This window comes from Silvimonas amylolytica, assembly GCF_014645555.1.
Lineage (GTDB): Bacteria > Pseudomonadota > Gammaproteobacteria > Burkholderiales > Chitinibacteraceae > Silvimonas > Silvimonas amylolytica.
Genome location: NZ_BMLY01000001.1, coordinates 267939 through 325609 on the forward strand (window position 1 = coordinate 267939; position 57671 = coordinate 325609).

Annotated in this window: 51 protein-coding genes and 1 tRNA gene; 21 read left to right on the forward strand and 31 right to left on the reverse strand. The window is 56.3% G+C overall.

Translation table 11 applies throughout. The features are described 5' to 3' along the window. The first annotated feature begins 139 nt into the window (after nt 1-139). Nucleotides 140-592, forward strand: a complete 453-nt coding sequence (locus tag IEX44_RS01195) for a hypothetical protein (RefSeq protein WP_188687886.1) — start codon at nt 140-142, stop codon at nt 590-592. Between the two features lie 607 nt (nt 593-1199). Beyond that, the gene (locus tag IEX44_RS01200; protein ID WP_188687888.1) at nt 1200-1472 is read left to right on the forward strand and encodes a hypothetical protein; all 273 of its coding nucleotides are present in this window, start codon (nt 1200-1202) and stop codon (nt 1470-1472) included. 39 nt (nt 1473-1511) lie between these two features. Here the strand turns inward: IEX44_RS01200 and IEX44_RS01205 are convergent, their stop codons facing one another. From IEX44_RS01205 to IEX44_RS01235, 7 genes are all read right to left on the reverse strand, one after another. Continuing rightward, complete coding sequence (locus IEX44_RS01205; RefSeq protein WP_188687891.1) at nt 1512-2306, reverse strand: zonular occludens toxin domain-containing protein; 795 nt, start codon at nt 2304-2306, stop codon at nt 1512-1514. Between the two features lie 2 nt (nt 2307-2308). After that, nucleotides 2309-2626, reverse strand: a complete 318-nt coding sequence (locus tag IEX44_RS01210; RefSeq protein WP_188687893.1) for a DUF5455 family protein — start codon at nt 2624-2626, stop codon at nt 2309-2311. Beyond that, nucleotides 2626-3306: a hypothetical protein gene (locus IEX44_RS01215; RefSeq protein WP_188687896.1), complete on the reverse strand. Its 681-nt coding sequence runs from the start codon at nt 3304-3306 to the stop codon at nt 2626-2628. The genes IEX44_RS01210 and IEX44_RS01215 overlap by 1 nt, the downstream gene beginning before the upstream one ends. Before the next feature lie 850 nt (nt 3307-4156). Then, nucleotides 4157-4369 carry a hypothetical protein gene (locus IEX44_RS01220; protein ID WP_188687898.1) on the reverse strand — a complete coding sequence of 71 codons (213 nt, stop codon included), beginning with the start codon at nt 4367-4369 and terminating at the stop codon, nt 4157-4159. Nucleotides 4370-4674: 305 nt separating this feature from the next. Then, nucleotides 4675-4872, reverse strand: a complete 198-nt coding sequence (locus tag IEX44_RS01225) for a hypothetical protein (protein WP_188687900.1) — start codon at nt 4870-4872, stop codon at nt 4675-4677. Between the two features lie 2 nt (nt 4873-4874). After that, nucleotides 4875-5198, reverse strand: a complete 324-nt coding sequence (locus tag IEX44_RS01230; RefSeq protein WP_188687902.1) for a hypothetical protein — start codon at nt 5196-5198, stop codon at nt 4875-4877. A gap of 11 nt (nt 5199-5209) precedes the next feature. Next, nucleotides 5210-6610, reverse strand: a complete 1401-nt coding sequence (locus IEX44_RS01235) for a replication initiation factor domain-containing protein (RefSeq protein ID WP_188687904.1) — start codon at nt 6608-6610, stop codon at nt 5210-5212. A 90-nt stretch (nt 6611-6700) separates the two neighbouring features. Here IEX44_RS01235 and IEX44_RS01240 point away from each other — a divergent pair, with 90 nt between their 5' ends. Then, complete coding sequence (locus IEX44_RS01240; RefSeq protein WP_188687906.1) at nt 6701-7090, forward strand: hypothetical protein; 390 nt, start codon at nt 6701-6703, stop codon at nt 7088-7090. 147 nt (nt 7091-7237) lie between these two features. After that, nucleotides 7238-7690, forward strand: coding sequence for a hypothetical protein (locus IEX44_RS01245; RefSeq protein WP_188687908.1), 453 nt, complete (start codon nt 7238-7240; stop codon nt 7688-7690). A 729-nt stretch (nt 7691-8419) separates the two neighbouring features. Here the strand turns inward: IEX44_RS01245 and IEX44_RS01250 are convergent. Together IEX44_RS01250 and IEX44_RS01255 are read right to left on the reverse strand one after the other, a co-directional pair. Then, complete coding sequence (locus IEX44_RS01250; protein WP_188687910.1) at nt 8420-10369, reverse strand: hypothetical protein; 1950 nt, start codon at nt 10367-10369, stop codon at nt 8420-8422. Nucleotides 10370-10881: 512 nt separating this feature from the next. Next, entirely contained in the window at nt 10882-11142 is a 261-nt protein-coding gene (locus IEX44_RS01255; RefSeq protein WP_188687912.1) for a hypothetical protein, read from the reverse strand. A 253-nt stretch (nt 11143-11395) separates the two neighbouring features. On the opposite strand from IEX44_RS01255, the gene IEX44_RS01260 reads away from it, so the two are divergent. After that, nucleotides 11396-11875, forward strand: a complete 480-nt coding sequence (locus IEX44_RS01260) for a VOC family protein (RefSeq protein WP_188687913.1) — start codon at nt 11396-11398, stop codon at nt 11873-11875. A 21-nt stretch (nt 11876-11896) separates the two neighbouring features. Here IEX44_RS01260 and IEX44_RS01265 read toward each other — a convergent pair whose 3' ends face one another. The 4 genes from IEX44_RS01265 to IEX44_RS01280 form a co-directional block, all read right to left on the reverse strand. Beyond that, the gene (locus IEX44_RS01265; protein WP_188687915.1) at nt 11897-12103 is read right to left on the reverse strand and encodes a hypothetical protein; all 207 of its coding nucleotides are present in this window, start codon (nt 12101-12103) and stop codon (nt 11897-11899) included. Nucleotides 12104-12271: 168 nt separating this feature from the next. Then, the gene (locus tag IEX44_RS01270) at nt 12272-13042 is read right to left on the reverse strand and encodes an ABC transporter permease (protein WP_229678679.1); all 771 of its coding nucleotides are present in this window, start codon (nt 13040-13042) and stop codon (nt 12272-12274) included. 38 nt (nt 13043-13080) lie between these two features. Continuing rightward, nucleotides 13081-13719 carry an ABC transporter ATP-binding protein gene (locus IEX44_RS01275; protein WP_188687917.1) on the reverse strand — a complete coding sequence of 213 codons (639 nt, stop codon included), beginning with the start codon at nt 13717-13719 and terminating at the stop codon, nt 13081-13083. Nucleotides 13720-13851: 132 nt separating this feature from the next. Continuing rightward, the gene (locus IEX44_RS01280; RefSeq protein ID WP_188687919.1) at nt 13852-14457 is read right to left on the reverse strand and encodes a TetR/AcrR family transcriptional regulator; all 606 of its coding nucleotides are present in this window, start codon (nt 14455-14457) and stop codon (nt 13852-13854) included. 155 nt (nt 14458-14612) lie between these two features. Between IEX44_RS01280 and IEX44_RS01285 the strand changes: the two genes are divergently transcribed. Then, entirely contained in the window at nt 14613-16151 is a 1539-nt protein-coding gene (locus IEX44_RS01285) for an MDR family MFS transporter (protein ID WP_188687921.1), read from the forward strand. Here the strand turns inward: IEX44_RS01285 and ggt are convergent, their stop codons facing one another. Beyond that, nucleotides 16152-17879 carry a gamma-glutamyltransferase gene (ggt, locus tag IEX44_RS01290; RefSeq protein ID WP_188687923.1) on the reverse strand — a complete coding sequence of 576 codons (1728 nt, stop codon included), beginning with the start codon at nt 17877-17879 and terminating at the stop codon, nt 16152-16154. 863 nt (nt 17880-18742) lie between these two features. Between ggt and IEX44_RS01295 the strand changes: the two genes are divergently transcribed. After that, nucleotides 18743-22102 (forward strand): response regulator, encoded by a 3360-nt coding sequence (locus IEX44_RS01295; protein ID WP_188687925.1) that lies wholly within the window; start codon nt 18743-18745, stop codon nt 22100-22102. Here the strand turns inward: IEX44_RS01295 and IEX44_RS01300 are convergent. Beyond that, nucleotides 22095-24701, reverse strand: coding sequence for a bifunctional diguanylate cyclase/phosphodiesterase (locus IEX44_RS01300; protein ID WP_229678680.1), 2607 nt, complete (start codon nt 24699-24701; stop codon nt 22095-22097). The two genes, IEX44_RS01295 and IEX44_RS01300, sit on opposite strands and share 8 nt — an antisense overlap. A 625-nt stretch (nt 24702-25326) precedes the next feature. Between IEX44_RS01300 and IEX44_RS01305 the strand changes: the two genes are divergently transcribed. The 6 genes from IEX44_RS01305 (at nt 25327) to IEX44_RS01330 (ending at nt 33096) form a co-directional block, all read left to right on the forward strand. Next, the gene (locus IEX44_RS01305) at nt 25327-26427 is read left to right on the forward strand and encodes a calcium:cation antiporter (RefSeq protein ID WP_229678681.1); all 1101 of its coding nucleotides are present in this window, start codon (nt 25327-25329) and stop codon (nt 26425-26427) included. A gap of 18 nt (nt 26428-26445) precedes the next feature. Beyond that, nucleotides 26446-27108, forward strand: coding sequence for a DUF502 domain-containing protein (locus tag IEX44_RS01310; protein ID WP_188687929.1), 663 nt, complete (start codon nt 26446-26448; stop codon nt 27106-27108). 211 nt (nt 27109-27319) lie between these two features. Next, on the forward strand, nt 27320-30367 hold the full coding sequence (locus IEX44_RS01315; protein ID WP_188687930.1) for a beta-galactosidase: 3048 nt from the start codon (nt 27320-27322) through the stop codon (nt 30365-30367). Between the two features lie 92 nt (nt 30368-30459). Continuing rightward, nucleotides 30460-31434 (forward strand): LacI family DNA-binding transcriptional regulator, encoded by a 975-nt coding sequence (locus IEX44_RS01320; RefSeq protein WP_188687932.1) that lies wholly within the window; start codon nt 30460-30462, stop codon nt 31432-31434. Between the two features lie 326 nt (nt 31435-31760). Further along, nucleotides 31761-32468, forward strand: a complete 708-nt coding sequence (folE, locus tag IEX44_RS01325) for a GTP cyclohydrolase I (RefSeq protein ID WP_188687935.1) — start codon at nt 31761-31763, stop codon at nt 32466-32468. A 94-nt stretch (nt 32469-32562) separates the two neighbouring features. Further along, entirely contained in the window at nt 32563-33096 is a 534-nt protein-coding gene (locus tag IEX44_RS01330; RefSeq protein WP_188687936.1) for a P-loop nucleotide/nucleoside kinase family protein, read from the forward strand. Here IEX44_RS01330 and IEX44_RS01335 read toward each other — a convergent pair. The 4 genes from IEX44_RS01335 to fusA form a co-directional block, all read right to left on the reverse strand. After that, nucleotides 33093-33443: a hypothetical protein gene (locus IEX44_RS01335; protein ID WP_188687938.1), complete on the reverse strand. Its 351-nt coding sequence runs from the start codon at nt 33441-33443 to the stop codon at nt 33093-33095. The two genes, IEX44_RS01330 and IEX44_RS01335, sit on opposite strands and share 4 nt — an antisense overlap. Before the next feature lie 92 nt (nt 33444-33535). Beyond that, nucleotides 33536-33913 carry a DUF423 domain-containing protein gene (locus IEX44_RS01340; protein ID WP_188687940.1) on the reverse strand — a complete coding sequence of 126 codons (378 nt, stop codon included), beginning with the start codon at nt 33911-33913 and terminating at the stop codon, nt 33536-33538. Between the two features lie 70 nt (nt 33914-33983). Continuing rightward, on the reverse strand, nt 33984-34424 hold the full coding sequence (locus IEX44_RS01345; protein WP_188687942.1) for a hypothetical protein: 441 nt from the start codon (nt 34422-34424) through the stop codon (nt 33984-33986). A gap of 275 nt (nt 34425-34699) precedes the next feature. Further along, nucleotides 34700-36805, reverse strand: a complete 2106-nt coding sequence (gene fusA, locus IEX44_RS01350; RefSeq protein WP_188687944.1) for an elongation factor G — start codon at nt 36803-36805, stop codon at nt 34700-34702. Nucleotides 36806-37154: 349 nt separating this feature from the next. Between fusA and hutH the strand changes: the two genes are divergently transcribed. Continuing rightward, complete coding sequence (hutH, locus tag IEX44_RS01355) at nt 37155-38705, forward strand: histidine ammonia-lyase (protein ID WP_188687946.1); 1551 nt, start codon at nt 37155-37157, stop codon at nt 38703-38705. A 91-nt stretch (nt 38706-38796) separates the two neighbouring features. On the opposite strand, the gene IEX44_RS01360 is transcribed toward hutH, so the two are convergent. Next, on the reverse strand, nt 38797-39090 hold the full coding sequence (locus IEX44_RS01360; protein ID WP_188687948.1) for a hypothetical protein: 294 nt from the start codon (nt 39088-39090) through the stop codon (nt 38797-38799). A gap of 417 nt (nt 39091-39507) precedes the next feature. On the opposite strand from IEX44_RS01360, the gene IEX44_RS01365 reads away from it, so the two are divergent. Further along, nucleotides 39508-39581, forward strand: a tRNA-Gly gene (locus IEX44_RS01365). A gap of 162 nt (nt 39582-39743) precedes the next feature. On the opposite strand, the gene IEX44_RS01370 is transcribed toward IEX44_RS01365, so the two are convergent. Next, the gene (locus IEX44_RS01370; RefSeq protein ID WP_188687950.1) at nt 39744-40148 is read right to left on the reverse strand and encodes a hypothetical protein; all 405 of its coding nucleotides are present in this window, start codon (nt 40146-40148) and stop codon (nt 39744-39746) included. 131 nt (nt 40149-40279) lie between these two features. After that, nucleotides 40280-40516, reverse strand: a complete 237-nt coding sequence (locus tag IEX44_RS01375) for a hypothetical protein (RefSeq protein WP_188687952.1) — start codon at nt 40514-40516, stop codon at nt 40280-40282. 830 nt (nt 40517-41346) lie between these two features. Between IEX44_RS01375 and gnd the strand changes: the two genes are divergently transcribed. Together gnd and IEX44_RS01385 are read left to right on the forward strand one after the other, a co-directional pair. Further along, the gene (gene gnd, locus IEX44_RS01380; protein ID WP_188687954.1) at nt 41347-42756 is read left to right on the forward strand and encodes an NADP-dependent phosphogluconate dehydrogenase; all 1410 of its coding nucleotides are present in this window, start codon (nt 41347-41349) and stop codon (nt 42754-42756) included. 371 nt (nt 42757-43127) lie between these two features. Continuing rightward, nucleotides 43128-44744 carry a peptide ABC transporter substrate-binding protein gene (locus IEX44_RS01385; RefSeq protein ID WP_188687956.1) on the forward strand — a complete coding sequence of 539 codons (1617 nt, stop codon included), beginning with the start codon at nt 43128-43130 and terminating at the stop codon, nt 44742-44744. Here the strand turns inward: IEX44_RS01385 and IEX44_RS01390 are convergent. Then, nucleotides 44734-44913 (reverse strand): hypothetical protein, encoded by a 180-nt coding sequence (locus IEX44_RS01390; protein WP_188687958.1) that lies wholly within the window; start codon nt 44911-44913, stop codon nt 44734-44736. The genes IEX44_RS01385 and IEX44_RS01390 overlap by 11 nt on opposite strands. On the opposite strand from IEX44_RS01390, the gene IEX44_RS01395 reads away from it, so the two are divergent. Genes IEX44_RS01395 through oppF form a run of 4 tightly spaced genes read left to right on the forward strand, consistent with a single transcriptional unit; the run spans nt 44904 to nt 48758 of the window. Continuing rightward, the gene (locus IEX44_RS01395) at nt 44904-45839 is read left to right on the forward strand and encodes an ABC transporter permease subunit (protein WP_188687960.1); all 936 of its coding nucleotides are present in this window, start codon (nt 44904-44906) and stop codon (nt 45837-45839) included. The genes IEX44_RS01390 and IEX44_RS01395 overlap by 10 nt on opposite strands. Before the next feature lie 9 nt (nt 45840-45848). Next, a complete protein-coding gene (locus IEX44_RS01400) occupies nt 45849-46763 on the forward strand; it encodes an ABC transporter permease (RefSeq protein WP_188687962.1) in 915 nt (304 codons plus the stop codon). 8 nt (nt 46764-46771) lie between these two features. Next, nucleotides 46772-47776 (forward strand): oligopeptide/dipeptide ABC transporter ATP-binding protein, encoded by a 1005-nt coding sequence (locus tag IEX44_RS01405; RefSeq protein WP_188687964.1) that lies wholly within the window; start codon nt 46772-46774, stop codon nt 47774-47776. Next, complete coding sequence (gene oppF / locus IEX44_RS01410) at nt 47769-48758, forward strand: murein tripeptide/oligopeptide ABC transporter ATP binding protein OppF (protein WP_188687966.1); 990 nt, start codon at nt 47769-47771, stop codon at nt 48756-48758. The genes IEX44_RS01405 and oppF overlap by 8 nt, the downstream gene beginning before the upstream one ends. Before the next feature lie 78 nt (nt 48759-48836). On the opposite strand, the gene IEX44_RS01415 is transcribed toward oppF, so the two are convergent. The 8 genes from IEX44_RS01415 to IEX44_RS01450 all read right to left on the reverse strand — a co-directional run bounded on the left by IEX44_RS01415 (nt 48837) and on the right by IEX44_RS01450 (nt 57669). Further along, nucleotides 48837-50948, reverse strand: coding sequence for an HDOD domain-containing protein (locus tag IEX44_RS01415; protein WP_188687968.1), 2112 nt, complete (start codon nt 50946-50948; stop codon nt 48837-48839). Nucleotides 50949-51107: 159 nt separating this feature from the next. After that, nucleotides 51108-51854, reverse strand: a complete 747-nt coding sequence (locus IEX44_RS01420; protein ID WP_188687970.1) for an enoyl-CoA hydratase/isomerase family protein — start codon at nt 51852-51854, stop codon at nt 51108-51110. Nucleotides 51855-52023: 169 nt separating this feature from the next. After that, nucleotides 52024-53400 (reverse strand): cysteine--tRNA ligase, encoded by a 1377-nt coding sequence (gene cysS / locus IEX44_RS01425; protein WP_188687971.1) that lies wholly within the window; start codon nt 53398-53400, stop codon nt 52024-52026. A 74-nt stretch (nt 53401-53474) separates the two neighbouring features. Further along, complete coding sequence (gene scpB / locus IEX44_RS01430; protein ID WP_188687973.1) at nt 53475-54068, reverse strand: SMC-Scp complex subunit ScpB; 594 nt, start codon at nt 54066-54068, stop codon at nt 53475-53477. A gap of 2 nt (nt 54069-54070) precedes the next feature. Continuing rightward, the gene (locus IEX44_RS01435; RefSeq protein WP_373287760.1) at nt 54071-54946 is read right to left on the reverse strand and encodes a segregation and condensation protein A; all 876 of its coding nucleotides are present in this window, start codon (nt 54944-54946) and stop codon (nt 54071-54073) included. Between the two features lie 33 nt (nt 54947-54979). After that, nucleotides 54980-56182 carry a tryptophan--tRNA ligase gene (locus IEX44_RS01440; protein WP_188687976.1) on the reverse strand — a complete coding sequence of 401 codons (1203 nt, stop codon included), beginning with the start codon at nt 56180-56182 and terminating at the stop codon, nt 54980-54982. A gap of 75 nt (nt 56183-56257) precedes the next feature. Beyond that, on the reverse strand, nt 56258-56914 hold the full coding sequence (locus IEX44_RS01445) for a site-2 protease family protein (protein WP_188687979.1): 657 nt from the start codon (nt 56912-56914) through the stop codon (nt 56258-56260). A gap of 131 nt (nt 56915-57045) precedes the next feature. Further along, nucleotides 57046-57669, reverse strand: a complete 624-nt coding sequence (locus IEX44_RS01450; RefSeq protein WP_188687981.1) for an L-threonylcarbamoyladenylate synthase — start codon at nt 57667-57669, stop codon at nt 57046-57048. Between the last annotated feature and the right edge of the window lie 2 nt (nt 57670-57671).

Genomic DNA, 57671 nt, shown 5'->3' on the forward strand with positions numbered 1-57671 from the left:
GATTATGCGTCTTCTTACACTATTCAGTTTTTCCGCACTGCCATATCTGGCAAGCATCGCCCCGCTTTTGTAGTTTGAGTACAGAGATAAACAGGAAGTCCGCCAACGAACGGCGGTTTTTTCGTATTGGGCGCACAACATGAACAAAAACAGAACATTTCCCCGCACAGACTTCAAAAGCAACCCCAACGATCTTATGCACGCGATGTATTCCGTTACCGCAACGGAAATCGCTGAAATCTGCAAAGTCGACCTCGACACCGTGCACGCATGGAAAACCGGAATCCAGCCGGTACCATACATGGCCTACCAGTTACTACTCTTCAAAGTCCTTGGACGGATTCCTGAAGGATTCGGCAGTTGGTCAGGCTGGACAATTATCGAAGACCGGATATATCCGCCTGGCGCAACATACAAAGGCGCAGCCAGGCAGATTGAGCTGGTATTCATCGACCACTACAGGATTGATCGTCAACTCTGCGAAAACCAGGCAACTCACATCGAAGGCCTGCAACGCCGACATGATTTCTACAAGAAGCAATGCGGACTGGAAAGCCGCTGGGGAATGATGCTTAACAATCTGTTTGGATAGCTATTTTTTGGAGCACGGCGTGTCCTGAAAAAGCACGCCGCCAGAGTCAGAACGGCACTTGTAAATTGTCGTGTGCGGAGCCCCTGACGCAGCCGTTAGTGCTGGATCAGACGCTTTAGGCTGAAGCTCAGCGCTGGGCCTGATCTTGACTTCGTCAGCCGCGAGATCAGTGCTACGTGGCAACCCATAGCGGACACCACGGATTGGCGCTTCAGGTTGATCACGCTGCCAAGGGAGGGCTATGGTGGCCACACGATCACTCCCCATAGGAAAGTGAAACGGCCCCCAATGATCCAGCACACCGTAGATGATCAAATCCACGAGCAAAAACATGAAAATAGCGAGTCGCATGACATCTTATTTTTTGTGCGTATTAACGCCGAGAAGCATAGCGGAAACCCGGTTTGGCAATAAGGGGTCCGGGCAAGGAATACGGGCGGAGCGCCCCGCCCTGCACCGCCGCTCGCACCCCGCAAGCGGGGACCCCAGTCGCGGCTAATCTATTATTCGTAACAGTTACGATATTTCAGACAGACGGCACATTAAACGTAACCGTTACGAAATTGCACTGCTATAATTATCGTAACAGTTACAATATTGGTGCGACATGGCAAAGCAACCCGAAGACAAACAAACCCTTGAGCTGATCGAAGCCCCAAAGAAACGCGGAAGACCAGCCACCGGCAACGCGAAGACCGCAGCCGAGCGCATGAAGGAGATGCGCAGAAGGGACAAGGTCAACGGCAACGCAACCGTAAAGCTGGATAGCGCAGAAATCGCAATAACCCTGGTATCGCTGGAAGCCGCGTACATGAACGATAACGGGACATGGCGCAACGAGAACGCCAAGCGGCTCCACGAAAAACTAAAATGCGCGTAACAGTGACGAAAAACCGGCAAACGCCGGTTTTTTACATCTTTAATACTGCAAGCGCACCCTACTCCCCATTTTTTGGCACACCCGGATATACGCATAAAGCGGAACCCGCCAAGCTAGCGACAACAGGAAACGCCGATCCATCTGCAGTTTGACCGGCTCATAACGGCCAGCCAGATGCCATGGTGAAAGCATTGTGTGGAGCGCACAGGCCTTGTCATGCGATGCCGGTAGAAAAATCTGAGCCGTGTCATATCCGGGGTAAAGATCGCGACCACGATAGAACCAGCGATCAACCACCATCGCATGCATGTCCATTCCGTACTTGACCATACCCATATGTACCTTGGGCGGGCGAATGCCCGTGAGATGCGTCAGCACTGGTATCGATAGCCGGTCCAGCCGTTTGCAGGGAACGTGGTACTCAACAAGCGTGTCCCGCACCTGTTTGTCGATCTGTGCCGGACCTTGCGCAATAAACATGGTGTCCCAACCGAGTTTGCGCGAATGAATGAACCAGTCCAGCAACGGCTGCCGCTCCTTGTCACCCCAGCTCCGGGCGTTCAGAAAAGCAGCGCATTCGTCCAGGACAATCAATCCGTTTTCTTCCTCGACAATACCCGGCTGACCCCGACCGATCGCTTCCATATCCCGGATGGTCGGAGCATCAGGGAGCCGAATTAACGTGACGCGTGACGAATGAGGAAGCAAGCCGTCCAGCTTGATATCCAGGTTGGTGGCAACCTTCTTTCCCGCCAGCAACGCATCCCTGATCCGGCCAACAGCAAGTAGCGATTTTCCGGAGCCTTTCTTCCCCGTCACAAAATAGTCAGCCATGGTCAGTTGATCTCCGCCAGTGTCTTGATGGCATCCATGTGGAAGTCGTACACAAAGCGGGCAACGCGCGCGGAGAAATAAGCACCGAGGCATGCAGGCGCATTAGAGGGTATGAAGCACATCCCCTGCACGATCCACTCAGGCGCACCCGCCGCAATTCCATTCAGCAAGCCACCAATCGCAGTGACGAATACGCCCAGGCAGATCAGCATCGCCGCGACTGCTGCAGCACCAATCGCCAGCTTGCGAGAAAAGGAAACGCCGAGCGCAGTCAACACCTGCGTAATCAGCGTGAGCAACCAACCAGCAAAAAGGGCCATCAGTCCTTACCTCCAGTAAACACACGGAAAAGGGAGAACGCAGTCAGGATGTACAAAATCCAGCCGAAGATATCGCGGACACGCGAAACGCCATCGGAAAAGTCGTAAGACACGGAGCCAAACGGGAGCGTGATCGACAGACGTGGAGCCTGCCCACCGGATGCGAAGATGGCCGCGGGGTCCCATCCGAAGTGATAACCGTCAATACTTCCGGATTGGGCCAAGGCGTTCATTTGGTCGGTCGCCTTTTTTTGGAAGTCGTCCGATAAACCCTTGTATTTATCGGCCATGCCATCTGAACCCTCGGGCGACTTAAAATCTGTCAACGCATTCAGGATGGACTGCTGCGTTGTTTCCTTGTTGTAATCATTCGGGATATCCAGCTTGATATTGCCTGCCCCGTCTGTAGAACCAGTGACCGAACTACTGGTTGAATTGGATGTGGAACTAGTGCAACCGGACATGCAGCCATCAGCATCACGCGGTAGAGATGAGTTGGCGTTTGTTCCAGTCTGATTGTTTGCCGGGTTGTCTGTATTGCTTGGCCCGGGTGTCTGACTGGCGGGCTGCGAAGCCTGAGACGGCAACGGCGCGTTAGTCACGCAAACATTGTGGTTCTGGACTTGGCCAAAGGTAGTGTTAGTTGGGCAATCTTTCGGTGACTGCGGCTCTTGAGACATAGACGAACCGACTGCTGTCTGGCTTGGCGTGCCAACCGAACTACTGTCAGACGAAGTGCAAGAGGTGCCGGTTGTGACCAGATGGCAGTACAACTTCGCCGGCGTTCCGTCTCCATTACCATACCATGACACCCCGGTTGGACCAGTGCCAGACTCGCAACTACTTGAGGTCGCGCGGCAAGAATTCACGCACTGCGGCAGTTTACTGTTCATCGCTGACTGCGCTTTCTTGAGGTCGGTCGCCTGACTCCAGTTACCCGGATTAGACTTTGTGCCCGGCACGTCCACGTAATACATCCCGAGGTCTTTGCCCGAGTCGCACGGCTGCGCAATAGGATCATGACAAGTGCCAACCGGGGTACAACGAAACATAGTCGTACTCACCCAGTTCCCCCAGTACAGAATCTGAACTGCTACCTGAATGTCACCGTTCTGATCAAAAGAAGGTGTGATGGCCCCGCATGACAATGCTCCTGGTGGACCGTTAATCCCCTGGGCGATGGCTACAGCGGAGCACATGGTGCCCCAGTCATCCCACGTCTTCCCAAGACCGGACCAACTACCATTCGTGTAGGGGTCCTCCCCGATCCAACCCGCAGTTGCGCAAGCACTAGAAACAAGGATGACGCCCAGCGCCAACGCACGAATCCATGCGGTGATACCAGTCACCCCACGACTCCACATTGTTCTGATCACTGTTTGCATAGACATATCTCTGATGGGTGGCCGCGCAGGCGCTGAGAATCACAACGAGGCTGGCCAGAATGAGCTTGGAGGGTGAGTGCATTGCTCTTACCGAAGAAAAACGGGGGCACTGCCCCCGTTTAATTGGACGCAAACGCCGATTGCCTTAGGACGCTGCGCGAATACCCTTCTTAACCAGCTTGATGACGGCAAAGCCGCCGTAAATCACGCCAACAGTGGTAGTCACCGCCGCGATGATCGTGGTGAACGAGGTCGTCAGATTGGTGATAGGAGTCACGTCAACCGTGGTGTCGGCCATGGCGGCGACAGAAGCGGATGCAGCGAATACAGCCAGGGCAATCTTGTTAATGCGGTTCATGGTTTTTCCTTGTGCGGTTAAACAACGGTCTCAATCGCCCGCCGAATGATCTTGACCATCCAGCCAGCAGCAAAGCCGACGCACCAGAGACCAAGCAGTGCAGCGGCAATTAGTAAGAGGTTGTCGTTCATGCGTTGAGCCCGGCGCTGAATCCGAGCGCGAGAACAATCACGGCACCAACGACGGCGACAATCTCTTGAATTGGTATGTTTTCCATGCAACCTCCGGGCGGCGAATAACGAACCAACACACCAGCAACATCAAGTCAAAGCCAGCGGTAAGCACTACCCATACAAGCCAGTCCATCAGCGCGCCCTCTTCCAGCACTCAAAAATGACAAACTGATTGAGGCAATCTGCAGCAGTGGTGATGGCGGATTCCCTGTCATCGAAAAAATCCGCATCGGTGATCAACTGGACGTAGTCAATTCCGCCGTCACCATCCGACCGCATGAAGTAGCCCGAATCCTTGTCCTGCACATAAAAGGCCGGGACTACTGCCATGATCAGCCAGCCTTGCTGAGCGTACCGTCAGCGGTATTCACACCACCCAGCGGCTTCAGACCCACCAGCACGGTTTTCACAGTCTTGCCGTTACTCACCTGATCCAGCTCCAGCTCAGCCTGAATCGGGTATTTCAGCGCTTTGAGTTGCTGAAACAGATCGGAAGAAGGAAATTTGAAATCAGCGATAGCAAAGCCACGTGCCGTGCCTTTGGATTCGTCCTGATCCATCAGCGTGAAAACAGTCGTGCTGTCATAGTTTTGGCCGTCAACTTCACCCTTGAACATCTTTGCGCCGACGACGGTTGCGGTAGTTTTGAAACGCATTGCAATTTCCTTTACGAGAGATAAGCGCCATCTGAAGTCGGGTTCCGCCAAGGCGCACTGGTAGCGGTGACTGAATCAAAAGGAATGTCTTCTTCCCAAACCGGCAGCGACACCACCTCGCAACCGAGCAGGCGTGAACGGTCTGAGAGCGTCAAAGGGGCCGGGCTAAGGGTGTAAGTCGGAACTTTCAGGCGCTTGGGCACCCCGTCTTGCTGAGTGCGGCGCAGGAATTCGTCCTGGCCAAGCACGTGCACCAACGTGCCGATGTATTTGCCGTACTGGTGATTGATGATTTCAATCGCGCGATCTACCGCAATTTCCATCTCCAGCTTTGTTGTGGTGATGCGGGATTGTTTTTCGCTGATCCACTCGAAAGCGGGATAACAGGCGGAAAGGTAAGCACCTGGGTTCATCAACATATCGAACGGCAATACACGCCCGACAGCCTTGTTTTCACATTCAATGCGCACCCACGGGGATTCTTTGCACCCTTCTTTCTTGCCACGTTCATAGATACGGGCGTACTTGCCGGAGCGACGGAGACCGACGCAGAACGTTCGACCTTTGCCGCTAGGTCGGTACCAGTTGCCCATTTGCTCGCATTCCGGCGCATTGCCCCGGTAGCACTGGTACAGATCGGTCTTATAGTCATCAAAGGCCTTATCCACGGTGTAGCGTTCACCGAGGTAGTCGTCATAAGCCAGATCAACACGCGTGAGCTTTGGCTGTTCTGCCTGATCCTGCAGGAAGTTAACCAGGCGCTCTTCCCAACCCTCTTCCGCTGCAGCGCAGCCCTTGCCTGTCAGCGACACTAGAATTTTGTTTCGCTGGCCACCGATGCAGACGAGGCCGAAACCATCGCCCAAATCCCACGACTGGCGGAAAAAATGAGCGCCGTTAGGCCGCTTGCCAGTCACGCCGAAGCCAAAGATTTGTTCCAGCTTGAGACTCATGGCCAGCACGTAATCGTCATCACACTGAAGGAACTGGCCAAACATGGCGCAGGTGTCTTTGTGGAACGTGAAGCTCACCCAGTCGATGAACGCGGCATCTCCGCCCCACCCTCTGCGCATCGGGTATTCAACGATTTCACCCGAGGTAGACATCACCAGTTTGATGGTCGGGACGGGTTCTTTTTGGGCAGTTAACCCCGTGTTACTAGTGGGGGTCTCCCGTGCACCGTCGGCTGCCTTTTCAGCCGGGGCCGGCGCTGCCGCGCCAGCACCCGTCCGAAACAGGCGACCGACTCTATCCTCTGATTCCTCTTTGCGTTCCAGGCGTGTACGGTTTTCCGGAGACAAGGCACGCGCCACCGTCGCATCAATTTTGGCGATTTGCTCAGGCGTGACCCGTCCGGCGTCGATTTTTTGCGCGGGCGTCACATCGGGCGATTGCGTGCGTTTACGGGACATGTTTTGGCGTGCTAACTTGGCATCAAGAATTACTGATACCCTAGCATCAGGAATTCTTTAAATCAAGAGTTCCTGATACGGAGAAAACACATGAACACGCTCGACGAAATTATCGACGAGGCAAAAAAACAGATTGGAACGGAGAGTGACCGACAGCTAGCACTGCACATCGGACTAACCCCGCAATCAGTTAGTCAGTGGCGGAAGAAAACCAGCTCGCCCGACATGTACGCGCTAATGAAACTGCAGGATATTTTGAAAAGAGACGCCCGAGAATTGTCCGCAATCATTGAAGCGGAACGGGCAAAAAGTGAGGAAAAACGCGGGTTTTGGGAAGGTATTAAGCGCGATTTCTCTAAGAACACCCTTCCGGTTGCCCTGGTTGTGGCGACGACGCTAGCCCTTGCTGGAGGGGGTCAAACTGATAGGTCCGCCCTATCGCTTACAGGGTATAAATCCAAAGCGATGTATATTATGTAAAGTTACATTGAGCGTCTGTTCAGAAGTATCCGGAATTTGGCCACTGTCAAAACAGCCAGCCTCCTCACCCTTTATCCATCCTGAAGTCACACCGATAAAACTCAAACCCGCCGACGAACGGCGGGTTTTTCGTATTGGGCGCACAACATGGATAAAAACAGAACATTTCCCCGCACAGACTTCAAATCAAATCAAAACGACCTGATGCACGCGATGTATTCCGTTACCGCAACGGAAATCGCTGAAATCTGCAAAGTCGACCTCGACACCGTGCACGCATGGAAAACCGGAATTCAGCCCGTGCCGTACATGGCCTACCAGTTGCTGCTCTTCAAAGCCCTCGGGCGGATTCCTGAAGGATTCGGCAGCTGGTCAGGCTGGACGATTATCGAAGACCGGATATATCCGCCCGGTGCAACGTACAAAGGCGCAGCCAGGCAGATTGAGCTGGTATTCATCGACCACTACAGGATTGATCGTCAACTCTGCGAAAACCAGGCAACTCATATCGAAGGCCTGCAACGCCGGCATGACTTCTACAAGAAGCAATGCGGACTAGAGGCTCGCTGGGGAATGATGATCAACAACCTGTTTGGCTAGCAGCAATTCGGCCTGAGTCGCTGCCGGCACCCCGACCACGAAACGATCGGCTCCAACCTGGCCCTGCATTAGCTTTCGGCCACCCCGCAGATATTTTCTTTATGTCGCGATCATTTTCTGAGTGAGGAATAAAAAAAACCGCGAGATAAATACATATATAAAGAATGAATATAAAAAATAAAATGGGCTTCATAGAAAAATGCACTTTTAAACGTTAAATATCATTGGCTTACCCTGCCAGGGCAAAGCTAGCGTCGCCACACGCCCATCTCCCAAAGAGAAATGAAACGGACCCCAACGGTCCAGCGTAACAAAAACGACCAGATCCACTAGCAAGAACATAAAAATCGCCAGCTTCATAGACCGCGATCTCGCTGAAGTCGATTCAACGCAGTCGAAATGGCTGCGTTTCTATTCGCAGAGCCCTTCGACAGCTCATAGGCAATCAGACGCTCAGCCTTTTCCCGATTCCCCAGGCAGGCCGTCACCAGCCTCTTAAACAGCACGCCATCCGACGAGGCCTGAGAACCCGCTGACTGAGAAGTTGACCGACGCGAAGCGGCGAAAATCTTGTAACTGCGTTGCGTGCGCCTGTTTCGATACCAAGCCCAAGCCATGCGTGCTGCGGCCATGATCAGGCCAACAGGTATGAAAACCTGCTGAAGTGGTGGATTCATTGTTTTTGGTTCCGGTTGACTTTGTGCGCAAGCATATTCAACAGTCCTTCATTCAGTTTTTGCGCTTTTGTTTTGCGGTTGCGCTTGCTGTTTGTGCTGAGGTGGGTCCGGTTTTGGTTGCTTTGGGTAACTGAATTGACAGCGGGGCCACGCCGGGCGCCGCAAGCGTGGCGGAGACGATTTCCAGTACGCCCGGCTCCAGCACTCTCGCGCTTCCCGCAAGGGTCGCGCTGGCTTGCCCTTTCAGGCGGCGGGCGTCGTCTGCCGTCATATGAAACTGCATGGGCGTCTTGCCGAGCACAACGGGCAGTATCTGGTTATCTGCATCGTAGCGACCTAACGCCCCCTCAACACTGAATGGCGTAACCAGGCTGGCAATACGGGATTTGTACTGCGCAGTGGTTTCATAGTCATCTTTGTTTTGCGCAGCCAGAAACGCTGCCATCCCGGGGTTTCGATCTACCCGGCCAATGGTCACTCGATAGCCATCGTCAAACCATGAACTTTCGAAATAGGGATCATTGACGACGGCATAGCTTGCGGTCCGCACCGTGCTGGCAACCAGTTCGCCTGCGGGAGACACCAAGTGCAACGGTTGTTTGTCTTCAAACAGCAGGAAAGTCCCATCATCAAGCGCGCCCACCGAGTTGACCAGGTGATCAAGCTGCGGCCTGCCCTCCTTATCCAGTAGCTGCTGTTTGTACTCTTGCGCCGGATAGCTGACCGCCCAGTGATCGCTCCCTAACGCATAGACCGTACCGCCTTTGGCTGCGTCGAAACTGCGCACCAGGTTGCAGTCCAGATTAAAAACACGGTTGCCACTCACCAGGAGCCGTTGTTTTTCGCTGAAAGAGGAGCTGTCCTCAAAATGGCACATCGGTTTGCCTGTGCTTGCGTCGTACCACGCACTGCGGTTGCTTTTCTGGTCATCGCTGCGCCATGACACACTAATTAAATGTCCCTTGTCCGAGAGCGATAGCCAGAGCCCATCCTTGTCTCCAACCTGCCCCACGTTCAGAGGTGCCGTGAACAAGGCAGCATTACCCAGCAAATCGAAAGCCTTGATTTGCCCATACCCGGGCCAGGCTGCGACCACCATAAGACGGTTGTCCACGGCCCCTACCGCCACCCCCCGTCCACCGCGCAACGACATCATGGCAGACTGATTGCCGGTAGCCAGGTCAAACACACGCACGTCGGGGTCCGGCTCATAGTAGGAATACACCGCGAGCTGATTACCAGCCAGATAAAGGGCCGGATTGAAGGCGGTGAACTCTTTGGTGGGGTCGCGATACGCTTTGAAGCCGGTATGAATGACCGGGGACCTTGGCGCGCCATTAGCATCCAGAACCTGAATCGCCAGTTCATTGGGCGATTTGCCCGGAATCAATGCCACCGGGAAGACGGGTTTCCCATCCTGATAAATGGCCGTCAGGGATTTGACACCAGCAATGTTGAGAGACTGCGTGGTGCCGGCGACCAAATCCAGTATTTTGACCTGGCGATCCACGTCGCTAACGTAAAAGAAACGCCCCTTCAGCAATACGGTACCGGTACCTAACTGGCGGATATCGGCCACCTCGCGCACGGTGATGCCCGGGCTCCCCAGCAAGACCGAAAGCGGGACCGCGAGCCGGCCTGGATATTTTTCTGCAATGGCTGCCTGTCTCGCATCCAGCGCAGCTTGCGAGGCGCTGTCACGAGCTTGTTGCGTGGCCGCCTGGCGAGCCTCTGCAGCGCGCTTCGCTGCAGCAAGCTGTTCCTGTTGCCGTCGCTCCTGCTCCTGCTTTGCCTGTTCATCGATCTGGCAAATCGACAACTGACTATCGCATTTGGCACTGCAACTACGAAACGCCGAGTCATCGTGTTTCGTGAGTGCGCCCGCCAGTCCAGGCAAAAGGCAGGTATTGACGCAAGAAATATTGTCGCTTTGGCAATCGGCAAACACCTGGCTGGCCAGGGTTAGCAAAGCGGTCGCGGCAAGCACGAGATAGCGGGGCAAAATAGGGGCTCCAGCAGTTGCGAGTGGCGGTTGTTTTTTTATCCCCGCGTTTATACCAGCACGCGCTTACCCGGTTAAGGCACCGCACCCCAAGTGTTGGCAGACAGCGACATTGTCAGGCTTTGCACCGTGAAGGTGAACTGCGCAATGCAACAAGTTATGGATGGGAGATGCAGCTATAGATGCAGCCCGCAGAAACGTTTCCGGCAGCCTTTCTACGCCGTCAGTATTGGCTTGACTAACACTTCTACATATCAATAACGTTTGCGTTGGAATGCGTGAAATTCCTAACCCCACCCCAAAACACGCCGTTCAACATATACATGACAGGCATATCAAATACTGAGACGCATCTCAATTAAATATCGTCAATTACATCAAGTATCAATTCAGAACCACCAGCCCCCTGATCGCCAGAATGCCATTATGGCGATCACGATCTGGCACGACTGTAATACCAAATAACGCGCAAGCACCCGACGCCAGAAGGCCCGTCAGCCTCTATTTGCTGTTTAATGGTGCAGCCTGTTTTTAATGACGAAAAACAGCAGCAAAAAGGCCTGCGCAAAAACAATACACTGTACAGGCCAAAGTATTCTGGCGACCGGGTCACCTGCCTTGAAATCAATGCGGACGTTTTTAAGGAGAGCCGGGTTGGTAAGCACCGTCTTTTTCATGAAAATACGCGCAATGTAAACAGCCAGCAAAACCGCATACAAAACATCCATCGCAATAAAACCATCAATCACGTAATACAGCAGACCTCTATCCATTTAGCCTCTGACCTTCTATTTCGGGTTCCGGCAAAATTCTGCAGCCACCCACCCTAAGCCGCATCTTTTGCAGCAAAACCTGTATATCCGGAACAACAAAGGGGCTGCCGCTCCCATTAGCGATTGCGTCGGCAGCTCGCAGGTTCAGGCGCTGGGTCTGGCGGTTTGGTACAACGGGACAGCGACCAAGCCCCACCTGCCCTCCCCGTCTATACTGATCGCTCCCCATGCTTTTTTGCGCAAGGAGTTTTTCATGTCCAGCAAGAACACCATTTGTCTCTGGTTCGAGACCGGGGCTCTGGAAGCCGCCGAATTTTATGCACGTACTTTCCCTGATAGTTCGGTCAATGCTGTGTTCCGGGCACCTGGTGATTATCCGGCGGGCAAACAGGGTGATGTGTTAACGGTAACGTTCACTGTGGCTGGCATCCCCTGCCTTGGTTTGAATGGGGGGTCGGGCATCAAGCACAGCGAGGCTTTTTCATTTCAGATCGCGACGGATGATCAAGCAGAGACAGACCGTTTGTGGAATGCAATTGTCAGCAACGGCGGTCAGGAAAGCGCGTGCGGCTGGTGCAAGGATAAATGGGGATTGTCGTGGCAGATTACGCCGCGCGTGCTGATGGAGGCCATTTCAGATCCGGACCCCGCTGCAGCCAAGCGCGCGTTTGATGCGATGATGACGATGAGCAAGATTGATATCGCAAAGATTGAGGCCGCGCGACGCGGATAGTGCGGCATGACAAGACTGCGCTTAGTCTTCAATCATCAGTCCTGATCCCGAGGGCGGCATCGGTGCATCAGATCTTTGCCCCAATTGCACAACGCGAACGCGAGTCGGCGTGGTTTCGCGCAGGCGAGCGGCAAGCTGTTCGGCTTCTTCTTCGGTATCAAAGACTTCCAGACAATAACTGAACAAGAGGACCGCATAACCGCTGGGTGCTGGAGTACGCCGCGTCACCTTTTGCTCCTGTTTGCCAAGGCCAGGCCATTGTAATCAGCAGTAGACCGAATGGTCCAGATTTGTCATAAAACAGTCACCCGTTTTTGTCATATTGGCTGTGCACAACTCCTTCAGACCATCTGGTACCCACGCCTCCTTTGAGGCGTCTTTTTTTGCGGGCGCCGATCAACCTTGTTTTTGCGGCGCAAGCCGGTCCAATCGCAACCGGTGTCGATTGTCTGTCACGCTGTACGCAGACAGGATCACACAGCCAAACGCTGCCAACCCACTGGCGCCAGCCAGAATAAACATCAACAGAATCTGGTATTTGGCTGCCTCCAGCGCATCCATACCCGCCAATACCTGGCCGGTCATGATGCCGGGCAAGGTAATGATGCCGGCTGCACTCATCTGGTTGATTACCGGCAGCATGCCACTCCGGATTGCGGCAACCAGATAGGGTTTGAGTGCTTCTCGTCGTCGCGCGCCCAGTGCCAGGCGCGCTTCAATCACCGCGGCGGCATCCTGAATGCGTGTTAGAAACGCATCGAGCGAAATGCTGGCGGAATTGAGCACGCTACCCAACACGATCCCCATTAATGGAATTGCGTAACGCGGGTCATGCCAGGGTTGGGGCCGAATGGCCGTGGTGAGCGCCAGCGCCACGGTCAAGAGCGAGGCCATGCTGACCACGGTACCGCTGATTGCATAGCTTTTATAACCACGCAGTTTGCGCGCAGGCCGGGCGGCCACTTCCCGGGCTGCAGCACCAATCATGATCAAGATGACCAGCAACGTTGCAGGCGGCGATTGCAACGCAAGAATCCAGCGCAACACCAACCCGACCAGTAGCAATTGCACCACCATCCGCGCAGCGGCGATCACCAGAGAGCGATGCACCTGCAAACCCAGCACCAGCGAAATCACACCATTAATCAGTAGTAATGCTGAGGCCATCGCCAGATCAAACGAAGACAACAAGAGCGGTTTGATGATCAGGTCCTCCGCTGAACTTCAACAAACTGGCCACCTAAACGCGCAGCCTGCTCCTCAGCATGCGTAATCAGCACCAGGCCTAATCCACCCCGCATGCGATCGACCAACAACTGTTCAACGCGCGCAATGTTGTCGCGATCAAGTGCGCTGGTGGGTTCGTCCAGCAACAGGACTTTGGGTTGCATAACCAGAGAGCGGATCAGCATTGCACGCTGGCGTTCACCGGTAGAGAGCAAAGAGAGGTCGGCGTCGAGCCGGTCTTTGCCCAGCGTGAGCACATCTGCCAAGTGCTCCAGCGTTGCGTGTTGGTCTACCCGGAAATGGTCGCGCACGGTTGGCAACCACCAGGCGGACTCTGCACTTTGGTACACCACCTGTTTTCGCCATACCGGAGCCGGCAACTGGCTGCGGGCAACGCCGTTCAGCCAGACCTCGCCCGACCCCTCATCCAGGTCAGCAATCAGACGCAGCAAGCGGGTTTTGCCGGCACCAGAACGTCCGCGCACGACCGTACAAGCGCCCTGCTCCAACACAAAAGACATGGGCGCAATGATGGGTGAGGCCACGGCATCAACCACCAGCAAAGACCGGGCGCTGGCGCTAACAGGATGCGTTTCGGGGGCGTAAGGAGCAGGCATGCCGATCAACTGAACCAGAGTTTGAAAACAAGAAGAGAACCAACCGGCATTGTAGCGACAGGATGCTTAAAGCTGATCGAGGATCATGCCACCAGGCTGCGCGGCTCGGCAGGCCAGCCTGTTCACATACGACTACCCGGCCAGTCCACCCGCCAATAGCGCCACGGCATGCTGAATGATCTGTTCTTCATTAATACCGCTACGCGTTGGGTCATCTTGCCACTTGGGTTTCATGGCCAGCGGCAATACGGTCAGGCCAACCAGACTGGTAAAGATCAGCACCGGCTCCAGCTTTGCGCTAATGCGGCCTTCGCGTTGCCATCTACGCAGTGTCTCAAGCACCAGCGAGTCACGCTTTACACCGAGGCGCAGCTTCACACGCTCGTGCAGTACCGGGTCTTCACTGATCATTTCGCGAATCCAGAACGGACCAAACCATGCGTGCTCGACGTTCAACGCAACCAGTTGCCGCACAAGACGAGTCATCGTGGCCAGCGGATCATCCGGTTCGCCTTCAAAAATACCCTCAAAGTACGCACGCACCGGCAAGATGCGCTCTTCCAGCAGCGCATCAAGCAACTGTTCTTTGGTCTTGAAGTAGTAATGCGCCGCGGACGGTGTCATCCCCGCTTCTTTGGTGATGGCAGCCATGGTGACATAAGCAGCCCCCTGCCGGGCGAGCAAGGATTGGCCAATATCCAGCAGGCGTTCGCGCTGGTTTTCTTGCCCCTCTTTCAATGATGGCCGCCCGGGCCGGCGCGGCGACGGTGATTCTTCCCTGGTCACAAAACCTCCGTGTAGTCCTGCAAATGATAACAGCAGCGCTTGGGGCATTGACATGAACCGTATGTCATACATATATTAATTGTGTCATCAATTAATTAACAAGCCCGATGAACACCACTGTTACCGAAGCCCTTGTCACACTTGCGCCCTCTGCCCAGCCCGCAAAGCGGCCGCCATTACATTTGCTGTTTGGCGCACTGGTACTGGTACTGCTGCTGTCAGCACTGGATCAAACCATTGTGTCGACCGCCCTGCCCACCATCGTGCGTGATCTGGGCGGTGTCTCGCAGCTTTCCTGGGTCGTGACGGCCTATCTGCTGAGTTCCACGATTGCCATTCCGCTTTACGGCAAATTTGGCGACCTTTTCGGGCGCAAGAAGGTGTTACAGATCGCCATCGCGCTCTTTCTGGTCGGTTCCGTGCTTTGCGGTTTATCGCAAAACATGACCGAACTCATCATCACGCGAGCCATCCAGGGTTTGGGCGGCGGCGGGCTGATGGTGGTGACCATGGCGATTGTCGCAGACGTGCTCTCCCCGGCCGAGCGCGGCAAGTTTCAGGGTTTGTTTGGTGCCACTTACGCGCTGGCCACCGTGCTGGGCCCCATGCTGGGCGGGTATATCGTCGAGCATTATTCCTGGCACTGGATTTTCTACATCAACCTGCCCGTGGGTTTGCTGGCACTGGCGGTCATCAGCGCGGTGCTGCATGCGCATGAAGTCCACGTCAAACACGAGATCGACTACTGGGGCGCAGGTTTTCTGGCGACGAGCCTGAGTTGCCTGGTGCTGTTTACTACATCGGGCGGCACCACCCTGCCCTGGTCCTCCGCTGAACTGTGGATTTACCTCTACATCAGCGTGGTCTGTCTGGCCGGGTTTATCTATGAGGAGCAACGTGCAGCGGAACCCATCATTCCACTAACGCTGTTCAAGCAACCCACATTTGTACTGTGCAGCCTTGTCAGCGTCCTGGTCGGGGCCGGGTTGTTTGGCGCCATCACTTATATGCCGCTGTATCTGCAAGTTGTCAAAGGTTCTACGCCGACGGGCGCTGGCGCGCAGTTGCTGCCTTTGATGGGCGGTCTGCTATCCAGCTCAATTCTGAGCGGCATCATCATCAGTCGCACCGGTCGTTATCGCTTCTTCCCCATCGTCGGCACGTTGCTGGCAGGCATTGCACTGGTGCTGATTGCCCGCCTGCAGACAGGCAGCCCGCTGCGTGATCTATACGCTTGCGCGGCCATGCTGGGCGTGGGCCTTGGCATGGTCATGCAGGTCATGGTGCTGGTTGTACAAAACACGGCGGATGCCCGCCAAATCGGCGTAGCGACTTCCAGTGTGACCTTGTTCCGCATGGTGGGCGGGTCAATTGGGGTGTCCGTGTTTGGCGCTCTCTTTAACGCACTGCTCAGCCACAAACTGGAAAACCTGCTGCCCGATAGCGGCCTGACCGGGCGCCAGGCCATGCTGGCCGCGGGCCAATTGCCACCCGCGCTGCATGCCCAATATCTTGATGCATTCAGCTCGGCCTTTCATGGCATCTGTTTTGTTGCTGCGGGCGTATTGGCACTCGCTTTTGCCTTTACCCTGGGCCTGCGGGAGATCCCGTTGCGCACAAAGTCCACGGCCGGCGGTCACGAATAATCAGTACCCAAGCGCCAGCCCGGTATGGCGCCGCGGGTCGTTGGCGCCATAAAACCGGTTACTGCCCACGGGTTTGCCATCCAGCATCGGCGCCCCGATCAAAATGGCTGCGATGTGGTTGGCGGGCTGCGGGCTCGCAAATTTCTGGCCCCAGCCTTCCAGGATTTGCTGTGTGTCGGCACTCAGCGCAAAGCGTTCGATGTTGGTGGCTTCCGGCAACCATTGCTGGTGAAACCGCGGTGCATCGACCGCTTCCTGGATGTTCATGCCGTAGTCAATCACATTGATGATGGTCTCCAGTGTGGCCGTAATAATTCGGCTACCACCGGGCGTGCCGACCACCATGACGGGCTTGCCGTCTTTGGTCACGATGGTCGGGCTCATGGAAGAAAGCGGGCGCTTTCCCGGCGCAATCGAGTTGGCCTCGCCCTGCACCAGCCCGTACATATTGGGCACGCCAGGCTTGATGGTGAAATCATCCATCTCATCATTGAGCAACACGCCGGTTCCGTTCGCCATCACCCGGGCGCCAAACCAGTCATTCAATGTCACCGTTGTTGATACCGCGTTACCCCATTTATCGACAATCGAATAATGCGTGGTGTTACTGCCCTCGTGCGGCGCCACACCAGGTTTGATGTCCGCCGAGACACCTGCCTTGTGCGGATCAATCACCCCGCGAATCGCCGCGGCATAGTTTTTATCCAGCAAGTGCGTTACCGGATTGTTCACAAACGCGGGATCGCCAAGATAAGAGTTCCGGTCCATATAGGCATGGCGCATGGCTTCAATCTGGTATTGCATGGCTTGTGCCGAGTGAAAACCCAGATCTTTGAGTGGATAGCCTTCCACAATATTGAGTATTTCGCAGAGGGTAATGCCACCCGAACTGGGCGGTGCGGCGGAGACGACGTGATAGCCACGGTAATCACATTCAACCGGCGGCATTTCACGCGGCTGGTATTGATCCAGATCGGCCAGCGAGATGATGCCACCACCACCTTGAACTGAACGCACAAGCGCATTGGCGACCCAGCCTTTGTAAAAACCTGCTGCGCCCTTGCTCCTGATTTCACGCAGAGTGCGGGCCAGGTCTTTCTGCACCAGTTTGTCACCCGTCTGGTAGGGCTGACCATGGTGAAGAAAGATCGCCCCGGCGTGAGCCGCATCTTGCTGGAAATCTGCCGTGGCTTCGTGCAGCACATCCACATTGCCTTGCTCCAGCACATAGCCGTTTTGCGCATAATTGATGGCCGCCGCCATCACCATACCCCGATCCATGGTGCCGTATTTTTTCCGCGCGTATTCCATCCCCGCCACTGTACCGGGCACACCCACCGCCAGATAACCATGGGTACTCAGCCTTGGCACGACATTACCCTTGTCATCCAGATACATATTGGCCGTTGCTGCCAGCGGCGCTTTTTCCCGGAAATCCAGGAACGTTTTACGACCATCGGCGAACTGCACGGTCATAAAACCACCCCCACCGAGGTTTCCGGCCTCAGGCATGACCACAGCCAGTGTCCATGCCACTGCCACGGCCGCATCAACCGCATTGCCGCCCCGCTTCAGGATGTCCACGCCCGCCTTGGTAGCCAATTGCTGAGCAGACACAACCATGCCGTTCTGTGCCATGACGGGCGCCAGCGAAGCAGCCTGGCTTGCCGCCTGGACAAATGCAAAAGCAACAAGACCGACAACGCGGGCAACAGACGGGGTTTTCATAAGGCCACCATGAAGAACAACAAAGGACAGCTCGTACACCAATGCGCGGCAGGCATTGTGGTCTATCGACGCTCCAGCATAGGCAATCGGTCACCGGAACATGACGCAATGGTGGCCCATTGCCCGACAACCGAAAAAACAAAAGCCGTCCAAAGACGGCTTTTGTGCCCCGCTACCACACCAACAAACTATTCATTCATAGAAAAACGTCAGTGACATGTCAAATCAAATACAAGGAAAAAGAAAGTATTTTCCTTACAAAAAAGAAACAAACACCGCGCCCGGCCAGGCCTGACAACCCTGCATACGACACGCCGAGGGCTTTCAAAACGGAGCTGGAAATCTCTTGCTTGCCATGCAATGAGGCAAATGCCGCTCAAGCCGGCAATCGCCGACCCCGGCACACCGAATGCGATTGCACTGTGTCGTGCACACATTGCCAGCCGACAGCCGTTGTCGCCCATTTGTCACCAGACACACACGCCGTCAGATTTCTGTCTAAAGTAAGGGTGAGCGCATCCTCATCCTTACCATTCGTGGGAATGCGCTGACAACGAAGATCGCCGCAACAAGTGGCGACAAATGCTCCAGTACATGCAAATCGAGGAAAGCACCAGGGCAGGAAGAGCAGTCTGAGCCACTGGTTCGATGCACCACCTGGCTGACAGAATTCGCCAGAAAACGCCCCATTAACTGCGCTACCAGGCAGGCCAGGGCGTGGCATCAGTCAGGTTTAATGATTCAGGGAGAATGTTCATGAGTTTGTCAGTCACTCTGACCTTTCTGGTCGCGACCGTCACGTCTGCAGCCTTGATGCGCGCAGCCCTGCGCCGGACACGCGCCGTACGCAAGCATCGCTAATCGTGTTTGAAACTTTGCAAGTACCCAACGACGCCCCACCCGGCGCCGAGCCGAGCCATTACCCGTTGCGGCAGGTTCTGCCCGTCGCGGTGGCGCTGTATTTTGTACTGGCCATGAGTGCGCTATTGCTGTCACGCCAGAGCGGCAGCATGGCCAATCTGTGGTACGCCAACGCGCTGGGCGTGATTGCACTGCAAACACGGCCGGCCAAAGAGTGGCCGCTGATCTTGCTGGCGCTGGTTCTGACTGACCTGATCCTGCGCACGCTACTTGGCTTATCCCCCGTCACCACGCTGATCTTTCAGCCTGGCAACGTGTGCGAGATGCTACTGGGTGGCTGGCTACTGCGCCGGTATGGGCATCCTGCGCAGATCATCAGCGAGCCGGCCCAACTGATGTCCAAGCTGGCGTTAATCATTTTGCCCGCATGTTTTATCGGCGCACTGATCAGCACGACCTTTATTGCCCAGCGCAGTACAGCGCCCTGGCTCGATACGCTGTTGACCTGGTTTCTGGGTAGCGTGGTGGGGACCGTTTCAATCCTGCCACTGGGGTTGACCATTCTGGCCCGGGGCTGGCGCCGCGTGCTGGCCGCCATGCGCGGCCGCAATGGCTTGTTGCTGCTCTTGCTCGCTGTTGCCATGTCACTCTACGCGCCGGCACAACTGGCTTTCCCTTATGTTTACGTTTCCGTGTCGCTGACTTTCCTTGCCGCACTCGCACCGCTGGAAATCGTCGCGCCAGGCATTTTGCTGTGTTCGTTCTGCATGGGCACCTTGGCGGCAATGGGCATTTTTCTGCCACCGCCGGGGCTTGGGCAACATGGCGACATCTGGTTCTTTCTACCCTTCATTTTGACGCTCCTCCCCCCCATGGTCGTGGCAGCTGCCCTGGAGCACGTACGCCTGGCCAATTTGCGGCTGGCCGAACGCGAAGCCAGTTATAAAAGTCTGCATGACCTGCTTGGCAATCTGCTTGAGGCTGCCACGGAGGTCTCCATCATTGCAGGCGACACCGATGGCATTGTCCGGATTTTCAACCGTGGCGCCGAACGTTTGCTGGGATACGAAGCCAGCGAAGTCATCGGCAAGATTTCTCCGCGGGCGTTTCATGTTCCTGATGAACTGGCGGCATACAGCGCAGAACTGGAAAAAAGTCTGGGCACAGCCCTGCCTGCCGACATGGTTCCAACGCTGATCCGCCCCAATCAGGGCGAGGCCGAAACACGTGAATGGACCTTGATCCGGAAAGACAGTAGCCGGTTCCGGGCACTACTCTCTGTCTCTGCCATGCGTGAGGACGGCAAACTGGTCGGTTATCTGGGCATTTTTACGGATGTCACCGAGCAGCATCAGTACAAACGCGCCTTGCTCGCCGCACGTGACCAACTGTTGATGGCCGCCGAAGTTGCCGAACTGGGCATCTGGTCCTGGACCCTGGCGGACAACACGCTGCAATGGAACCCGCGCATGTTCCAGTTCTACGAGCAGCCACTGTCGTTGCGGGATGGCAGCCTCAACTTTGAACACTGGCGTTCACGGGTACATCCTGATGATCTGGCTGCGGCACTGGATAATCTGGACGATGCCATTGCGGGTCTGGGTACGTTCTCAACCATTTTCCGCATTGTCTTGCCCGGCGATCGCATCCGTTTCATTCAGGCTTCGGCCCAGGTGGAACGGGATGCGCAAGGCGTGGCCATTCGCCTGACGGGCATCAACCGCGATGTCACAGTGCAGCAGCAACTGGAAGCGAGCATGCGCCATGCCAAGGAACAAGCCGTGGCGGCCAACGAGGCCAAGTCGTCTTTCCTTGCCAACATGAGTCATGAAATCCGCACCCCCATGAACGCGGTGCTGGGCTTGCTGCAACTACTGCAATGGACGGACCTGGACACTCGGCAGCAGGATTACGTCGACAAAACCCAAAACGCTGCACAGGCGCTGCTCGGGCTATTGAACGATGTGCTGGATTTTTCCAAGATTGATGCCGGCAAATTGCAGCTGGACCCCCACCCGTTCGAGGTTGAATCTTTACTGCGTGATCTGGCGACAGTGTTATCGGGCAACATTGGCGCCAAGAACGTGGAACTGCTTTATGAAGTCGATGCCCGCCTGCCTCGTGTATTGGTCGGTGATCGATTACGGCTACAGCAGATATTGATCAATCTGGCCGGGAACGCACTTAAATTTACCCAGCAAGGCGAAGTGGTCGTATCGCTGCGCTATTGCGGCTGGGAGGGTGATCACGTAAAGCTGGAAATCGCCGTGCGCGATACCGGCATTGGCATTGCCCCGGAACAGATCGGCCATATCTTTGAAGGTTTCCAGCAAGCAGAGGCGTCGACCACGCGCCGGTTTGGCGGCACCGGTCTGGGGCTTGCCATTTCTCGCCAACTGGTGCGCTTGATGGGGGGCGACCTGGCAGTAGAAAGCGCCCAGGGCGAAGGCAGCCGCTTCTGGTTCTGCATTAGTCTGGCCGCCCAGGAAGAGACCATCGTCCCGCCCGGCAGACTACTTCGCATACTGGTCGTCGATGACAATCAGGTTGCCTTGCGCATCATGATCACCATGTTGCGCAGCCTGGGCTGGGATGCACGACCCGCCTCAAATGGCGCCACAGCGTGTGCAGCGGTGCAAAAAGCGCTGGATGATGGCACCCCGTTTCACATTGTGCTGATGGATTGGGACATGCCTGAGATGGATGGCATTGTGACGGCCGGGCGCATCCGCCAGATGCCAGGCGCGGAAGCCGCGACGGCGGTCATTTTGCTCACTCGCCCGGGGGACGACGCGCTGTTGCGTTCCATCACCGTGGCCAGCCCGGTCTTTGCAGATACGCTAGCCAAGCCATTCACACCGGGCCAGTTGGTCGACACCGTTTATCACGTACTGGATGGCACCAGCACGCCCCAGGGAAAAACCGTCCGCAGCCGACCACAGGGCAGACTGGCCGGGATGCGGATTCTGGTTGTGGAAGATAACGCGCTAAACCGCCACGTGGCCTCTGAATTACTGTCAGGCGAAGGGGCGGCGGTCTCCCTGGCGGAGGGCGGCCTTGAGGGCGTGACCGCAGTGACAGAAAGCGGTCAAACGTTCGATGCAGTCATCATGGATGTGCAGATGCCCGACATTGACGGCATGGAAGCCACCCGCCGCATCCGCGCAGATGGTCGTTTTGCCGATCTACCCATTCTGGCGATGACCGCCAATACATCGGCTGCCGATCGGGAGGAATGCCTGAGCGCCGGCATGAATGATCACGTCGGCAAACCCATTGACCTTGAGGCGGTGATCCCGCCGTTATTGGCCCTGACCGGGCGCAATGGTGGTGATGCCGACCGGAACCCCACCGTCAGTTAACAGGGGGGCGTCGTTGCAGCCAGCTTTCCAGCATGGGCGCGGGCAATGGCTTGGAGAGATAAAACCCTTGAATGACATGAAAACCCTGCTGACGCAGCAAGTTGAGCTGGATTTCGTTTTCCACGCCTTCGGCCACCACCACCAGGTTAAGACTCTCGCCAATCCGGATCACTGCCTCTGAAAGCGCCTGTGCAGTCTGGTCATTATGCAAGTCATGTACAAAGCTCTTGTCGAGCTTGAGTTCGCTGACCGGCAAACGGCGCAAATAGCTCAAACTCGAATAACCCGTTCCGAAATCATCCATCGACAACTTGACGCCCAGCGCGTGCACCTCCTGAATGATGCTCAAGGTCGTGGCATTCCCGTCCAGCAAGACATTTTCAGTGATTTCCAGCACCAGCCGGGCTGGCTCCAGCGCATAACGCGCGAGCAAGGCGCTGATAATGGGTGGCAATTCGATGTTATGAAAATTGGTCGGCGATAAATTCACCGCCACGCAGGGGACATCAATCCCGCGAGATTGCCAGTCAGCCAACTGACGACACGCCTCCTCCAGCACCCACAAACCCAAACTGCCAATCAGCCCGGACTCTTCCGCCAGGGGAATAAAACGCGCTGGAGAAACCTCTCCCAACGTAGGGTGGTGCCAACGTGTCAGCGCTTCAACGCCATGCAGGCGACCATCCTCAACCATGACTTGCGGCTGGTAATGCAGACGTAGCTGTTGTTTCTCGATGGCTTCGCGCAACGCGTTTTCAAGCGCCAGGCGCTCTTGGGCGCGCAGGTTCATCTCGTTACTAAAGAAGCTGTAACTACCCCGATAACTGGCCTTGGCCTCATACATGGCAATGTCGGCGCGGCGCAGCAGCGTTTCAATGTCGCTGCCATTCTCCGGAAAAAGACTGATGCCAACGCTGGCCGACATGACATGCATTGCGCCAGCAATACGGTGTGGACGCGCCAGATTCGTCAGCAATTGATCCGCCAGATCAGCCACGCGCCTGGCGTCACATTGCGGGAGAACCAGCACGAATTCATCGCCCGCCAGCCGGCCGACGATATCGGACGCCCGCCGCCCTTCTGTAAGCCGCTGCGCAGCAAGGCGCAGAACCTCATCACCAACGGTATGACCCAAGCTGTCGTTGATTTGCTTGAAGCGATCCAGATCAACAAACAGGACAGCCAACTGACTGTGATCACGTGTTGCACCGGCAATGGCCTGTTCCGCCTTGGCCAGCAACAAGCTGCGATTGGGCAAGCCGGTCAGACTGTCATAAAACGCCAGCTTCTGGATTTCCGCCCGTGCCGCTTCACGCTCCAGCGCCAGGGCGCACAGATTGACGCACACACTCACCAGACGGCGATGAAACTCGTCGGGACCGCGTTTTTCCCGGTAATAGAATGCAAATGTGCCAACGACCTGCCCCTTGCTGGACACAATGGGCGTTGACCAACATGCTTTGAGCCCGAATGAAGCGGCCAGCCCGGCGTAGTTCGCCCACAACGGGTCGGTTTCAATATCGGTAACCACCACTTCCTGGGAGCGGTGTGCAGCGGTGCCGCATGAGCCCTCTTGCGGGCCCACCGGAATACCATCCAGCGCGCTCGAAAAACGTTCAGGCAAACTAGGGCCGGCCAACGGGTGCAGCGTATTTTTCTCATCCACCGAAAGAATCGACGCCACGACCTCAGGAGAAATGCGCTCCACCTCCTGGCAGATCATGGCCATCAATTCCACCACCGGGGTCTCGCGCGCCATGGCATCCAGACCGCGGTGGTGAATGATTTCGTGCATTTTGGCATCGGTAATATCGGTGACGACGCTCACCGTATTTACCAACACACCATGGGCATCCCGCACCGGATTGATGATCAATTTGTTCCAGAAACGCTGACCATCCTTGGCATACGTCAACTCTTCAAGCCGGAACGGCTGACCCGCGTTGGCGCAATTGAGCGCTTCTTCAATCACCGCCGGTTTCACGTGCGGCACCAATAGTGCAATGGGCCGGCGACCGTGGATCTCTTCTAGCTGGTAACCAAACATGCGCGTGAAACCAGCATTTACATAAACAATACGCCAGGCACCATCCGTGACAATCACGGCGCTGTCGGTTTCATCGACAACCAGCGACTGCCACAAGCGCTTGGATTGCACGCGTTCATGTTCAACGCGTAAAGAGACATCTGAGGACACTGCCAGCACGGACTGCAGATGGCCGTGCTCATCCATGCGCGGTGCGTAAGTCGCCTCAAGCCAGACGCTGCGACCATCGCGCGCCACTCTCTCGACCAACCCGGCCCATGGTTTGCCGGCACGCAAAGAACGCCAGAGTTCTTTGTGCTGCTGATGCGCTTCCGGCCGGTTGGGCGGGCACACCAATTCATGTGGCGCTCCCACAATTTCGGCCAGATCGTAACCAAAGCGATCCAGGAAAAGGCGATTGGCACCCAGAATACGACCGTCTGCGGAAAAACGCGCCACCAACATGGCGCGATCAATCGCTTCAACATGGTGCTGGATTTCAGAAGAAGACGGTGTAGCGCCAACCAGGTGCCCGGCGGCGACCGACAGATCGCGGATCAGAGATTCACTCACGACAACACCACCCCTGAGACCGGGAGCGCACGACAGTCTGATATGCCGGCGCCAACGCGTCATGAGGGCCCCACTGCATAGGGCTGCATGTCGTGTTGCCGACACGTTGCCCGATGCATTGACGCAGGGTCGTCTGTAAGTTTAGCAAGTACACACTCCAAACAAAGGAAGTCAGAAAGCGAGCTATCTTGCATGGTAGTACATTAGAAATTACTAATGCAACCAAAAGAGAACCCAATCCTGGTGCGACTTCACGCGTTTGTCATAGAAAATGAGACGCAAGACACACTTGACCTTTATGGTAAGAAAACCACGTCAATGCAAATGCTGATTTACAAGAACACACCCGGCAAGCGCGCCACCCATCTTCAATGCGCATCACCTTACGCCGTTTGGTAACGGTTACCAAACATGCCCGACAATGGGGCACCGCCCGCAAAGCCTTGTCATCTCGACCCTCTCCAGGTGATCTAACATTGAACCGGCACCTCGGCACCCGGTCTACCCAGTCCATCGTCGCTGACAGGGCGATGTCACCACGCTGGTTTGCCAAGCCCTGGCGACTCATATAAAACAGTGTCATTTGCCGCATTCGACGGCCGAACACGCACGACAAGGAGACGATGTGTCCGCGCACCACACCTCAACCCCCCACTGGACCTGGGTCCTGCCCATTCTGGCCATGATGACGCTGGGCGTTGCCTTGGGCGTCGGCAGCAATGGCTGGCTGGTGGCATTCGCCACAATCTGCCTCGCAGGGACGGTGTTTGCGGCAGTTCATCATGCAGAAGTGATTGCCCATAAGGTCGGCGAACCCTTTGGCACACTGGTACTGGCGGTTGCGGTGACCGTCATTGAGGTGGCTTTGATTGTGTCGGTCATGTTGACCGGCGGTGACGCCAAAGCCGGCCTTGCCCGAGACACGGTGTTTGCAGCCGTCATGATCGTGTGCAACGGCATTGTGGGGCTCTGCCTGGTGCTGGGTGCCTTGCGCCATCGGGAGCAAGTCTTCCAGCGCCAGGGCGCCAGCGCCGCGCTTGCGGTACTGACCGCACTGGCCGTACTGGCACTGGTGCTACCCAACTACGCAACCACTGTGCCTGGCCCGGCCTGGTCGCAATCACAATTGGCGTTTTCAGGCGTGGCGTCGCTCGTACTCTATGGCACTTTTGTGTTTGTGCAGACAGTACGTCACCGCAACTATTTTCTGGCTGACCCTGAACCCGGTCAGCCCGGCAACAGTCATGACATCCAGGTCCCACCACCCTCTGGCCGGCTGACCTTGATTAGCTGCGTGCTCCTGCTCGTTAGCCTGGTGGGCGTGGTGGGTCTGGCCAAGATCCTGTCGCCCACCGTCGAAACCTTCGTCGTTTCGATGGGCGCGCCCGCCATGGTTGTCGGCGTCATCATTGCTGGCCTGGTCTTGCTGCCAGAGGGTATTGCTGCGGCAAAAGCCGCACGGGCCAACCAGTTACAACAGAGCCTGAACCTGGCACTCGGTTCTGCATTGGCCAGCATCGGGCTTACTATCCCGACGGTCGCGGTACTGTTCATTGTGCTTGATCGCCCGCTGATTCTTGGCCTGGACGCCAAGGAAAGCGTAATGCTGGCGCTCACCCTGCTGTTAAGCGCCATCACGCTAGGCACGGGCCGGACCAACATCCTGCAAGGCGTGGTGCATCTGGTGGTGTTTGCGGCCTTCGTGTTTCTTAATATCGTGCCGTAAGCCGGAGCGCTCAGAACCATGATCAAACCCGGCCTGAAAACCCTTGCCACCACCTGGCTTGCCGGCCTGCTGGCGCTGCTTCCTTTGGCGCTCACTCTCTTTCTGATTGGCTGGCTTGTGGGCACCCTGAACCGGTTTGTCGGCCCCGGCAGTTTGATTGGCCGCGTATTTGCAGCGCTTGGTGCGCCATTTGCGGCAGGCCCCGCTGTTTCCTGGCTGGCCGGCACACTGGTTATTGTCATTGGTATTTTCCTCCTTGGGGTCGCCGTGCGTTCTGGTTTGAAAAAACCGATGGCACGCCTTGTTGACCTCACGCTGCGTCGCATCCCGCTCTTTAACAGTCTGTACAACCTGGCAGATCGTTTTGTTGGATTACTGGACAAGAGCCAGACCAAAGAGGCTGACATTGGCGCCATGAGCCCGGTCTGGTGTTTTTTTGGCGGCGACGGCGTGGCCGTGCTGGGCTTACTCCCCAACCCACAGCCCGTGGATCTGAATGGTCGCGACTATCTGGCCGTACTGGTGCCCACCGCACCCATTCCCATTGGTGGCGGTTTGCTCTATGTGCCGTCCGACTGGGTCAAACCGGCGCAAATCGGGGTCGACAGGCTGACCAGCATTTATGTCTCGATGGGCATTACACCCCCGCCCCCTTTGCGCAACAATCTGCAGAGCACTTGATCCATTCCCTCAGAAACCGGCTATTGGCCGGTTTTTTTATGCGCATTCCGGGCCAGGATTTGACCTGAATTGCACAGATTTGCCGTTCAGGCGTTAAAGGCTTGCTCCCCTCGACGACGTGGCACAACATTGCCGTTGTTTATCTATTTTATGAATTTTTGATAAACAATATTGTCTGCCACGTACTATCAAGCGCCTACGGAATCAGGTCATGACCACATTTGTATATCTGAACCCCTCCCTTGCTCATCATGGCGTTTTGCCTGATGCCGCTGCGTTGCTTGAAGCACTGCCCAATGCTCGGCATTGCAGTGACGCTGCAAGTCTGGTCACTGCACTAAAACAAGCCGGTGCAGGTGACACCTTTCTGCATCTGCACGGTGCCTTCATTGAACGTGCAGCCTGGGCTGCAGTGACTGGCTTTATACAACGTGGCGGCGGCCTGATCAGTATCGGGCGCAATGCGTTCACACGCCTCGATAGCAACACACTTTACGAACAAGCCGCACTGTTTCGTGACCTGGACATCCACGAGATCATGGCCGTCGATGCCAGTAGTGCCACCCACATCGCGGCTGGCGACACCTACGGCTGGCTGGAGGAATTCCGCCATTTGCTCCAGCCCGATGCCGCCACAGACGGGTTCGTGCTCATGCCCACCAGGCACAAAGACCAACCCCAGGATTCGGGCTCTGCCGGTCCGATGGACGCACGCATTTACCCTTTGCTGCGAGCCTGCGATGCGCAAGGACTGACCGTCGCCAGCCCGGTGGTCATGATTGAACGCCTGCGCGGCCCTGCCGCCGGTTCGCGGCAAATTTTCATCAACACCACGCCAGATGCGCGGTTCTGGGCTGATGGCGGCACAGTGCTCCTCAGACAACTGGCCGAACACACCGCAGCCGGTGTTACCGAATGGTGGATCAAGCCGGATTTCGCCTGCTACGAGCCCGGAGAAACCCCCACTTTGACGCTGCAGGGTGAAGCACTGGGCGCGGCATGCCAGTCACCCTGGCAAATCAGCCTGCAGATCACCCATAACGCAGCCGTGGTTTGGCACGATACGTTTGTGCTGGCGCTCGTCGACGGCCTCATGAACCGGCGGATCACCCTGCCCCTGACTGTTAAACCGGGGCTGTACCGTCTCTCCGCCACACTCACTTGTGGCAGCGACACCATCCAGCAGGAACAAGGTTTCTGGGGGCGGGACGAAGCACTACTCCGCGCGGGTGCGCCGCTCAAGCCCGGAAAAGATTACTTTGAACGCAATGGCCAGCCCATGCCCATTGTGGGCATGACCTATATGGCTAGCGACGTTCACAGAAAATTCCTGCAACTACCCAATGCAGCCACGTGGGATGCCGACATGGCCACACTGGCCGGCATGGGGGTCAATTATCTGCGTACAGGCATCTGGAGCGCGTGGCGTCACGCCATGTTTGTCGATGGCCATAGCAATGAGGCCTTGTTGCGTGCGATTGATGCATTCATCCTCACTGCGGCCAGTCATGGCCTGGAAACCTGCTTCACCTTCTTTGCATTTACACCAGAAGCGTGGGAAGGCAGCAACCCGTGGCTGGACCCGCGTTCGCGTGCTGCCCAAAAACGGTTTTTGCGTGCCGTGGCCAGTCGTCATACCCAGACCACGTACGTCCACTGGGACTTGATCAACGAACCCTCCCTGTTTGACCCGGCACGCATTTTTGTCGGGCCGCGCACCCTGGGCGACCCGCACGAAATCAATGCGTTTCGGCATTGGCTGCAACAACGCGAGCCGGACATCACGGTCTGGCAAGCACGCTGGGACGTCAGCCCGGCCCAGATGCCAGACTGGAACGCCGTCTTGCCGCCACAACCGGAAGACGTCGGCTTCAATAACACTGAAATTTTGCCCAAACAGCATGGCATCTGGCTGGATTACAGCCTGTTCACCCAAGCCATGCACGCCGAATGGGCGGCTGACCTGGCCGGCACCTTGCGCGCCATCACGCCGCAATTGATGGTCTGTGTAGGGCAAGACGAAGCGCTTGGCCAGCAGCGTCCTCATCCATTCTTTTATGCAGCCGCCGTGGATTACACCACCGTGCATAGCTGGTGGCTGAATGACGCACTGGCATGGGACAGCCTGTTCAGTAAAACACCCGGCAAACCCAGCCTGATTCAGGAAACCGGCATCATGCACGTTGAGCGTCCTGACGGTCGTTCGCGCCGTTCCGAAGCCGAGTTGATGACCCTGCTGGAGCGCAAATATGCCTATGCCTACACCAGTGGCAACGCCGGGGCTGTGCAGTGGATCTGGAACATCAACTACCACATGGACAACATCAATGAGTCTCACATTGGTGCTTGCCGTGCCGATGGCTCGTTAAAACCGGAAGCCATGGTGACACCGCGTTTCGGCCGCTTCTTCGCCAATTTGCCGCTGGCATTGGCCGATCGCACTTTGCCTGAAGCTGCAGTGATCTACCCATTCAGCAATGACTACAGCAACCGGCGATCTGCGCTTGATGCCACCCAACAACTGGCCCGAAGTTGTTTCTTTGAACTGGGCTTGCCACTGCGCGCGGTCAGCGATCTTGATTTGAGCAGCCTGTTTGTCGATGTCCCGAAACTGATCCTGCTGCCCTGCCCGCACAATCTTCATACGAGCACCTGGCGCACGCTGGAACAACTGCTGGCACAACATGACCTGACCGTGCTGCTCACCGGCCCCGCCACGCTGGATGAATACTGGCGACCAACAACTCGCGCCGGTTTCTCCAATGCGCGTGTACGCAACCTGAGTCGCGAAGAAACACTGCAATTGGGCGATCAGACATTACGCGCCAGCTTTGGCGGCGAGGCGATCGGCCGGCTCAGCAGCGGCGCACAAAACCATGCAGGGGCCGAACTGGTCGAAATCCGCAGTGGCAAGGGCCGGATTCTATGGTGTCCGTTACCCCTGGAACTGAACCTGCGTACCGACACACTCGAGGCTGTTTATCGCAAGGCAATGGATACGAGCGGCGTGAGTGCGCCGTGGCAATGGCATGAGGTAACACCCGTGGGCGTATTCTTGCAAAAACAAGCTTTTGCCAACGGCGCTTTGTGGATCGCCGTGAGCGAAACCAGTCAGGACGCAGCGCTGACATGGGTAGATGCGGCAACACAGCGCATTTACCGCACGGTGCTGGCTGCGGGGCGGGCTTTACTGCTGGCAACGGATGCATCGGGGAATATCTTGCGCACGCTGGCCGATCAGCCAGTCACCTGCGACTGAGCATCAGTGGCGAAGACTGCGGTGCACCGTTTTGCACCATGCCGCGTTAATCTGCGCGCCAGTTCCCCTGATCAGCATTAAAAGGACGACCCGTGTCGGTCAATATTCGTGATCTAGCCCGTGCGGCGGGCGTTTCGGTTGGTACGGTGTCCCGCGCACTCAAACAACAGCCCGGGCTATCGGCCGATACGCGTGCGCGCATCGTGCAACTGGCACAGGACATGGGTTATGACCAGGGCCGACTGCGGCGTGATCCGATTCGTAAAGTTCTCTGCCTGCTGCACTCGGCACATGGCGATCCCCTGGCCAATCCGTTTTACTCAGAGGTCATTACCGGCGCCCGAACCTTCTGCCTGGAAAACCAGTTAACCTGCACGGTGATGTCGTTACAGCCGGGCAAACCGGTCAAACGTCAGGTCATGCACCATGAGCCAGACGCCCTGTTGTGCATTGGTTTTTTCGAACCAGAAACACTGGCCATCCTGCGCAGCCTGGGCAAACCCCATGTGCTTTCAGATATGAATGCGCCGGACTGGCCCGCGGTGAACACCGACAACCAGCAAGGCGCCTGGCTGGCAACTCGACACCTGATCGACTGCGGTTACAAGCGCATCGCGTTTTTATCTGGCTCGCTGGCGCATTACTCAATCCGCCTGCGGGAGCGCGGTTATCGGCAGGCGCTGTTTGATGCCGGCATACTGGCTGATCCTGCGCTGGAAGCGCTCATTCCACCAGGCATGGATATTGTCGACGGCGCTCCGGTTGCCATGCGTGAGTTGCTGGCACTCCCCAACCCGCCTGACGCTGTTTTTGCTTATAACGATGCCACCGCCATCGCGGCCATGCGCGTATGCCGCGAGGCGGGCTTGCGCATTCCACAAGACATCGCTTTTGTCGGGTTTGACGATCTGGGTGCAGCTGCGCACGTTAAGCCTCCCCTCACGACACTGGCGGTCGACAAAACCAGTTTGGGGTACGAAGCAGTGAGCTTATTGCTGGACCAACAAGCAGATGTACAGCGCTTGCTCCCCGTCAAACTGATCGTGCGTGAAAGCAGCGCTGCATAAACGGCAGGCATAAAAAAACCCCGCTCATGGCGGGGCAGGAGAATATTCCTGTACAAATGTCTAAGCGTGCTAACAATTAGACCAGTCAATTATGCACAAAAAATAGACAAATTGCGATACCTTCCCCTTGTAAATACGTCGCAACTCCATGATTTCATTGAAACCATTCATCGGAACGCGTTAAGGGAAAACAATTTTTGCCACAACCTGACATTAAGCAAACGTCATGTTTTCATGAAGGTATTTCACTGCCCCGGTTTTTACCTGACAGATGAAAGCAGTTAAACTTCGCCGTGATTTTGCTCTGAAAAACAAAGGTAAACGCCATGCCCAAAAAAGGATCGGAATACGCTGCAGCCAAACCCGACGCGGTTTCGCAACGCATCCGTGCCCGACTCACCAAGGCCAAAGCCCGGTTCCACGCCAATGACAACATTGCCGCCTTTATCAAAGAGGGCGAACTGGATGAACTGCAGGCTGAAGTACAAGAAAAACTGCGTGGCGTTCTGGAAAGCCTGGTGATTGACACCGAAAGTGACCACAACACCCAGGACACCGCCCGGCGCGTGGCCAAGATGTTCATCAAGGAAGTATTCCACGGCCGCTATCAACCCATGCCGCCAGTGACTGAATTTCCCAATATTGAACGTCTGAATGAGTTGATGATCGTCGGTCCGATCACCGTCCGAAGCGCGTGCTCACATCATCTATGCCCGATCATTGGTCGCGTCTGGGTAGGCATCATGCCCAACGAGCACTCCAATCTGATCGGACTGTCTAAATATGTACGTTTGATTGAATGGGTCATGAGCCGCCCGCAAATCCAGGAAGAGGCAGTCACGCAAGTGGCCGACCTGCTGCAAGCGCGCCTGCAACCGGATGGTCTGGCAATCGTGATGGAAGCCGACCATTTCTGCATGCACTGGCGCGGCGTGAAGGACGTGGACGCCAAAATGACCAACAGCGTGATGCGTGGCGCATTCCTGAAAGATGCCACGCTTCGCCGCGAGTTTCTGGCGCTGATGCACCGCTAGGTTTTAGCACCACCCAACAAAAAGCCCGGTCAGTACCGGGCTTTTTGTTGGTGCTGTCTACAATGAAGCTCAAAGACTCTATCGAGGGATTTTCATGCTCATTGTTTTTGGCGGCTTGCCCGGTACGGGCAAAACCACCTTGGCCCGCTTGCTGGCAAAGGAATTGCAAGCCACTTACGTGCGGGTTGATACGCTGGAACAAGCCATGGTGCGGGCGTTTCCTGCCGGCACAGAAATTGGTGCAGCGGGTTATACGGTGGCGCATGCCGTCACCGCAGAAAATCTCTCTGCCGGCACCACGGTCGTGGTCGATGCAGTGAATGCGCTGGAATTCGTACGACAAATCTGGCGAGATCTGGCTGCGGAAGCAAAGACCGCGTTATTTGAAGTGGAATGCATCTGCTCTGATGCGGCAATCCATCAGCAACGTGTTGAAGAACGGGAGGCAGACATTCCAGGCCACGCGCAACCCACGTGGCAAGAAGTGGAAGCGCGTGAATATGAACCCTGGTCAGCACCGCACCAGCAAATCGACATGGCGTTCAACACACCCGCTGCTGCCTTGACCCTGCTTTTGGCACAACTTCAGGCCACGCACCCGCAATCAGAAAAGATATGGCAGGATTAAGCGCCAATACGCTGCCAGATTTCATACTCCACGCGCTCGCCGTTTTCAAAACGCGCGTTGTGCCAAAGATCACCCTCCAGGCGCGCCTCAAAGACATAGTCACGCATGGCATCGGGCGGGAACGTGCCCATATCTGGCGATTCGGTATACACGCCACGTTCAAACCGTACACGACCACTACCCGCGGACCAGAAAATACCGTTTTTATGTGTGACAAATGTGAAGTGCCCGCCAGCGATGACCTTGCGTGAGGAAATCCCGTCAATGTCGTAGTGCATCATCTGGCCGTTATCCATGCATTCACCAGAAACCAGCTTCCAGGCACCATCAAACGGCGTAGTGCTCATCAAGTCACACCCCTTTGGGAAAAGATGAGTGTGATTATGCAAATGGCGTAAGCCCGGTTGCGTAAAACCGGTCAATGCCAGCAAAGCCGGCATCACCCCCGGCGACGCCACCCGGCCATCACCACTGTGGCCCATGCCAGCAAAAAGCAAAGACCACCAAACGGCGTCACTGCGCCCAACGGGCGAATCCCTGTTAGAGCCAGCGCGTAAAGACTGCCGCTGAACAGAACAATACCCGCCAGCATGAGCAACGCTGCCCGAGACAACAAAGTCACCGAGAACCGCGGCCACAGTGCACAGAGCAGCAACAACCCAAGGCCGTGGCTAGCTTCATAAGTCACGCCGGTTTGCCAGATCGCCAACATGCCTGGTGTGAGTACGGCTTTCAGGCCGTGAGCACCGAAAGCACCCGCCCCGACGGCAATAAACATATTGGCCGCGCCGGCCAACAACATGTGACGATCGTTCAAGCTTTTCCCCCAAAGCTACGGCGCACCTGCCGAAGCCAGGCATCATAGCCCGGATGACGATCAGTCCGGGTTATTGATAACCGGATGCAGTGGTATCGACTGTGATATGACTTAGTACAGCGCCGTTTTTGACAAACAACAAACTGCCTTCGTGCTGATAGAACGTTTCGTCGTGCGTATACGCCCCTGCTTGCGTGGTTTTAACGTCACCGGGCAAACCAATGAGTGACTCAACCTGCTTACGCGACATGCCAATACGTAGCCGGGCAAACTTGCTACCTGCCGCCGGTTTGCCAGTCACGGCCGATACGGTACTGGCCGTTTTGGTCTTGTGGCGCGGCTTGGCCACAAGAACAGGCACAGGCGTGGGCGTCGGAGTCGGCGTAATCACGCTGACTGGAGCCGAAGCCGGTGCAGACGCCGCCCTCGGCACACCAGCATCACTCCCTGGCATGGCACAGCCCGCCATGATCACCAGGGACAGCAGCCCGCAAAGAGCCAGATGACGCATACAAGTTCCTGTTTTTGATTTGGTTTTGGGACTCAGCCAGTTGCACCGCGCAATTTCGGACCGCCCCGCCTGCGCTGTCACCGACTTGTTACGTCACACAAAACCAAATATAAGCGAAAAATAATATAGAAACTGCGCGTTCGTCCCCCACCCGCATCCGTTGATCTGCCTTCATCAGGAGGAAGCTTTCACAGCAATCCGCCCGGCACAGCAAAGCCCCGAGGCCAGATCAATGCATCCGGACCTCGGGGCGTGAGACAACACTCAAAAACAGACTAGCCGTGCCGGGTGCTCACGATCGCCTGCGTGACGGTGGGGGGCGCCTCTGAGTAATGTTTGAACTCCATGCTGTACGTCGCACGACCCTGCGTCAGCGAACGCAACGTGGTCGAGTAGCCAAACATTTCTGCCAGCGGCACTTCGGCACGGATCAGCTTGCCACCCCCACCCGCAATGTCTTCCATGCCTTGCACCATGCCGCGCCGGGAAGAAAGATCACCCATCACATTGCCCATGAACTCTTCCGGGGCTTCCACTTCGATCGCCATCGCCGGCTCCAGCAAAACCGGTTTGGCACGACGCATGGCTTCCTTGAATGCCATCGAACCCGCCATGCGGAAGGCGTTTTCGTTGGAATCCACGTCGTGGTACGAACCAAACGTCAGCGTTACTTTCACGTCCACCACCGGATAACCCGCCAGCACACCGGTGGGCAAGGCCTCACGAATGCCCTTGTCTACGGCCGGGATGAATTCACGCGGAATCACCCCGCCCTTGATGGCATCCACAAACTCATAGCCTTTGCCTTGCTGCGCGGGTTCCAGCGTGATCACAGCATGCCCGTACTGACCACGGCCACCCGACTGTTTGACGAACTTGCCTTCGACCCCTTCCACCTTGGTGCGGATGGTCTCGCGGTATGCCACCTGCGGCTTGCCCACGGTCGCCTCAACATGAAACTCCCGCTTCATGCGGTCGACCAGAATTTCCAGGTGCAGCTCACCCATACCCGCAATGATGGTCTGGCCAGACTCCTCATCCGTATGCACGCGGAAAGAAGGGTCTTCCTGCGCCAGCCGGTTAAGCGCAATGCCCATTTTTTCCTGGTCAGCCTTGGTCTTGGGTTCTACCGCCTGCGAAATGACCGGCTCCGGGAAAACCATCTTTTCCAGAATGATGATTTTGTCCGGATCACACAGCGTATCGCCGGTTGTAGCCTCTTTCAGCCCCACCGCCGCCGCAATATCGCCAGCGTAAACATCCTTGATCTCGGCCCGATTATTGGCATGCATTTGCAAAATCCGCCCCAGCCGCTCCCGCTTCTGTTTAATCGGGTTGTACAAGGTATCGCCAGAATGCACCTCGCCCGAGTAAACCCGGAAGAACGTCAACTGCCCCACGAACGGGTCGGTCATGATCTTGAAGGCCAACGCAGAGAACGGTTCGTCGTCGCTGGGGTGGCGCTCAATTTCCTGGTCGTCTTCGCTGTGCCCCAAAATTGCCGGCACATCAATGGGCGATGGCAGATAGTCGATCACCGCATCCAGCATGGCTTGCACGCCCTTGTTCTTGAAGGCGCTGCCACACAGCATGGGCACGATTTCATTGGCGACGGTGCGTTTACGCAGGGCGCGCTTGATCTCTTCCTCCGTCAGCGTTTCGCCACCAAGGTATTTATCCAGCAAGCCCTCTTCGGCCTCTGCCGCGGCTTCAACCATGCGGTCGTGCCACTCCTGGGCGGTATCACGCAGATCCGCAGGGATCTCGCCGTATTCAAAGTGCACACCCTGACTGGTGTCATCCCAGATGATTGCTTTCATTTTCACGAGGTCAATCACACCCTGGAAATGATCCTCCGCGCCAACCGGAATCTGGATGGGCACCGCCACGCCTTTCAGGCGCTCGCCAATCTGCCGTTGAACGCGGAAAAAGTCCGCACCCACGCGATCCATTTTGTTCACAAAGGCAATGCGCGGCACTTTGTATTTGTTGGCCTGACGCCAGACGGTCTCAGATTGCGGCTGCACGCCGCCGACCGAGTCATACACCATGCAGGCGCCATCTAGCACACGCATGGACCGTTCCACCTCAATGGTGAAATCCACGTGCCCTGGCGTGTCGATGATGTTGATGCGGTGCTCAGGGTAATTGCCAGCCATGCCTTTCCAGAACGCCGTTGTCGCCGCAGACGTGATGGTGATCCCGCGCTCTTGTTCCTGCTCCATCCAGTCCATGGTGGCGGCGCCATCATGGACTTCACCAATTTTGTGATTCACGCCGGTGTAGAACAGGATGCGCTCGGTGGTTGTGGTCTTACCGGCGTCGATATGTGCGCTGATACCAATATTGCGATAGCGCTCGATGGGCGTTTTGCGGGACACGGGAACCTCTCACGTTGTAGGCCTGAACTCACCGGCGCGGCCGATTTGCGATAACGGCCAGACGCCAGCGGCGGCAAAAGCAATGCGACAGCACGGTGCTGTTTCAACATAGCGGGTCGCGATCATTCTTGCCCATCTGCACGCCGGACAAACCTGCCCGGCAACAGGGGGCTGCCCTGGCCGAAAGACCTTGCGTGCGGGTTTATGGCAATTGTATATACAACCCAAAACCCCTGAAATGCACGCCTTTATCCCGCCAACTGCTTTGCCTGCCCACACAGTAATCAGGGCGGCATGATCAGAAATCAACCACACTGCCAGCAGGGCAAAACCAGACACGGAAAACAGCATGAGCCAGACCCTCCACCTGCAACCCGGCCATTTCACATTGCAAGACCTGCGCCAACTCTGGCTGACTCCGCACAACCTCCTGCTGGATGAGTCGGCCTGGCCCGCCATGCAATCTTCAGCAGATGTCGTGGCACGCATTTTTGGCAAAGGCCAGGCGGCGTATGGCATCAACACCGGCTTTGGCAAGCTGGCGCATACGCGGATCCCTGATGAGCAACTGGAAGAACTGCAGCGCAACCTGATCCTGTCGCACTCCGTTGGCGTGGGCGAAGCATTAAGTCCGGCCGTGGCCCGCCTTGTGATGGCATTGAAGATTGGCAGTCTGGCGCGCGGGTTTTCCGGCGTGCGTCCGCTGGTTGTGGAAACACTGCTCGCCGTACTCAATGCGGGCATCGTGCCGCATATTCCAGCCAAGGGATCGGTGGGCGCATCGGGCGATCTTGCACCGCTGTCGCACATGACGCTGACGTTGATGGGTGAAGGCGATGCCTGGGTCGATGGCGTACGTCTTCCCGCAGCCCAGGCACTGGTGAATGCAGGCATTACACCGCTACGCCTCGCCGCCAAGGAAGGACTGGCACTCATCAATGGCACACAGGTTTCCACTGCATTGACACTCAACGGCCTATTCCTGGCTGAACGCGTCTTTGCAGCCGCTACATTGTCTGGCGCCCTGTGCATTGACGCGGCCCGGGGCAGTGATGCGCCATTTGATGCGCGGATTCACGCGGTACGCGGTCAGCCCGGTCAGATCAAGCTGGCCAACATCTATCGTGAGTTACTGGTTGGCAGCGTCATTCGTCATTCTCATCTGGAAAACGACGAGCGCGTGCAAGACCCGTATAGCCTGCGTTGCCAGCCCCAGGTCATGGGCGCTTGCCATGATCTGATCAGTCAGGCGGCCCGTACGCTGTTGATAGAAGCCAATGCTGTCACTGACAACCCGCTGGTGTTTGCGGGTGAGGACGGCGAACCAGACGCGGTCTTGTCTGGCGGCAACTTCCACGCCGAGCCGGTTGCTTTTGCCGCCGATACGCTTGCGCTCGCCATCTCTGAAATCGGCGCATTGTCAGAGCGCCGCATCGCCCTTTTGATCGACGCCTCGCTCTCTGGCTTGCCACCGTTCCTGGTCAACGCACCCGGACTGAACTCTGGTTTCATGATTGCGCATGTCACTGCGGCAGCATTGGCGTCCGAAAACAAAACACTGGCACACCCGGCCAGCGTTGACAGCCTCCCGACATCGGCCAACCAGGAAGATCATGTCAGCATGGCGACGTTTGCGGGTCGACGACTCAATGACATCGCCCGCAATACCGCCACAGTCGTCGGCATTGAATTGCTGGCGGCAGCCCAGGGCGTGGATTTCCATCGGCCGCTCGCAACTTCACCACGCCTGCAACAGACGCATCGCATCTTGCGTGACAAGGTGCCGTTCTATGACAAAGACCGCCTGTTTGCACCGGACATCGACGCTGCCACCACACTGGTGCTTGAAGGCAATCTTGTGGACGGCAACACAGACCTGCTCGCTCCGCTGTTTGACTGAATACCACCAGCACCAAAAACAAAAGCCGGACACCCCGCAAGGGCTCCGGCTTTTGTTTGTCCGCACAGCGAGGTGCAGTGAATCGTGCGGATTACAGATGAACCATCAACTGATCGATTAGTTCACCCATGGTCATACCACGCTCCGCCGCACGCTGGCGCAACAGGCGGCGCGTGCGTTCGTCAACCACCGCATTGAGTTGCACCGGCACTTGCACGCTAGTCACTTCACTCGACAACAACGCACTTTGCATGCGCATCTGACGACTACGGCGCTTGCGCTCTGCCGCCGTCATCGGCCGCATACCCACGCATGGCCGGCCACGCTTCAACACCATAGAAAGACCTGGCAGCTCAGCAGTCATCGTATCGGCAGCTTGCTTCATGATCGGTTTCCTTGTGTGACTTGCGAACTAAAATGAGATGACCTAATTATGTGACAAGTCACAAAATAAAGCAAGCTTTTTACGCGCATTTAATACAGAAAAACCACGGTTTTGTGACCCATCACCAGCCCACCAGTGTGTGCGTCACGCATTTAAATATCTATTTAAAAACAGTAACCTACGATTTTGTGACCGCCACTCAACTGACCCATTGCAATTGTGTGACCATGGGCGGCAGCCAGGCGCACCGTCTTTTGTGACTTGCCACCAAACAAAGCAACCCCTGAAGCGTGACTAGTCGCGCTTTTTGAACGACTGCAGAAATACGATTTACCAGGCAAGCCTGAACCTGGCGCAAAACCCGACGCCGCCCAACTTGCCGCCAGGGCGCCCTTCGGGTAGCATTCGGGCTCTGTTGCGGGCGTCGTATAATGGTAATACCCAAGCTTCCCAAGCTTGTGCCGTGGGTTCGATTCCCATCGCCCGCTCCACAACCACCTGCAAATTCAATGACTTGCAGCAGGTTGTTTGACAGTCACTTGAAGTGACTGCAAATAAAAAAGGCCGCAAATGCGGCCTTTGTCGTTTCTTGCAGTCAAATCACTTCTAGAGACCCTCACTCCCTGCAATACCGAGGACTCACAATCAAAATCTCAATTTGCCTGCTGCCCGAAATCATCAAACGTGATGAAAGTGATTCGGCCAGGCTCGCTCTGCGCTGACACACTGAAATCCACGTTGGCTTTCCAGTATTCAAACGCCTCCGCCAGTTTGCCGCGGATGGTTTGCTCGAAAGTTTGCAGCAATCTTTTTTGCGCATCGTCAGGGGCCTGCTTGAATTTAGCCCATCCCTTTTCGGAGATCACGAAGGCCAGATTCAGCCCGTATTTCATTTCATCCGGAGCCCTGACATGGCGCGGCGTCGTGATGAATACATACAAATGGCCACCCACTGACTCTGCGCAACGCCCCACCACCCCTGGATCAACAGGCAATACCGGTGCCAATGTACTGGTAATGATGCTCAGGATTCGGGATTGCGCCTCGCGAATATCCATGTGCGGTTTACCTCGATTAAACATCAGGACTAAACACCCACCATAGCTCACACCTCGCCGGGACACGCACTCAAAGAAAGGCGACACCCCGACCTGAACCCGACCGCAACCAGACCCGGTGGGCCCGAGGCTTACTCCAGATTAAACCGTGAACGCGCCTCGCGCATCGCCGCATCAATGACTGCTTCATGCCCGGCCGGATTGCGCCAGGTTGCGATATTCCAGTTGCACCCATCGGCATCGGGCTCGTTCTTTAGCGGCACGGACACATGTTGATGATGCCCGTCATCAAGCAATAGCCTGTCGCCATTGATACGGTCAGACAACCAATGCTGAATCTGCTGTGGCGTGACCAGTTCTCGTGACATGTTGAACTCCTGGGGAAACGGAATGGAAAAATCAACCTAACACCTCCCGCCAACGAACAAGAGTCGCCGCACGCCTATATCAACGTAAGGATGCCTACCACATGATGTAGACATCACACCCCACAACTTCATAAGTAATTGCACTGAAATCAACACAGCAAGGAACCGCGAAACAAGTCACCCTTGAAATTGAAATATGTATACATATCAATATATTGAATGAATAAATTAAAGCTTCATGAAAGGCAGGGAGCACCCATCAAATGGCCACCATCTTTACGCTCACCGTAACACTTTGACATCGCCCCTTTCTCCCGCCGACTAGCGCCCGTTTGTTCAGAACAACGGCCACACGCCGCCTGCACCTGCCATGCTCTATGCGGATGACGGCAACAACCCGTCAGCTCATGCGACTTTGTTTCCTTGCCGGAAACACTGTTTTAACGATTGAACGTGGAAGCTTTTGACGCACAGGTGTAAGATGCGAAGGTTTTTCTGGCCCCGGCGCCGGATGTATAACCCGCCTTCTCACTTCAGTACCCAGTGACGCCCGTCCCTTGGTGCGACCTGACACTGTCAGTCGCCTCGGGTCTCTGTCATTTCTGGAAAGCGCGGTTTGCTCCCTCGCCCCGGCAGAAAATAGAGGGTTAGCTGTAACAAGTGCCATCTGTGCAGCACCTGCCCTTACCGGCAAAAGACCCCTTGTTTTGCAATGCAACCGGCCGCACACCATGGTGGTCTTGTATTGGCAAGTTTGGCCCACGAGGCCGGTTCCATCTTGAGAACAGGCGCGATTCGCACGAATACGCGCATCGACAGGAGCAGAAGAAATGTCCAAGCAACAAATCGGCGTTATCGGTATGGCGGTCATGGGCCGCAATCTGGCGCTGAACATCGAAAGCCGTGGTCATACGGTATCCATCTACAACCGCTCGTTCGACAAGACCGAAGAAGTCATCGCGGAAAATCCGGGCAAGAAGCTGGTTCCGTACAAGACACTGGAAGAATTCGTTGCTTCGCTCGAAACGCCTCGCCGCATTTTGCTGATGGTGAAGGCCGGTACCGCTACCGACGCCACCATCGACCAACTCAAGCCGCTGCTCGCCAAGGGCGACATCATTATTGATGGCGGCAACACCCTGTACACCGACACCATCCGTCGCAACAAGGAACTGTCGGACCTGGGCTTCAACTTCATCGGCACCGGCGTGTCCGGCGGTGAAGAAGGCGCACTGAAGGGCCCGTCCATCATGCCGGGTGGCCAGAAAGAAGCCTACCAACTGGTGGCTCCGATCCTGACGCAAATCGCTGCGAAGGCACCGGATGGCGAACCGTGCGTGGCCTACATCGGCCCGGATGGCGCTGGTCACTATGTGAAGATGGTGCACAACGGTATCGAATACGGCGACATGCAGCTGATCGCTGAAGCCTATGACATCCTGAAGAACGTTCTGGGCCTGACCAACGCTGAACTGGCCGACGTATTCGCCGACTGGAACAAGGGCGAACTGGACAGCTTCCTGGTTGAAATCACTGCCAACATCTTCAAGAAGAAAGACGAAGACACCGGCAAGGAACTGGTTGACGTGATCCTGGACCAGGCTGGTCAAAAGGGTACCGGCAAGTGGACTTCCAAGTCTGCTCTGGACCTGGGCGTACCGCTGCCCCTGATCACCGAATCCGTGTTCGCACGTTTCATCTCCGCACTGAAGAAAGAACGCGTTCAGGCCGCCAAGGTGCTGAAGGGCCCGGCTTCCAAGCCTGCCATCGCCGACAAGGCCGCCTTCATTGAAGCCGTGCGTCGCGCGCTGTACCTGTCCAAGATTGCTTCGTACGCTCAGGGCTTCGCCCAGATGCGCGCTCAATCGGACGAAAGCGGCTGGGATCTGCAATACGGTGAAATCGCCCAGATCTTCCGCGCTGGTTGCATTATCCGTTCGGGCTTCCTGCAGAACATCACCGATGCATACAAGAAGAACCCGAGCCTGACCAACCTGCTGCTGGATCCGTACTTTGCTGGCGTTGCCAACGAGTACCAGGCGGCCCTGCGTGAAGTGGTTGCTGCTGCCGTTCAAGCTGGTATCGCTGTGCCGACTTTCGGCTCCGCCATCAGCTACTACGACAGCTACCGCGCTGAGCGCCTGCCGGCCAACCTGATCCAGGCCCAGCGCGACTACTTCGGTGCTCACACTTTCGAGCGCACCGACAAGGAAGGCATCTTCCACGCTGAGTGGTTCTAAGCGTTCTGACGCGATCCGTGGCCTGCCACGGCAGCGACAACAAAATCCGGTCATCTTGCGATGGCCGGATTTTTTTTGGTCACTCGCCGCACCACAAGAAGGCCAACCATATGGCCATCGACCCACAAATGGGCACACGCCCACACAAGCGTTACGGCCCGATGACGAGCCCGCAACAAATTTCGTCCGGAACAAAGTTATCAGCAGCGAGCCGATTGATTTGCTCTAGAATACGCAACCGTTGCCGTCAGGACAGCCGCCCGACGGTAGCAGTTTTGTCATCAGATACAGGCGTTCGCTTGCGCCCCACCCGCGCGCCGGCGAAACAACGAATCAAAAACGCCAACACGATTGGTCAGGAGTTGCACTTTATGAATCGCAAAATCATTGCAGCGGCCCTTGCCGCAACACTCGGGCTGTCCAGCCTGACCGCTCTGGCCGCGAACGTGCCGGCCGGCGTCAAACTGGCAGACAAACAGGAACTGGTTCGCCACAACGGTACAGAGCCGGATTCGCTTGATCCGTCACTCTACGAAACCAAACCGGCGAACTATATCGATAGCGACTTGTTTGAAGGTCTGACCCGCAACGGCGCTGATGGCAGCATCCAGCCAGGCGTGGCAGAAAGCTGGAAGCAGACCGACCCGCGGACCTGGGTATTCAAGCTGCGCAAAGATGCGAAGTTCTCTGACGGCAGCCCGATCACCGCAAATGATTTTGTGTATTCCTGGCAGCGTACCGTGGACCCGAAAACCGGCTCTAAGTACACCATCCTGCATGAGTTCATCCTGAACGCCAAAGATATCGTTAACGGCAAAAAACAACCCAAAGACCTGGGCGTGAAGGCCGTCGACAAATACACACTGGAAGTGAAGACCACTGACGTTGTGCCGTTCTTCCCGGGTCTGGCTGCCATGGGCAACATGGCGCCACTGAAGAAAGACGCCATCGACAAGAACGGCAAAGAATGGGTCAAGCCGGGCAAGATGATTTCCAACGGCGCTTACATGCTGTCTGAGTGGGTACCCAACAACCGCGTTGTGCTGGTAAAGAACCCCAACTACTGGAATGCCAAATCGGTTGTCATCACCAAGGTGACCTACAACCCGACCGAAAGCGATGACACCGCTCTGAAGATGTACAAGTCTGGCGAAGTCGACTGGACCGATGAAATCCCGACCGGCATTTACGCCTCGCTCAAATCCCAATTTGGCGCAGAACTGCGCAACACACCGTGGCTGGGTGTGTACTACTTCAACCTGAACAACAAGCTGCCGGAATTCCAGGACAAGCGTGTTCGTCAGGCACTGTCGATGGTCATTGATCGCGACATCCTGACTCAGAAAGTCACCGGCAACGGCGAAACCCCGGCCTACAGCCTGTTTGTGAAAGGCACGATTGCGGGCACGCCAACCACTTACGCCTGGACCAAAGAGCCGATGGCCCAACGCGTTGCTGAAGCCAAAAAACTGTTGTCTGATGCCGGTTACGGCCCAGGCAAGAAGCCACTGAACCTGAAGATCACCTACAACACCAATGAGATGCACAAGAAGATTTCGCTCTTCCTGGCCTCTGAATGGAAAACCAAACTGGGTCTGGCCACCAGCATGGAAAACCAGGAGTTCAAGGTGTTCGTGAAAACCCGTCACGACGGCGCTTATCAGTTGGCTCGCAACGCCTGGATTGCTGACTACAACGACGCCACCACCTTCCTTGACCTGGTCCGTTGCGGCAGCGCGCAGAACGACACCTTCTACTGCAGCAAGGATGTCGACGCCGCCATCGCCGAGGGCAACCAGCAAACTGATCCGGCCAAGCGCACTGCCGCCTATAGCAAGGCCATGCAGACCGCCATGGACGACTACGCAGTCATCCCGATGTTCCAGTACTCCAAGGCGCGTCTGGTCAAGTCTTATGTCGGTGGTTACACCAACACCAACTATCTTGACGACTACCTGTCCCAAGACTTCTACATCATCAAACACTGAGCCAGATCAATACGACAGGATCGCGACCGTGACGCCGCAATACGGTATTACCCGTTTTTGCCCGCCAGTCATGGTCGCGTCCTGTTCCGGTTGATTTCTGGAATAATGGCGCGGCTCTGAGGAGCGCGCCTTTTTGTCGTTCGGTTGGGAAGAAGAACAATGTGGTCATATATATTCCGGCGCGTATTGTGGGCGATCCCCACCATACTGGCCGTCATTACCGTTTGCTACGTGATGCTTCACCTCACCCCTGGTGGACCTTTTGATAGCGAACGTCAGGTTTCCCCGGCAGTACTGGCCAATTTGCAGGCCAAGTACCACCTTGATCTGCCGCTGTGGAAACAATACCTCTACTACCTGAAAGATCTGCTACATGGTGATCTGGGTGCTTCATTCCGCTACGCGGACTGGAGCGTCAATGCACTGGTTGCCCAGGCTCTACCGGTTTCGCTGAGCATCGGCGGCACGTCGATGGTTCTTGCACTGGTCATCGGCGTAGCACTGGGCATTGCCGCTGCGTTGCGCCAGAACAGCACTGTTGACTACGTGGTGATGTTTTTAGGCAACATCGGCAACACCTTGCCGTCGTTTGTACTCGGGCCGATTCTGGTGCTGATCTTCGCGATCTGGCTCAAGCATCCAGACGGTTCAGGCTATTTGCCTGCGGGCGGCTGGGACGGCTCTGTAAGGTACATGATCCTGCCTATCGCCTTGCTGACCATCATTAACGTGGCAACGATCGGTCGCATCATGCGTGCTGGTTTGATCGAGACCATGAGCAGCAACTTTATCCGCACAGCCCGCGCCAAAGGCCTGCCGCTGCGGACCATTGTGCTGCGTCATGCCATTCGCCCGGCACTGGTACCCGTAGCCTCGGTACTTGGCCCGCTGGCGATCAGTTCGATCACTGCCGCCGTAGTAACGGAAACCGTGTTTGCACTGCCGGGTTTGGGCAAATTGATTGTCAACGCCGCCACCAATCGCGATTACACGCTGGTATTGGGTCTGGTGGTGCTGGTCACGATCATTGCCATGCTGTTCAGCCTGTTGATCGATCTGATCTACGCAGTGCTTGATCCCCGAATCCGTTACTGAGGTAGCCCCATGTTTTTCCGACGCAAACAACTTGCGGTGGCTGGCGCGATCAGTGACCTGCCACTGGCGAGCGTGCAAGGTCGTAGCCCTTGGGTAGACGCCTTCCGCCGTTTTTCGCACAACAAAGCTGCCGTGTTCAGCACGGTCTTGATGCTGTTGATTACCCTGGCCTGTGTGTTCGGGCCGCTGCTGCTCCCCAATGCTTTCGACGACACCGACTGGGGCGCCATCAGCATGCCCCCCACCTGGGCTGGCACGCATTGGTTTGGCACTGACGAACTGGGCCGTGACATTCTGGTTCGCACCTTGATTGGCGGTCGCATCTCTTTGCTGGTTGGCCTGCTGGGTACACTGGCCAGCGTGGCGATTGGCATTGCCTGGGGCGCTGTCGCCGGCTTTCTGGGTGGCAAGGTCGACTCGGTCATGATGCGGATCGTCGACATGATGTACGCCGTACCTTACCTCGTGATCGCCATTTTGATGATGACGTTGTTCGGCCGCGAGTTCTATCTGGTCGTCATTGTGATCGCCATTTTCTCGTGGATCGATACCGCCCGGGTGGTACGTGGCCAGACGCTGACGATCAAATCGCGTGAGTTCGTCGAGGCCGCACATGCCATCGGTGTTCCGACTTCGCGGATCATCTTCAGTCATATCGTGCCGAACTTGCTGGGCATCGTCGCGATCTACACCACGGTAACGGTACCGGGTGTGATTCTGACCGAATCCGTGCTGTCTTTCCTGGGACTGGGTGTGCAAGAACCGATGACCAGCTGGGGCGCCCTGATTGGTGACTCGGTCGGCAAGATGGATGCCACGCCGTGGATGTTGTTGTTCCCTTCCCTGTTCCTGTGCCTGACCCTGGCCAGCGTCAATTACATTGGCGATGGTCTACGTGATGCATTTGATCCGAAAGATCGCTGAGGTCCGCCATGAGTCTATTGCAAGTAAAGAATCTGGGCGTGCGTTTCACGACGCCCGACGGCGTGATCAGTGCGGTCAACGGCGTCAATTTTGAACTGGAGCGCGGTAAAACCATCGGCATCGTTGGCGAATCCGGCTCTGGCAAAAGCCAGACTGTGCTGGCACTGATGGGTCTGCTGGCCAAAAACGGCCAAGCCACCGGCGAAGCGCTGTTTGAGGGCAAGAACCTGCTGGAGATGACGCCCAAGCAGCTTAACGGCATCCGCGGCGATCGCATTTCCATGATTTTCCAGGATCCGATGACCTCGCTGAACCCGTATCTGACGGTGGAACGTCAGATGACGGAAGTGCTGGAACTGCATAAGGGCATGAGCCGCAAGCAAGCCAGAACCCGCGCCATTGAACTCCTGGAAGCGGTCAAGATCCCGGAAGCCGCACGCCGCGTGAACATGTATCCGCACGAGTTCTCTGGCGGCATGCGTCAGCGCGTGATGATCGCCATGGCCCTGTTGTGCGAGCCGGAAATCCTGGTCGCCGACGAACCGACCACGGCGCTGGACGTTACAGTACAAGCGCAGATCATCAGCCTGCTGAAGGATCTGCAGCGCGATTTCGGCACCTCCATCATCATGATCACCCATGATCTGGGCGTTGTGGCTGGCATTTGCGACAAAGTCATGGTCATGTACGGCGGGCGCACCATGGAATACGGCAGCGCCGACGATATCTTCTATCGCCCCACCCACCCGTACACGATTGGTCTGCTGAACGCCTTGCCGCGTCTTGATCATGAAGGCGCTGAACTGGTGTCGATTCCGGGCAATCCACCCAACATGGCACATATGCCGGCCGGTTGCCCGTTCAGCGAACGCTGCTCGCTGGCCGATGCGCGCTGCATCACAGAGATGCCACCACTGATCGCTGCGGCAGATCAACCGCAAGTATTGCGGGCCTGCCACAAGACCGGGGCTGACGTCATTGCTCTCAAGCACAAGGAGCCAGCCCATGTCTGAGAATCGTAAACCTATCTTGTCAGTCCGCGGCGTCAAGGTGCACTTCAAGGTACGCCAGGGCAACAACTGGCCATGGCAAGCGCCGCGCACACTCAGAGCCGTGGATGGCGTGTCGTTCGACCTGTTTGAGGGTGAAACGCTGGGCATTGTGGGTGAATCTGGCTGCGGTAAATCCACATTGTCACGCGCCATGCTGAATCTGATTCCGGCTACCGACGGCAGTATTGTCTGGATGGGCAAGGAAATGCGCGGCGCCAGCCATGCCGAATGGCAAGCCGCGCGCAAAGACATCCAGATGATCTTCCAGGACCCACTGGCGTCGCTGAACCCGCGTATGACTGTGGCACAGATCATTGGCGAACCACTGCGTACGCACCGCCCCGAACTGTCCAAAGACGAAGTCATGGCTCGCGTCAAAAAGATGATGGTGCGGGTCGGTTTGCGTGAACAACAGATCAACCGTTATCCGCATGAGTTCTCGGGTGGTCAGGCACAGCGCATTGGCATTGCCCGCGCGCTGATTCTGGAACCGAAACTGGTCATTTGCGATGAGCCCGTGTCGGCACTGGATGTGTCAATTCAGGCGCAAATCATCAACTTGCTCAAAGAGTTGCAACGTGAAATGGGCCTCTCACTCATTTTCATCGCGCATGATCTGGCGGTAGTCAAACACATCAGTGATCGCGTACTGGTCATGTATCTGGGACACGTCATGGAACTGGCCGGCAAGCACGCCTTGTACGATCAGCCCACGCACCCATACACCCAGGCACTGATGTCGGCCATTCCGCTGCCAGACCCGAAGGCCGAGCAAAACAAGGTCATCCAGATTCTGAGCGGTGAATTGCCCTCGCCCATCAACCCGCCTTCTGGCTGCGTATTCCGCACCCGCTGCCCCAAGGTGCAGACGCAATGCGCTCAAACTGAACCGCAGCTACACGGTGTTGCCAGTGGTGGTGAAGCTGCATGTCTGCTGGTTTGACGAGTGAGTCAGGCCCAATAAAAAAACCGGGTGAGATCACCCGGTTTTTTTCGTCCTTAGATCGCAAGCGAGCTCTGTTTACTGCCGCGTACGGATCGCCAACACAGCCTGATTACGCAATGTTTTCAAGAGATTAAGCGCGTTGGCTTCAATTTTCAGCGAACCGGCATCTTGTTTGTCGCCGTAGAAAAAACCCAACATGCGCTCACCAACCTTGATTGGAAACAGCACAAACGTGCCTGCGCCGATCTGCTGCCGATACCAGGCTGGCACGTGCAAAGCAATATTCGGAGCGTCTACATCTTCGATCAGGACATCCAGATTACGCTCCAGCGCAGCCTGGAAAACGTCACTCTTGCCACCGGCCAAATCGACCTGGAACAACGGCGCAATGGTGCCAATGTCGCCACCAAAACCAAAACGGGCCACCACCAGGGGCTTTTTGGCATCCCGCGTACAGAACAAAACGCGATCAAAGCCAATGCCGCGATACATGGCTTCCAGAATCATGCGCAGCACATCATTGAGATTGAAATTACTAACCAGCGACTGCGTAATATCCTGGACCCCGGCGGACAACACCGAAGCCGGATCACTGCCGGTCTGCGGAGATGTGGTCAGCACAAGGTCTTCCAGCGTGTCCTGATGCTGGCTCTCGCTGCCTTCACGCAACAAGGTCTGCAGAAACACGCTACTGCGCGGATCAACCCCAATGGCCGCCAGATAGCCCTGCAGCGCGGCGGCCGCCGCCTTCATGATCCGCTGGATATCTCGTACATCCAGGCTGGTGGCTGGTGCAAACAGTCGCGTGGGCTCCGCCAGCTTTGCCGGTGACTGCCCCACCAGCGGCACCAGGCGGGCGCTCAGGTTGGCATAAACGCGCAACCGCTCATTGGGGCTGGATGGCTCGCGGACCATGCCTTCAGGCAGAGGGCGCATTGCATTGATGATGCGATCCGGAAACAACCAGCTGCGCGCCACGCCCATACCCAGTTCATCCCAGGACAAACCCAATACCGCGATGACAGCCGACTCTTCACTGACCCCACTAAAAATGCGCCGGGATATCTCGCGAAATTCTTCCGGAAAATAATAAATCGTCAGCAGCCGGCCCAAATGGCTGAACATGCCGCAAATCAGGGATTCTTCGGCCTCCCTTGAGCCGCATTCCAGTGCGATCTGGCGCGCCAGCAAGCCTCCGTAAAACGCTTGCAATACACCCTCGCGCAACTGGGCTGCGTGCGATTTGCTGTTCATGTGCTCGAACAACAACAACGTCGTGGCCAGATTGCGAATCGTGTCAAAACCCAGAATGACAATCGCCCGGGAGATCGTACTGATCGTGCCGCCGTACTGACCATAGCTGGCCGAGTTCACGATACGCAGCAGTTTGTTGACCAGCGAGAAGTCGTTGAGAATCACGCTGGACAACACCTGCAAACGCTCTGAATCACCCTGATTAATCTTGTTGATGGCGCTAATGGCTTGCGAGAGTGCGGGAAAGTCACTGGTATGACGCATGCGGCGCAGCAAGAAATCCAGCGTGCCAGTCGTGGCCTCTGTCGCTGCCGTGTTGTGATCGCCGCGCCATTCCCGCAAAGCATCCCGCAAGGCATCGGCGGCCGGCGGTTTGACTTGCTGCGTACTGGCAAAAAGTTGCTCGAGTACGCCGTCGAGTTCCACTCTTTTAACCGCTTGAACAGACATGCCCGGCGCTGGGCGCTCCGTCAGCATGGTGTAAAATAATTGCCCGGCGGCTTGAAGATCGCCCTGCGCCGAACCGCGGCTATTGCCCACATCCATCAAACGCGGTCGGTGCTGGGCATCCATCACGACATTGTGTGCATTGATGTGCCCATGAATGAGGCCAGCAGTATGTAGCGCTGCCAGTGCATCCAGCAGGTCTATCAGCAAGTCCACCGCAGTAGACACCGTAAAATACTGACCTTCCAGCCGTGTGCCCTGCACGTACTCATAGACCAGTGCGGGCTGATCTTCCGCCTCAACCTGCTCTAGCAGGGTAACAAGGCCGGGATGCTGAAAGCCGACTGCATCTTCATCACCTTTCACACCCAGCCGGACGGCGACGTCGCGCCCGGCTTGCGTATCATGCGCGAGCCAGATACGGCCTTGCTGACCCTCTCCCAGAATACGCAGAAGCTGAAAACGATTCTTGAATGTTGCTGGCATGCTTCATCCCCCATGCCATTATCATAGCGAGACCGCTTAAGCCAGGCAGCAAATCAACCCACAAAGAGACACTTTGAAAGGAAAAACCTTACAAACGGTCTGATTCCTCTGCCTGGATGTTCGTGCAATTGCATTGCTGGAGCAATCTATCTGCTCTGATTATTTTTTAAGCCGGGCCACCAGGGCTTCAAGAACTGCCTGGGTCTCCGGCAAATACCACTCTGCGACAAAGGCATCCAGATCGAACCCGGCCTCGAAGGGGGCACGCAGTCCGGCGCGCGCAATGTGGCGTGTCTTCAGCATAGCCTGTCGTGGCAAACGGCCAAGTGCTTGCAACCAGGCAACAGCAGCGGGAATCACATCCGCCATGGGCTTGAGTTCATCCACCATGCCAAATCCCAGCGCTTCGCTGGCCGTAATCATGCTGCCAGCCACCAGCAACCGCTCGGCACGGTAGGCGCCGACAAGCCGGCGCAGCGCATTTTGCACGCACTCAGGGGCAACGAGGCCTACCTGCACCTCATTGAGACCAACGCGAAAATCACCTTCCGCCATGATCCGGTAGTCGCAGAAAATGGACAGCACCGCGCCGCCTGCAGGACTGTGACCGGTCATTGCCGAGACCACTGGCACCGGGCTCCCTGCCAGCGCCGCAAACAGTCCAAAGAAATCATCCATGGCCACTGTGAAGGCGGCACGGTCGAGCTTGAGCAGGGACGGCACGTCCAGTCCGGCCGAGAAAATACCTTGCGCGCCGGACAACACGACACCTGCGACATCGTCGTTGATGGCTTGTTGCAATTGCTGGCGCAAGGCGCGCAGCAAGTCCGGACCCAAGGCGTTCACCGGTGGCCTTGCCAGGCGCAGTTCGCGGACATTTCCTTCGTGTGCAATCACTTCCAGCATGTTCGTTCCTCTCTTTTGATTTATGCCGTACCAAGCCCAATACGCTGCATTATCCAGAAGCAGTTGATGCTGACACGCCCTGGTTTTCCCCTGGCGATGCGTTTGAAATGTCTGGCGCATAAAAAAACCGACGCAAGCGTCGGTTTTTGTTGATGCATGATCATCCGGATCAAGCGCGGCGCCAGGTGGTACCTTGCGGGCCATCTTCCAGCACGACGCCACCGGCAGTCAGTACGTCTCGAATACGATCAGACTCGGCAAAATTCTTTGATGCGCGCGCAGCTTTGCGTTGCGCAATCAGATCATCGATCTCTTCGGCCGAAAGACCATCATCCTGTGCACCGGCACCGGCTTGCAGGAATGCTTGCGCGTCACGCTGCAATAGACCCAATACACCAGCCAGTGCCTTCAACTCACCCGCCAGTTGGGCCGATTGCTGCTTGTTGGCCTCGTGAGCCAGTTCAAACAGCACGGCAACTGCTTCTGTGGTGCCAAAGTCATCATCCATCGCCGCTTTGAAGCGTGCGGCGTACGGTTGCGACCAGTCGATCTCGACCTCTGCCGGCGGTACGTTCTTCAGCGTGGTGTACAGACGGGTCAGCGCGTTTTTAGCGTCATCCAGGTTGGCATCACTGTGATTCAGTGGCGAGCGGTAATGTGCACGCAGAATGAAGAAGCGAATCACTTCCGCATCGAACTGCGCCAGGATCTCCCGGATGGTGAAGAAATTGCCCAATGACTTGGACATCTTCTCGTCATCGACCCGGATGAAGCCGTTGTGCAACCAGTAGTTCACGTACTTGTTGCCGTGTGCGCCTTCGGACTGGGCGATCTCGTTTTCATGGTGCGGGAACTGCAAATCCTCGCCGCCGCCATGAATATCAAAATGCTCACCGAGGTGATGGCAACTCATGGCCGAGCATTCAATATGCCAGCCCGGGCGACCCGAGCCCCACAGCGATGGCCATGCCGGCTCACCGGGTTTGGCGCCCTTCCACAAGACAAAGTCCATCGGATGCTGTTTGTTGGGGTCAACCTCAACCCGTTCGCCAGCGCGGAGGTCTTCGAGCGATTTGCCGGAGAGCTTGCCGTAGCCGGGAAACTTGTTGACGGCGTAGTACACATCGCCATTCGGGGCCGGATAGGCCAGGCCTTTGTCAACCAGCTGGCCAATCAACGACAACATGCCGTCGACGTGTTCCGTTGCTTTGGGCACGTGGTTCGGGCGCAGCACGCCCAGCGCGTCCGCGTCTTCGTTCATCGCATTGATAAAACGCGTGGTCAACTCGCCAATCGCCTCGCCATTTTCGGCAGCACGCTTGATGATCTTGTCGTCAATGTCGGTGATATTGCGCACGTAGTCGACTTCAAAACCAGAAGCTTTAAGCCAGCGATAGACCATATCGAACACCACCATCATGCGCGCGTGGCCGAGGTGACAGTAGTCGTACACCGTAATGCCACAGACATACATCTTCACAAGGCCTGGGGTGATGGGTACGAATTCCTGTTTCTCGCGAGCGAGCGTGTTGTAGACGTTCAACATGGTTTAACCAAAGTGAGGGACAAAGGGGGCATTTTAACAGAGCCCCTGCGCTTATATCAGCCAGGGGTCGCAAATCAGGATTGAGCCGGACCTGCAGCGGCCCCGGTCTCTGGCAGAATCAGGTTTCCCAGCTCCTGCAACGGTGGCAAGGCTGAAAGACTGGCCAGACCCAGGTCATCCAGAAACTGGCGAGTTGTGCCGAGCAACTCAGGCCGGCCAGGGACTTCCTTGTGGCCAATCACATCCAGCCAGCCGCGCTCTTTGAGCGTCTGGATGATCTGGCTGGACACGGTCACACCCCGGATTTCTTCAATATCACCGCGTGTTACCGGCTGTTTGTAGGCTACGATCGCCAGTGTTTCCATCACCGCCCGTGAATAACGTGGCGGTCTTTCGGGGTTCAGGCGCTCCAGATACGGCTGCATCTCAAGTCGCGCGCGGAACCGCCAGCCAGAGGCCAGCTTGATCAGTTCCACACCCCGGCCATGCCATGATTGCTGGATTTCTTCGAGCAAACCGTTGATCAACTGGCCGGCAATGTCTTCGGCAAATAATGTTTTGAGTGTGCTCAACGACAAAGGCTCAACCGCGACCAGCAGAGCGGTTTCCAGCACTTTTTGCATGTGGGCCCGATCGTACAGGCCGGCTTCGGTTTCAGGCGCACTCATGATCAGGCTTCTGGCGGCAATGGCATGACTTCAGTGGATGACGCGCCAGCCAGGCAGACGTAAATGGGCGCAAAGCCCTCGTCCTGGTTGACGTGGATGTATTTCTCTTTCACCAGTTCAAGCACCGCGATAAAGGTCACGACCAACAGCGGCACACCGCGGGTGGTGTCAAACAGCGTCTCGAACCGGGCAAATCGGCCATCTTGCAGCAATTTGAGGATATGTGTCATTTGCTCACGCACGGAGAGTTCATCCGGTTTAACCGTGTGACTCTTGTTGCGTTTGGCGCGCGCCAGGATGGCAAGCCAGGCCGTCTTGAGATCTTCCGGGCGGACATCCGGCAGACGCACAACCATATCTTTCTCAAACAATACGGTGACCAGCTGGAAGTCTCTGCCGGCTTGGGGCAACTGATCAAGCTCATAGGCGGCCAGTTTGACTTGTTCGTATTCCAGCAAGCGGCGCACCAGTTCAGCCCGTGGGTCAAGCTCTTCGCCGTCTTCATCTACCGAAGGCTTTGGCAGTAGCAGTCGCGATTTGATCTCGATCAGCATTGCGGCCATCAACAGATACTCAGCGGCCAGCTCCAGCCGGTCTACCCGCATGGCGTCGACGTATTCCATGTACTGCGCAGTAACACGCGCCATAGGGATATCAAGAATGTCGATGTTCTGTTTACGGATCAGGTACAGCAAGAGATCGAGCGGGCCTTCAAATGCATCCAGCAGCACACGCAAGGCATCAGGCGGGATGTAAAGGTCCTGCGGGTATTCGGTCACCGCCTCGCCAAAGACGTGCGCCAGCACCGCCGCCTCGGCCACTACAGCGGTAGCGGGATCAAGTCCGACGGTTTGATCTTCAACAGGTGATTGAGTCACGGCGTTCATGCAGAAAAATCAATGGGCTGGTGTTTAGTCGTAGGCCAGCCCCATTGCCTCGCGCACGTCCCGCATGGTCTCACGTGCAAGATCGCGTGCACGTTCACAGCCGTCGGCCACCAGGTTGCGGATCAGTGTTGGATCTTCCAGATAGGGCTGGGCACGCTCGAACATCGGTTTTTGCTCGGCCAGCACGCCATCAATGATCGGTTGCTTGCATTCAATACAGCCGATGCCTGCGGTAGTACAGCCCTGCACAACCCATTGCCTGGTGTCTTCGGTCGAATAAACCTGATGAAGCTGCCAGACCGGGCACTTCTCTGGATCGCCCACGTCGGTGCGACGTACGCGCGCCGGGTCAGTGGGCATCTGGCGGATTTTTTTGGTCACCGTTTCGGGATCTTCACGCAGGCTAATGGTGTTGCCATAGGACTTGGACATCTTCGCGCCATCCAGCCCGGGCATGCGCGAGGCTGTGGTCAACAAGGGCTGGGATTCAGGCAAAATCATTTTGCCGCCGCCTTCCAGGTAGCCAAACAGCCGCTCGCGATCGCCATGACTCAGGTTTTGCGTATCCGCCAGCATGGCGCGGGCAGACTCCAGCGCTTCTACATCGCCTTCTTGCTGATAACGCGTACGCAAGTCTTCATAAAGCTTGCCTTTCTTGCCGCCCATTTTCTTGATGGCGGCTTCGGCTTTCTCTGCAAAGTTGGGTTCTTTGCCAAACATGTGATTAAAACGTCGGGCGATTTCACGCGTGATCTCCACGTGCGGCACCTGATCTTCACCGACCGGCACCATGGTGCCGCGGTACAGCAAGATATCGGCCGACTGCAACAAGGGGTAACCCAGAAATCCATAGGTACCCAAATCCTTGCTGGACAGTTTCTCGATCTGGTCCTTGTAGGTAGGCACGCGCTCAAGCCAAGGCAGTGGCGTGATCATGGAAAGCAGCAAATGCAGCTCTGCATGTTCAGGCACCCGGCTCTGGATAAAGATGGTGGCCTGGGCGGGGTCAACCCCTGCCGCGATCCAGTCAATCACCATGTCCCAGACACTTTTTTCGATGACGGAAACATCGTCATAGGCTGTGGTCAGCGCATGCAGATCAGCCACCATGAAAAAGCATTCGTACTCGCTTTGCAGCCTGACCCAGTTCTTGAGCACGCCGTGGTAATGACCGAGGTGCAACTTGCCGGTCGGGCGCATGCCAGAGAGAACACGATCGGGAAACATTTCAAATCCTTGAATTCAAAGTGGTTTTATTATTACTTTTAATTACTGCAAATGCTGAAAATAAATCAGTCTGAATCAGGCAAACAGGCGCAGGATGTTCTGAACCAGCAAATAGAACAGATTCATGAACGGCACCATGATGATAAACAGAACCTTGGTGAACATCAGCACCAGCAGTAAAATCATGCCGTAGGGCTCAACTTTCGCGACTGTCCGCGCTGCCTTCTCTGGCAACAGCGAAACCAGGACCCGCCCGCCGTCCAGTGGCGGAATTGGAATCAGGTTAAGGATCATCAAGACGATGTTGATCTGCACACCGGCCTGCGCCATCTGCCGCAACGGGTAGACAAAATCGCCCTCGGCAGCATGCAGCACAAGGCCCAGTATCAGCGTCCACAACAACATCATGACCAGATTGGCCCCCGGTCCGGCGAGCGCCACCCAGCGCATGTCTTTCTTGGGGTTCCGCAATCCAGCAAAGTTGACCGGCACCGGTTTGGCCCAGCCAAACAGGAAACTGCCCGGCAGCAACAAACACAACAGCGGCAATGCGATCGTACCAAAGGGGTCGATATGCTTGACCGGGTTAAGCGTCATGCGCCCCATCAAATAGGCTGTCGGATCGCCGAAGTGACGGGCAGCAAAGGCATGTGCCGCTTCGTGTAGCGTAATTGCAAACAGCACGGGTAGCGCGTAGATGCAGATATTCTGAATGAATGCAGAAATGTCCATAAAACCTTGATCGGTAAAGGGCTGCCCGTGCCATTGGCCGGCCTTTTGGGCAAACCGGGACTACGCGACGATGCGTTGCATCATCGCACGGAAATGTCAGTGCGCAAATTCAAGGGTGACCCCGTATCAGGTCAGCCACCAAAGGGTGCAGGATCGCCCTGTCCCACCCGCAAAACCACGGGCGACTCCCCAGAGAGGTCTACCACGGTGGAAGGTTCAATCCCGCAGTAGCCCCCGTCAATCACCAGGTCTACATCATGCTCAAGCCGGTCACGGATATCCCAGACATCCGTCAGCGCAAATTCGTCGCCAGGCAAAATCAGCGTTGATGACAACAGCGGCTCACCCATTTCCTCAAGCAAAGCCAGTGCCACCGGGTGCTGCGGCACCCTGAGACCGATGGTCTGCTTCTTGGGGTTCCAGACCCGGCGCGGGGTTTCTTTGGTCGCTTGCAGGATGAATGTATAACTGCCAGGCGTGGCACTTTTGAGCATGCGATACGTGCGGTTATCGACGCGCGCATACGTGCCCAGTTGCGACAGATCGTGGCAAACCAGCGTGAAATGGTGCTTGTCATCTAGCTGGCGGATGCGACGAATGCGCTCCAGTGCGTCTTTGTCATCCAGCCGACAGCCCAAGGCATAGCAAGAGTCTGTGGGATATGCGATCAAACCGCCTTTGCGGACGATGTCGGCGGCTTGTTTGATCAGACGAGGTTGCGGGTTTTCCGGGTGTACTGAAAAGAATTGGGCCATGT

Excerpts from the sequence above, each read along its gene's own strand:
- IEX44_RS01195 (WP_188687886.1), top strand. The coding sequence starts at position 140 with ATGAACAAAAACAGAACATTTCCCCGCACAGACTTCAAAAGCAACCCC.
- IEX44_RS01200 (WP_188687888.1), top strand. The coding sequence starts at position 1,200 with ATGGCAAAGCAACCCGAAGACAAACAAACCCTTGAGCTGATCGAAGCC.
- IEX44_RS01205 (WP_188687891.1), bottom strand. The coding sequence starts at position 2,306 with ATGGCTGACTATTTTGTGACGGGGAAGAAAGGCTCCGGAAAATCGCTA.
- IEX44_RS01210 (WP_188687893.1), bottom strand. The coding sequence starts at position 2,626 with ATGGCCCTTTTTGCTGGTTGGTTGCTCACGCTGATTACGCAGGTGTTG.
- IEX44_RS01215 (WP_188687896.1), bottom strand. The coding sequence starts at position 3,306 with ATGTCTCAAGAGCCGCAGTCACCGAAAGATTGCCCAACTAACACTACC.
- IEX44_RS01220 (WP_188687898.1), bottom strand. The coding sequence starts at position 4,369 with ATGAACCGCATTAACAAGATTGCCCTGGCTGTATTCGCTGCATCCGCT.
- IEX44_RS01225 (WP_188687900.1), bottom strand. The coding sequence starts at position 4,872 with ATGGCAGTAGTCCCGGCCTTTTATGTGCAGGACAAGGATTCGGGCTAC.
- IEX44_RS01230 (WP_188687902.1), bottom strand. The coding sequence starts at position 5,198 with ATGCGTTTCAAAACTACCGCAACCGTCGTCGGCGCAAAGATGTTCAAG.
- IEX44_RS01235 (WP_188687904.1), bottom strand. The coding sequence starts at position 6,610 with ATGTCCCGTAAACGCACGCAATCGCCCGATGTGACGCCCGCGCAAAAA.
- IEX44_RS01240 (WP_188687906.1), top strand. The coding sequence starts at position 6,701 with ATGAACACGCTCGACGAAATTATCGACGAGGCAAAAAAACAGATTGGA.
- IEX44_RS01245 (WP_188687908.1), top strand. The coding sequence starts at position 7,238 with ATGGATAAAAACAGAACATTTCCCCGCACAGACTTCAAATCAAATCAA.
- IEX44_RS01255 (WP_188687912.1), bottom strand. The coding sequence starts at position 11,142 with ATGGATAGAGGTCTGCTGTATTACGTGATTGATGGTTTTATTGCGATG.
- IEX44_RS01260 (WP_188687913.1), top strand. The coding sequence starts at position 11,396 with ATGTCCAGCAAGAACACCATTTGTCTCTGGTTCGAGACCGGGGCTCTG.
- IEX44_RS01270 (WP_229678679.1), bottom strand. The coding sequence starts at position 13,042 with ATGGCCTCAGCATTACTACTGATTAATGGTGTGATTTCGCTGGTGCTG.
- IEX44_RS01275 (WP_188687917.1), bottom strand. The coding sequence starts at position 13,719 with ATGCCTGCTCCTTACGCCCCCGAAACGCATCCTGTTAGCGCCAGCGCC.
- IEX44_RS01285 (WP_188687921.1), top strand. The coding sequence starts at position 14,613 with ATGAACACCACTGTTACCGAAGCCCTTGTCACACTTGCGCCCTCTGCC.
- ggt (WP_188687923.1), bottom strand. The coding sequence starts at position 17,879 with ATGAAAACCCCGTCTGTTGCCCGCGTTGTCGGTCTTGTTGCTTTTGCA.
- IEX44_RS01310 (WP_188687929.1), top strand. The coding sequence starts at position 26,446 with ATGATCAAACCCGGCCTGAAAACCCTTGCCACCACCTGGCTTGCCGGC.
- IEX44_RS01315 (WP_188687930.1), top strand. The coding sequence starts at position 27,320 with ATGACCACATTTGTATATCTGAACCCCTCCCTTGCTCATCATGGCGTT.
- folE (WP_188687935.1), top strand. The coding sequence starts at position 31,761 with ATGCCCAAAAAAGGATCGGAATACGCTGCAGCCAAACCCGACGCGGTT.
- IEX44_RS01330 (WP_188687936.1), top strand. The coding sequence starts at position 32,563 with ATGCTCATTGTTTTTGGCGGCTTGCCCGGTACGGGCAAAACCACCTTG.
- IEX44_RS01335 (WP_188687938.1), bottom strand. The coding sequence starts at position 33,443 with ATGAGCACTACGCCGTTTGATGGTGCCTGGAAGCTGGTTTCTGGTGAA.
- IEX44_RS01345 (WP_188687942.1), bottom strand. The coding sequence starts at position 34,424 with ATGCGTCATCTGGCTCTTTGCGGGCTGCTGTCCCTGGTGATCATGGCG.
- hutH (WP_188687946.1), top strand. The coding sequence starts at position 37,155 with ATGAGCCAGACCCTCCACCTGCAACCCGGCCATTTCACATTGCAAGAC.
- IEX44_RS01360 (WP_188687948.1), bottom strand. The coding sequence starts at position 39,090 with ATGAAGCAAGCTGCCGATACGATGACTGCTGAGCTGCCAGGTCTTTCT.
- IEX44_RS01370 (WP_188687950.1), bottom strand. The coding sequence starts at position 40,148 with ATGGATATTCGCGAGGCGCAATCCCGAATCCTGAGCATCATTACCAGT.
- IEX44_RS01375 (WP_188687952.1), bottom strand. The coding sequence starts at position 40,516 with ATGTCACGAGAACTGGTCACGCCACAGCAGATTCAGCATTGGTTGTCT.
- gnd (WP_188687954.1), top strand. The coding sequence starts at position 41,347 with ATGTCCAAGCAACAAATCGGCGTTATCGGTATGGCGGTCATGGGCCGC.
- IEX44_RS01385 (WP_188687956.1), top strand. The coding sequence starts at position 43,128 with ATGAATCGCAAAATCATTGCAGCGGCCCTTGCCGCAACACTCGGGCTG.
- IEX44_RS01395 (WP_188687960.1), top strand. The coding sequence starts at position 44,904 with ATGTGGTCATATATATTCCGGCGCGTATTGTGGGCGATCCCCACCATA.
- IEX44_RS01390 (WP_188687958.1), bottom strand. The coding sequence starts at position 44,913 with ATGACCACATTGTTCTTCTTCCCAACCGAACGACAAAAAGGCGCGCTC.
- IEX44_RS01400 (WP_188687962.1), top strand. The coding sequence starts at position 45,849 with ATGTTTTTCCGACGCAAACAACTTGCGGTGGCTGGCGCGATCAGTGAC.
- IEX44_RS01405 (WP_188687964.1), top strand. The coding sequence starts at position 46,772 with ATGAGTCTATTGCAAGTAAAGAATCTGGGCGTGCGTTTCACGACGCCC.
- oppF (WP_188687966.1), top strand. The coding sequence starts at position 47,769 with ATGTCTGAGAATCGTAAACCTATCTTGTCAGTCCGCGGCGTCAAGGTG.
- IEX44_RS01415 (WP_188687968.1), bottom strand. The coding sequence starts at position 50,948 with ATGCCAGCAACATTCAAGAATCGTTTTCAGCTTCTGCGTATTCTGGGA.
- IEX44_RS01420 (WP_188687970.1), bottom strand. The coding sequence starts at position 51,854 with ATGCTGGAAGTGATTGCACACGAAGGAAATGTCCGCGAACTGCGCCTG.
- cysS (WP_188687971.1), bottom strand. The coding sequence starts at position 53,400 with ATGTTGAACGTCTACAACACGCTCGCTCGCGAGAAACAGGAATTCGTA.
- scpB (WP_188687973.1), bottom strand. The coding sequence starts at position 54,068 with ATGAGTGCGCCTGAAACCGAAGCCGGCCTGTACGATCGGGCCCACATG.
- IEX44_RS01440 (WP_188687976.1), bottom strand. The coding sequence starts at position 56,182 with ATGTTTCCCGATCGTGTTCTCTCTGGCATGCGCCCGACCGGCAAGTTG.
- IEX44_RS01445 (WP_188687979.1), bottom strand. The coding sequence starts at position 56,914 with ATGGACATTTCTGCATTCATTCAGAATATCTGCATCTACGCGCTACCC.
- IEX44_RS01450 (WP_188687981.1), bottom strand. The coding sequence starts at position 57,669 with ATGGCCCAATTCTTTTCAGTACACCCGGAAAACCCGCAACCTCGTCTG.